Source organism: Methylomonas sp. PHL2-19, assembly GCF_059331595.1.
Genome location: NZ_CP196839.1, coordinates 4,898,078 through 4,954,405, shown reverse-complemented (window position 1 = coordinate 4,954,405; position 56,328 = coordinate 4,898,078). Strand labels below are relative to the sequence as shown.

Below are 56,328 nucleotides of genomic sequence, written 5' to 3'. Positions count from 1 at the left end.
GCCATAGGGCGGATTGGAGAGCATGAAATCAAAGTAGGTGCCGGCAAATTCATCCGTGGACAGCGTGGAGCCGACGCGAATGTTGGCGGGGTTATTGCCCTTGATCATCATGTCGGATTTGCAGATGGCGTAGGTTTCATCATTGATTTCCTTGCCGTACAAATACACATCGCCGGTTGCGCGAATCGTGCCTTCCTCGTCCTTGATGAAGTTTTGTGACTCGGTGAGCATGCCGCCGGAGCCGCAGGCCGAGTCGTAAATGGTCATGACTGGCGGCAATTGATCTTTCACGGGATCGAAGACCAAATGGGTCATTAATTCGATCACATCACGGGGCGTGAAGTGTTCGCCAGCTTCTTCGTTGTTTTCTTCGTTGAATTTTCGGATCAACTCTTCAAAGACATAGCCCATCCCCAGATTGCTAAGAACGGGTAGCCGGTTGCCCTCCGGATCGACCTTTTCATACGGTGTGAGGTTGATATAAGGCGAGGTAAACTTTTCCAGAACGCCGAGCAAAACATCTTTGCTGGCCATATGGCGCACTTGGGTTTTGAGATTGAATTTGTCGATGATTTCCTTGACGTTGGCGCTGTAGCCGTTCAGGTAGTCTTCGACATTCGCCAACAATATTTGCTGATTGTTGGTGGCGGTCTTTAATAATTGCGTCAGCGTCCATTTACTGGTGTTGTAAAACACATAGCCAGAAGCGTCTTTCAGGCCGTTATCATCCAACTCGGTTAGCCCCATGTCGTTTTTCTGGAACGCCAACTCTTCCAAGACTTTTTCTTTACTGGGTTCTAACAGCGCATCGAGGCGGCGCAACACCACCATCGGCAGGATGACATCGCGGTATTTGCCGCGGACGTAGACATCGCGCAGACAATCGTCGGCGATCGACCAGATAAAGGAAACGAGTTTATTGTGTGCTGCGTGATTCATGCGTTGGTTTTACTTGTCCAATTCGTAAATATCGTGTCTCTATTTGACTTGTGCCCTGGGGGTATAGCGTTCCAGCTAATCAAACCTCGGGAAATTCATAACCGGGGGCAAACTGGGCGCTGGAAACACCATAGAGCGCCAGGTGGTTTCTTAACCATAAGCGATATTCTTTGCCTTGCAGGCTGTGCCCGGATGAGCAATCGACGATCCATTGCCGCAAAACATAGCCGGCAACGGCGGCTCTCATCTTTAAATGCAATACGCCATCGGTCATCCCATAATCGTTTTCGATGATCTTCGGGTGCTCCTGATTGGGATGCGGCACCAGATCCAATTCCACGATCCTGTTCCATTGAATGTCTGCACTGGGCAGTTCGTGAGGTAACACCTGTCCCTCTTCGATTAACTGGCTTCTCGGTATCCGGGTGATGACGAAATCCAGAAAATCGGGTCTTTTACGGTCATAGGCGCGAACGTGCCAACGCAAGCCATCATTGACCAAAGCGAACGGCGCGATTTCGCGTGTCGAAAATCCGCTGCTATGTGAGGTGTAGTCGATGCTGACGATCTTTCGTTGGTGGATCGCTCGAGCAATCGGCGCCAGGATTTCCATCGAAGGCTGATTAAGCACTTTCGGTAATTCGCATGTCAGCAACGGCTCGCTACTGCCACCGATGCCATCCCCGAATCCGCGTGATAGCGCGGTTAATACGCGTTCCGCAGAATGTTGGAATGCCGGAGAGAACGTTTGTGCAATTACGTAGGATTTGGACTTGTTATCAAAATCGATGTTGCTCGGGAACAGCTCGCGGTAGAGCGCAAAATCACGTGTAGCAACAGCAGGTGCTACGCCGAACCGTTGCATTAGGTCTTGGCGCCCAATGTCTCCGAGAAAATATAAACGAAATTCAATAAAGATGAGCCGTTCACGCTGGGCGTGGCTCAGTGCTTCTAGAGTTGCTGTTGGTTGAGTTTCGCTATTCATAGAGTTGCATTCTAAAGACTTTAGCGCATAAATCAACTTTTTGAATAATTGACATAATCTTTTTGATTATGTAATATTTTCATGTAGATCATTTTTTATAACCTATAGGAGGTGATGTGGCTACAAATCCACCAGCAGGCGATGGTCATCGCAATGGCGCCGTGCGTGAACGCTCGCAAACCCAAACGCCTTCAGGCCATTGGGTCAAGCGTGACACAAATACCGGTAGATTCATGGATGTTAAGTCCGACGGCAAGCCGTTCAAGGGCGTAACCAAAGAGAAGTAATTAACCCGCGGCTTTTGACAGTTGAAATGACTCGATAAAGCCGCATTTCTAAACCGATAACTGGAGGCCATATGGGGCGCAGAAGAAGAAAATCTATGTCGGAAGACTTATTTGATGTTTTATCCGATTTAACCGATATGTTTTGGCAGGTTGGTGCGATTGTCAGCACTGTTTTGATGTTTGTGTCGTTTTGGGCTTTAGACTTGGCAGTTGACCAATATGCAAGAGCATCGGCATCAACTCTGTTAGGACCATTAGCTCAAAGCTTTGGCTGGGTGTATTTCCTGCTGCCTCTAATGATCGCTGCTTTCGCAATCTTTTTTGGAGCGAAGTCGTATCAAGCTTTCATTAGAGATCATCGCTACTGAATTAGTCCTCCATCTCAATCTGCCGCCTTAACAACCCAACTCTAAACACAATATATATGATATTGACTTAGTTTTTACCACTGTATATAGTAATTAGCACTCATAACAATAGAATGCTAACAACACTCAGTTCCCTCGACCCCTTCACAAAGGAATAAGCTAATGACTACAACCCATAAAGTTTTCTTTTATCCGGTAGGCAATGGCGATACGAGTCAGATAGTTTTATCGAGTGGTCGGCGAGTGCTATTTGATTTTTGTCATCGCCGCAACGGCGAAGACAAAGACAGTCCATTGATAGATCTCAAGTCGCAACTTAAACAAGAGTTAGCTGCAGAAAATCGTGATTATTTCGATGTGGTTGCGTTTACACATGCTGACCTGGATCACATTTGTGGCAGTACGGATTTCTTTGAACTGCAATACGCAGCTAAATATCAGGGTAATGACCGTATCAAAATTAAGAAGTTGTGGGTTCCAGCGGCAATGCTGCTCGAAGAAGCTACTAATGACCAGCAGAGCGACGAATTTGTCATTCTCCGCCAAGAAGCAAGATATAGGTTACTTGAGGGCAAGGATATATTGGTTTTTTCCAAGCCACCTGCTTTGATGGATTGGTTAATACCAAAACTTAAGGAAAGGGGTGAACTACCGTCTGCACGTGATCACCTGTTTGTAGACGCAGGAAAGTTGGTTCCAGGATTTTCGCTGTATAGCGATGGCATTGAATTTTTCTGCCATTCGCCATTTATCAAACACTGTGAAGATGGCTCAGATGTCATTAGAAATCGTGCAGCCCTGATTCTTAATGTCCGTTTCCTTGCCGATGGCTTGACTTATGACTTCCTGCAAGTTGGTGATGCCGAGTGGGAGGTACTTGAAGAGATCGTGACTATAACCCGTGCTCATAACAATCATGATCGGCTTGCATGGAATCTCTACAATCTCCCTCATCATTGTAGCTATCTGGCAATGAGCGATGACAAAGGGGAAAAGGAAACGACACCGAAGCCTTTAGTCAAGGAATTGTTGCTCCAGGGCAAGCGTGACGCGTATTTAGTGAGCTCCAGCAAACCTATCCCTGACTGCAAGGACGGATATCAGCAATCTCTGCCCCCTCATATTCAAACAAGAAATGGATATGAGCGCTATCTTCGAGAAGTAGGCGGACGGACATTATTGGTAACCATGGAGGAACCAAACGCAAGTAGGCCGAAACCCTTGGAATTTACTGTTTCGTCATCTGGTGTCATGTTTAACCGAAGCGCTGCAAGTGTTGGGGCGGCTGCCATTGTTACATCAAGACCACCGCGAGCTGGCTGATGGATACCCAGTACTTTTCGCTTGAAAATGTTGTAGAACTGGAAAATAGTTCGCAATTTAAAAACCTGCGGGCTCAGGCAATCTATGCGGCTACCCATCGGAATAATGATTTTCACATTCATCAACTATTCAAAAGTATTGATGACGCGCTTCCTGCCATTGAATACATTGTTCTTGATGTAGAGTGTCATAACATCCCCCCGAACAATGCTTTCGGGATCAATTTCCGTGAACGGCTGGCGATTTGCATTCCAGAGGATTCATCAAAAATTGTTGAAGTGTTGGCGCTACGTAAAGATTTTCCGCTTCTAATGCATCTGAATAGCGTCAGGGTGAACACGCCTGCTAATTTATGTTTATATTTCGAGCCATCCATTGCAGTTTTAAGAACATGGACTGCGGAAAACTTTCTTCGCCGTGTGCAATGGTGGCTTGAGAAATCCGCTACCGGAGAACTTCATCCAGCCGATCAGCCTGTCGAACAATTATTTTTTAACTCGCCATACGAACTGATTTTGCCATGGAATTTTGATACGCTTATCGAAGACCAGAGTCAACATTTTTTGATTGCAACAGGGCCCCAAAGAGCAAATGAAAGTGTTACGTTTTTTATCTTGCCAGCTTCTCAAGCCGAATCCAATAAATTTAGTATTAAACCCATCACGCTTCGATTACCGCCAATTGTTCATGGTCATGTTGAGCATAACCCATCAACTTTAGGGGAATTGGCAGATCTCCTAAATCAGCGAAATGTCGATTTAAACTCAGAGCTCCAACGTCAAATTGAACAATTAGTCAATGAAAAAGGTGTTCCGGTCAATTCAGACGGAACCTTGACTGTAATACTGTTATTTATCCCCATCTGTAGGAGCGAAAATACGGCACCCGAAAAAATAGCTGTACGTGCTTTTTTAATGCAAACAGGCGCCTTAAATTTGGGTAAGGAACTGGGAACATTGATTGTTCACAACCAGTTGTTTTACAAAGATGGCCTCGGCAAACTTTCTGGCAGCCAAAACGCTTCTTGGCGCGAAAATTTGCTTTTCCCATTGGAGATTTTGCGGACTTTGGATTCCGCAACCGCTCGCGCGCAGTCTGGATTGACGGATACAGGTGAACAAAGTGTCCTTATCGGGGCAGGTTCCCTCGGTAGTGCGATGCTTAATCTATGGGGCCGAAGCGGGTGGGGGCAATGGACCGTGGTAGATAAGGATCATTTAAAGCCACACAATCTGGCTCGTCACATTGCCTTTGGCACACAACTGGGCCTTAATAAGTCAGAAGCCGTAGCAGATTTGCATGATGCGATGACAATGGGGGCAAGCTCGATTGTTGCAATTTGCGACGATGTAACAATTCCAAGACCAAATACTAAAGAAGTCCTGTCGACAACCAAACTGGTTGTCGACGCATCGACGACTTTAGAGTACCCCCGTTTTGCTAGCTTGCAGGATAGTTTTGCGAGACATATATCGGTCTTTATAACACCCGATGGAAATGCAGCGGTGCTTCTCGCTGAAGATAAAGCACGTGCAATTCGCCTTAGAACAATTGAAGCTCAGTATTACAGGGCTGTAATCAATAGCTCCTGGGGTGAAAGCCATCTTAAAGCCAACCTTGGAACGTTTTGGAGCGGCGCTAGTTGTCGTGATATTTCTACCATCTTACCTTATTCCAGAATAACTGCACACGCTGCAACACTAGCAGAACAGGTTCAACAAATCTCCATCCATCCCGAAGCCGCTATTCGTATTTGGGAGCGAGACCCCGAATTAGGTAATGTAAATTTTTATCAACAGGTCGTTTATAAAGAAAGAAAACTAAATTTCGAAAATCTTGAAATTAGTATTGATTCTGGCCTAGAAGAAAAGCTCCGAAATTTTCGGAATCTGGCTTTACCCTGTGAAACTGGAGGCGTATTGATTGGTTATATCGATTTCAATATCAATTCTATATTAATAGTTGACGCATTGGTAGCTCCTCCAGACAGCGTGTCAACGACAAACTCATTTGAAAGGGGCACAGAAGATCTTATGGAGAAAATAGCCGAAGCCTCTAAAAGAACAGCCGGTATCGTCCAATATATTGGCGAATGGCATAGCCATCCTAAAAATTACCCTGCTACGCCGAGTCAGAATGATATATCGCAATTAGCCTATCTTAGTTTAAATATGGCTGACGATGGACTTCCTGCCGTTTCGCTTATTGTCGGCGAACATGAGATTAGAATAATGAAAGGGAATGTTGGCTGATGAACACATCACATTCGGAAAACAAACCAATTTCCTTGGCGCTTTCGGGTGGTGGCATACGCGCAATGGTGTTCCATTTGGGCGTTCTTCGTGTTTTGGCTGAAAGAGGCTTGCTAGAGGAGGTTCGCCGCATTTCTACGGTTTCTGGTGGAAGTTTATTGATAGGTCTGATGTTAAAAGAAGCAAAAATGCAATGGCCAACATCCTCGCAATTTCTGAATGAAATATACCCTACGCTACGAGAAAAACTTTGTAGCCGCAGTTTGCAGTGGGGTGCAGTGCGTCAACTTCTGAAACCCCAAAATTGGCAATTTCTGTTTTCCCGTGCAAATCTCCTTGCTTTGGCATTAAAACAGGAATGGGAAATTATCGAACATCTTGACAATTTGCCTCAAACACCAGAGTGGTCAATTAACGGAACGACCGCTGAAAACGGAAAGCGTTTTCGGTTCAAACGCAATAGCATTGGAGATTACACCATTGGATATGCTGCTCCCGGTATTTTTCCCTTGGCAAATGCGCTAGCCGTATCCGCAGCATTTCCCGGAGGGTTCGGACCACTTCAGATTGATACTACCGAATTTCAGTGGTTCAAACGATCCTCATGGAATGCGCCAACTGGTGAAGAACAGGCGGTTGACATAAGTTTTAGACAACTCCATCTATATGATGGTGGTGTGTACGACAACCTCGGGCTTGAACCCTTATTTGACGGCGGAAAGGGGAAGCCTAAGCACCCTGGTGAACTCATTATCGTTTCTGACGCTGGAGCCCCGCTCAAGATTGGCTTTTCATATTTTGCTCTAAATCCTTTCCGTCTGGCCAGAGTCGCTGACATCATGTCTGATCAAACCCGCGCATTACGCGTTCGATCTTTTGCCGATTTTCTTAAAGAAGAAATGTTTGGTGGCGCTTATTTATATATTAATTCTCCAGTTACTGAAGGCTTGGAATGTGAGTCTTCGAGGTTTGCAGCCGGATTTCCAACTACCCTTCGAAAACTTAAACACCATGAGTTTGACTTACTGGCAGAACATGGATACCGCGTTACTCTCCAAGTCGAAACACAATATGGGTTAACAAAACCAAATGTCTAATAAACTCAAGTCGGTGGTAACTCGTTTTCGGGCTTATCAATTGGGTCAAGCAGGATCATCGTTTTCCTATTATGCTAATGATCATTTCACATTAATCGAAAGTGTGATTACTGATTTAAACAACCCTCAGCTTCAGGTTGAACTCTTAATCTGTGGAAAAACTAAGATTGACACACTACATATAACAAGTTGGGATCAGGATCATTGCAGCATCTCTGGATTAAACTGGATATTAATCAACCTGCTACCGATTAAAATTGAATATCCTGGATATGAACCGCACACAGAAAACGGCAAAACTTGCTTATCTCTAATTAGAGCATATCAGCGTAAATCTAAATCAAACGGATATTTGGTTAAAACACAATCTATTGATCCACCGTATATCGCCTCTTTGAATACTGCATCTGAATTAGGCTACAGAGATATTTTTTATCATCCCAAACAACTATATTCTTCAGCAAACAATAATTCGACGATTAAATTCTTCCGCCGTGGATCATTTAACGTACTGAGCCTAGGTGATGTTGAAGATCAAAATATCGCTGCAATGCTGCGTCGATGTAAAACTCTCTGTCGCGAAGTGGATATTATGATTCTCGCGCATCACGGAGCTGATAATGGTTTTACTAATAAGAAATTTCTTGAGCATATTAGACCTTCGGTTGCAATTTGTAGTAGCAATTTTAACAACCAGTATGAACACCCTAGTACTGAAATTAGAAAGCTTCTATACGAACAAGGCATTCAACTTGTTACAACTAAAACGGGTGATGTAGTAATCGAGTCAACGGGTAGTCATAGCTCCAGTTATCAAGTAACTAACCTTAATAGTAATTCAGAGAAAATATCGTCATCCACTAAATACAAGCCACGAAAAGCACACTGGCTATCTATGAATTCTGATAGTTTGCGAAATTTACTTAGCCCAGGTTTTAAGGGAATAAAGCGATAGTAAAAAATAAGCGAGATACCGAGCAAAAGTTAGGCTCTCCCATATTTGCCGTGGTCAATCACAATCCCTTGTACTAGTAAGCGACTCGCGACCACTATATGTAGCTACTACCACGGCAACTCCTGGAGAACTCAAAGTTATGCGTTCGCCATAATACTTCGTTAGCGTCCTCCATAGCCGATGGCTGCCAAATTTTTTTTGACCTTTTCTGCAACCGACTGCATTCGGTAAGCCTCCTCATCATCGACCGCGTTACTTCGAAAATCGGCAAACCCAGCTCGCTTTAGAAATTGCGCCAAATCCCAAGCCTCTTGTTCGGATAACGGCACTCTCAAGCTTATTTCATTCGCATTAGCAGTCATTGCGCACCGGCCTTTTCCGAACTTGGAGATAATTCATTGCCATCAACCATTGAATCCTCGTCTTCCGAGATTCGTTCCGGCTCAGCCAACAGTCCCGACTCTTGCCTAGCCAATCTTACCTCTTCACCATGCCCTTGTTCATACGCTGCTTGATGCGCATGTCTTTCCATCGTCACAATTTTATTGGCTAGTCGCTGCAACCGTTGCTGCCACTGGTAACGGGCCTCGATGCAATGTTTGTTGGAGATGACCTGGCATAGCCACAAGGTGTCCATCACAATCATCAATTGATCCAGCAATCGAATCAACTCGACGAATTGCGCAATCTGCGGCGAGGCGATTTTCGCCACAAATTCCCTGGGGTGCGTGTATGTCGGTGTTTCGGTGATGCCGTTGTCGGCCTTGAGTTTTTCTAACCGTAGTTTTTCCTGCTGCAGTTGCTCCGCACATTCGGCAATCATCTGACCGACGATGCTTTCGATTTCATCAACGGTTTCTTCCCGACCGATAATGCGCAGGATCACGTCGATCGCATACAACGAAACCATCAACCGGTTATAGCTGTTACGGATGACGCGAATGGCTTGTTCGCTGTTGATGTTAAATGTGCGCTCGAATATCGGCCGACTGATATGAGGTCGCTTGCTTTTTTCCCGTACCTGTATTTCTGCCATGTCAGTACCTATTTGCATGATTTCATCAGGGGCGGATGATACGGCGTCTTTATTTCTGTCCTGTTCGCGAAATCGCGCTAATTATTGCGATTTCACGAACGACCTTTCGAAAAAATCTGCTCCAATAGCAACACCTTTCATGATGTGATTTTTCACATCTGAATCCGGCTTTGGTCGGCGTTCCGTTTTTAAGCGGCGACGGTGGTTAACCATCGGCGTGTCAGGTGCGTCAAGCCTGATGTGATGGTTGTGTTTTAGATTTTCATCCTGTCTGGGAGTGCGTATTCCTAGCCGGTAATGTGCCTGCCGGATGTGACTCATCGCCGCGCAGGTGGGTTTCATTTTCACTTGTCGGGCGCGGCCGATAGGAGGACATCATCATGGCCAATCGTGGTGTAAACAAAGTCATCTTGCTGGGCCGTCTCGGCGCCGATCCGGATATTCGCTATTTACCGAATAACGGCGGCAAAGTCGTGGCAGTGCGTTTGGCAACCAGTGAGGTTTGGAAAGATGCAAAAAACGCCAAACAGGAGCGTACCGAATGGCATCGGGTCGTGTTTTTTAAAAAACTGGCCGATACCGCCGGCGATCTGTTGAAGAAAGGCAGCAAGATCTATGTGGAAGGCGCTCTTCGCACCCAGCAATGGGATAAGAACGGCGAAAAGCGGTATCGCACGGAAGTGGTTGTGCATGAGTTGCAACTACTCGATCGCCCAACGGTGCCCGCCTCTGCAAACGGTTCCTCATCGAACCCGGCATCAGAAGACGCTGATTGGGATGACGAGTATGCCGATATGCCGCTCAACTAAACCCAGGCGATTCATGAGCTGCCGCAAGCGCGGGTAAATTTTAAATCACTGCCGACCAGTCTTCGCTGTTTCGGTATTTCAACCCAAAGGGGACGACTATTCCCCGTTGGGGCCATGGCGTTCCCTTTTTTTATTGAAGGAGACCCACCATGAACAATCAAAACCGAAACTATCAACCTAAGTCGCGCGACTTACCCATGCCGATGGCAGCCCAGCAAGGCTACGGCATATCGGAGCAGTCCTGGAAGGTATTGACGGAAGTGACTTTCCCTACAGCTAAAACCCCTGAAGCCATCCTGATGGCGCTGGACTATTGCAAGGCCCGCAAGCTCGACATCTTCAAAAAGCCGGTGCATATCGTACCGATGTGGAGTGCCGTTTTAGGCCGCAATGTCGAAACCGTCTGGCCGTCCATCATGGAAATCCAGACGACCGCGTCTCGTACCGGTGTTTGGGCCGGCATGGACAGACCCGTCTGGGGTCCTGATATCACCAAAACCTTTACCGGTCGCTACAAGGACGACAACGAGCAATGGCAGGAATCCAGTGTCACCGTGACCTTTCCCGAATGGGTGGCGGTTACTGTGTACCGGATTGTCGGCGGTAAACGTTGCGCCTTTACCGAGGAAGTCTATTGGCTCGAAGCCTACAGCACCGCCGGCGGCAAAAACTCGCAAGTGCCGACCGCCATGTGGATCAAACGCCCCAAAGGGCAATTGGCCAAATGCGGTAAAGCGGCATCCTTGCGTGCAGCCTTTCCGGAGGAATGCGGCTATGCCGCCGAGGAAATGGATGGCAAAACTCTTGACGATATTGCCGACGGTAACGTGATCGATGGCAGTGCCACGGTTGTGAATGCAGCCGAGGTTGGCAGCGTCGATCACGATTTTGGGGGCGATGCTGGCGATGATGCAAATCGTGTCATCGATCTGTCGCAAATCCATCCCAAGGTACAAAAGGCGGTCGCAGAACTGGTTAGACGTACTGCGGCGGCAGGAGCCTGGAAAGCCGCCTACGACTATGCCAATCAGAAGTTCAAAGGCATCGATCTGACCTTTGCCTTGGCCGAGTTAGACAAAGTATCGGAGGTTGAACCCAGGACCACACCGGCATTGGGACAATCTGAAGCGACGGCCATGCCGCCATTGTCACCGAAGGACATGGCTGTGACACAGGCGCGTCAGGCTTTGAGTACCAACCGTTAGTCATTTCAATCACATTCAATTACCACCCCTTCATGGCGTCATGACTCGCCCGTGTGGGGATTCATGATGCTCTGAGTTTTAGTTAAGGAGAGATCATGAATGCAATCGATCAATCGCTAAATCGGCTGCCCTGTCATACCGACTGGCGGCGTTACGACTCACCCACGGTGATTCGCCGACATGGGCGCGGCTTTTTAGAACGCAACTTTAAACCGGGCGTAGCCGTAGCAGAGGTCGACAAACCCTCTAAAGCGGAATTACACCATTTGGTGGAAAGTTTTGGCGGCTTGGTATTGCCAACTGCGGATGCCGTGTTGTTGCTATTTGCCGATTTCCATTGGGCCAAGCGCTGTGAACAGCATTTAACCCAACGCGGCGTGCCTTCGTTGCGGTTAGGCTGCCACATTCAGTTACCGGATGCCTGGCAATGAACGTCGTCGACGTTTCGCAACGGTCCACTGCATGGCGGCATTGGCGTTCACAAGGCGTCAGTGCCAGTGAAGCGGCTATTGTCATGAACCGCTCGCCCTACAAAAGCTATTGGCGGCTCTGGGCCGAGAAAATTGGCTTGGTACTGGAAGCCAGTCTGGACAACAACCCGTTGATCAGCGCTGGTATCCAGCAGGAGCCTGAAGCTTTGCAACGCTTCGAGGATAAACACGATCTGATGTTGTTGCCGCTTTGCGGCGAGTCGGAACAGTTTCCCTTGATGCGGGCATCGTTCGATGGCTTGACCGAAGCGAATGAACCGGTAGAAATCAAATGCCCCCACGAGACCACGTTTTTGGATGTAGTGTTGAATCGGGAAGCCTCGGCGGCCTATCAGTTGTATTGGTGCCAGGTGCAGCAGCAACTACTGGTGTCCGAAGCACAACGCGGCTTTTTGTTTTTCTACCACCAAGGCCAAGACGTAGAGTTTGAAATTCAACGCGATGAGACTTTTCTCATCGAACTGGTCGAGTCCGCGATGGATTTCTGGTCGGCGGTCAAATCGAAAAAGGAGCCGCCTAAGGACCCCGAACGCGATTTGTATTTGCCGCACGGTGAGGCGGAACGGCAATGGCAACAACTGGCGGCGACGTATCGGCAACGGGCGTTGACTATCTTGGATCTCAAAAGCCAACTCAACCAGTTGGAAGAGGAGCAGTCGCGCATTGAAGACACTTTGGTGGCGTTGATGGGCGATTACGTGGCTGCCGAGCATTCCGGGTTGCGGATCAGCCGTTTTCAAAGCCAGGGTGCCATCGATTACAAGGCGGCACTTCAAACCTTGCAACCGGATGTTCAGGCTTCGGCGCTGGAAGTCTATCGAAAACCGTCTGCCACGCGAGTCCGTGTGACCTGCCGGGACGACGACGGTAAACACGCCGAAGTCCCGTTCGATGCCCAAGCCTTGAAAGACCTGGCTGGCGTGGACTTTTGGTTTTGAGTTTGATGGTTCGTTTCACGACATCCTGTAACCCTGGTGGTTGCAGGGTGTCGCTTCATGGACAGGAACATACATTCGGTGCCGACGTGTCGGTTTTAGGCTGGGCTTTAAAAAAAAGTCCAACCCAAAACCCGCATCGTTCAGGCATTCCCTTCGTGGAATCCCGAATCCGGTTTCGACCGGCGTTCCGTTGTTAAGCGGCATGAGCGTTTGCCTCGTGTGCCAGGTGCGTCAAGCCTGGTGATTTTTGTTTGTCCCGTTGGGGTTCATTACCCCTGCGGGACTCGGTGACCCCTTTTAACCATTGAAGGAGGTCATTATGAATCACGACTTTTGGAAAACCTTGCATGGCTGGTTGAACGTTGCCCATAGCAACGACATTCAGGCCAAAAAGCGTTTGTTGCTGGAAATGCATCGTCAAATCTCGGACCCCGGTTTGAGAAGCGACATTCAGCGTATTGTGCGTTTGATGGATCGGGAGCTGTTGGCCCGCACCGAATGGGCGATGTACTGTGTGATGCAGTTGCGTTAACTATTTTTTATCCACCCTGGTTTACTAGGGTTTTAATCACCCGTTGGGGCTCATCACCCCTCGGGGCGGTGCGCCCCTTGTCATTTGAGGCTAGTCCTCGAGGAGCTCACCATGTATCAATCCTATTCAATTGCCGACACATTCGGCATACCTGCACCAGCCGCCATGAAAGTGGAAGGCTTTATCCCTGGACAAAATACCTATGTACCGGCACAAAAGCCCTATGTGTTTCGTAAGGATCACTTGCGAGATGTGTTGGCATTTTTAGGCGCGCACAATGGCGACGGCTTATACCTGACCGGCCCCACCGGTTCCGGTAAAACCTCGTTGTTGGAGCAAGTCGCGGCGCGCCTGCATTGGGGCGTACATTCAGTCACCGGTCACGGTCGACTGGAACTCAACGATTTGTTAGGTCAGTACATGCTGGTCGACGGCGGCGCGATGAAGTGGATCGATGGTCCGTTGACCCTGGCAGTCCGCCTAGGCCACGTGCTGTTGATCAACGAGATCGACGCCATTGATCCGGCCGAGTTAATCGGCTTGAATGAAATAGTCGAAGGGAAACCTCTAACAATTCCGCAGACCGGCGATGTGATTACCCCACATCCGAAATTCCGTTTGGTCGCCACCGGCAATAGTGCCGGGTCTGGTGATCAATCGGGATTGTATCAAGGGGTGTTGCGGCAAAACTTGGCGTTTTTGGACAGGTTCCGTTTGATGGAAGTCGGTTACCCCGAACCCGAAGACGAAATGAAACTGTTAGCCGATGTGGTGCCGACCATGCCGGAAACGGTGCGAGAAAGCATGATCAAAGTCGCCAATCAGATTCGTAAAGTCTTTGTCGGCGGCGCGGATGGCGGTGGCATGTTGTCGGTGACCTTATCCACGCGCGGATTAGTGCGTTGGGCATCATTGGTGGCCACCTTCAAAAGTGCCCCCAATGCCTTGGCGTATTCATTGGACCGGGCCTTGACCTTCCGAGCCGAACCCGCCGAACGCGAAGCGATTCATCGCATCGCCAAGGATGTGTTTGGCGATGACTGGCAGGTGTGACCATGGCAGCCTGGAATCTCTATCGTCATCGTAACGGTGACGGCAGTTCCAAAGACTGGGCGGTCAGGAGTAATTCGGATGGATCAATCACCACCCGTTGGGGCAAAACGGCAGATAGTTTGCCGGGCGTTAGCAACCGATACGGCGTTAAGCAGCGCGACATTGAACGACAAAAACAAGCCAAGGGCTATGTGTTGGTCGGCGCAGTGGATATCGATGTGAACGGCAATGTGGTGTTTCCGGGTAAGACTTCGGCTACACCATCACAATGGCCTGAATCTGATGAAAATCCCGTGTCTGTGCCGGCACAGCCAGTCGAGTCCTTGTATTGGACCATTAATTGCCATGCAAAGCGAGCTGTCCGAGTGGACTTGGGTATCGAGGTCAGGCGACTGATCGGGGTTATTCATTCCGTATCGGATCAGCACTCTAAGCCTAAAAAAGATTGGGATGGCTGGCAACTATGGATTGATGCCACCCTCAATGCCGAACCCTTTGAACTCAGTGGTCAGATCAAATCAGCCCATGGCGTTTTGCCCTGGCTGTATTTACTGGCACTGAAAACAAAAGGCTTTAAAGGCGTGGCGATTGATATTGCCACCGAAACTGCCCGAGACCTCTCGGTCGATCTGAAAGTTGAACAGGAGGTGCTAGCATTTTTCGGCACTGATCTTGACAGCATCCGGGACACCGCAGAAGTGCTAGGTCTGCTCAAACCCCGATTAAATCTGGCAGCGGCGATGTCCGACACGGACGACTGCTGGTTTTAACCGGTTTGTTATTTTCATTTAACCCGACAGGGGCACATCGGCCCCAGCGGGGATGGGTGTGCCTCTCATTTTAGGAGGTTCCCATGTCTCATGAAACGCAAATCATCTTAGACCGCGTGGTCTTGGTAAAAGTGGATGCCAATATTTACGGCGCCCGCAAGAAACTGAAAAAAGAAGACCTGGTGCTGGCCGATGGTAGCAAATTGCCGCCAGAGGATTTAGCCAGTTTAGGGTCTAAACGTTTGCTCGATCCGGACAAGCTGACGGTATTCAACCGCCTGAAGAAGGAAGCCGAACGCATTTGTTTACGCGTTGGCACCCGCTTTCTGGGTGGGTTTGCCGTACCGGTTGAGTCCGCTGCCAGCATTACCGCTGAACTGGAACGCATCGCGCTGGATTTTGCAGCGGCTAAAAACGAGTTTATTGCTGGCTACGATGCGGCAGTGACGGACTGGGTGATTCGCCATCCGGAGTTTGCCGACATCATCGAGCAAGCAGTGGATTCGATGGAGTTTGTCTCGACGCGGTTGTCGTTTGATTTTCTGGTGGTCAGTGTCGGATTACCCGAGAGCTTGCCACCGGCGGATGTTGCACGACTGGACAGCAAAATCGGTTCGCTCAGTGAGCAGATGTTCTACGAAATCTCCGTGGAAGCCAATCATCTCATCGAGCAGTCGTTGCTGGGCAAAGAGCAAGTCACGCGTAGCGCGTTACGGCCGATTCGCCGTATGCGAGACAAGCTCGATGGGCTGGGTTTTCTGGACTATCGGGTGGCACCAGTCGTCAGCACCATTGACGATCTATTGGCGAGAATCCCCACCAAAGGCGCCATTGAAGGCAGCATTTTGCAGGAGATTTTGGCCACGGCGATGCTGTTGTCCGATCCGGATAAAACCCGGCGGCACGGTGAAGGCTTGTTGGTTAATCAAACACCCGTGTTTGAAGAGACAGACGTTGATGAAACCTTCGAATACGCGGATTTAGAGCTATCAACGGTACCAACAGAAACAACAGTCTCAACCGAAGCAAAACCAGTCATCGCTGAATGCGTTTCAGACAGTCCTGATTTTACCGATCTGTTTGACGGCATCTTCGACGATGTACTTGAAGCGGAATCTTCGGCCGATGACTGGGCGCTTGAGGTCTTGCTGGATAAAAGCCATACCGACTTGGTAGCCGATACCGTTTCAGATGAATTCAGCCCTTCTGAGCATTCAGCAGAACCTGAAACGGTGACTGCAGGAAACAATGACGAGGAGGACGATTCTGACCAGGACTACTGGTTCTGATCTGAAGCCATTTAACACTTCACCCACTAGGGCAAATTCATGCCCCGCTGGGGTCTGGTTTGCCCTTTATTTAGGAGCACACCATGAAAAATAGAACCTTACACAACGCATTTCCCATCGTCGCGGCGGCCATTGGCAATCGCTTTGGCGTCAAAGTCAGTGTCGGCGGTGATAAAGCCGAAACCGATGGCCAAACCATATGGCTGCCGGCCTATGAGGGCGACGATGCGGATTATCAGGATTACGCCTGGGGAATGTTGGCCCACGAGGCGGCGCATATTCGTTATTCGGATTTTACGCTGCGCTTTGGGCATTCGGTATTACGTAGGCGCTTATGCGGTGCCATCGAAGATGTCCGCATCGAGCACGAACTGGCCAAGGACTTTCCGGGCACGCGGCTGACAATACGCACGGTGATTGAAAAGATGATTACCAAAGGCGACTTTGTCGCCAGCAATATCGATGATCATCCGGCCAATATTCTGTACAGCTTTGTCTTGAAGAGTCTGCGGGCCAGGGTGTTGGGTCAATCGGCGTTATTGCCATTGGTCGAGCAAACTGAAGTGGCACTGAAAGCGAATTTTCCGAAAGGTGCGGTAACACGTCTGAAAGGCTTATTGTCCGAAGTGCCGGAGGGTTTGCAATCGGAGAGTGATTGCCTGCAATTGACCGATCGCATCCTGACCATGATTGAGCAGGAATTCGAACAACAACGGCAGCGTAATCAAGCGCAACCAACGGCGGATGAGGAAACCACGCCTGAACCGGATGATCCGAATCAGGATGCTGAATCAAGCAATTCGGACGATTCGAGCGGCTTGGATTCCCAGGATGACATGGAGCCCGATGAACAGTTACCCAATGACACTGATGACGAATCGTCGTCAGAACCAGCCGGTAACGATGATTCGGCTCCTAAAAAAACTGACGATGAACCGGCAACGCCATCCGACAGTTCGACATCCACCCCGCAAGGTGAATATGAAGAAACTGCGGAGATTTCTGATCCGATGGGCGTCTTGCAAGCGCTATTGTCCGCCGGCGACGGGGACATCGAGCAGGATGTGTTTGAATCGCTGAAATCGGCCTTGTCGTTGGCGGCGGAAAACGTGTCGGAATTGCTGATACCCAGTGGCCACGAGCCACCCATGGACGACCGAGCCGGTGCGTCTTTGCTGCGTAAGGTGCAAGGCGAATCGGGAAAAATCCGTGCCGCGTTGCAAGGCCTGGTGCAATCGCAAACCTTAAACCGGTCGCAACATGCGTGTCGTGGACGGCGGCTGAATGGCAAGCGTTTACACCGCTTACCACTGGGCGAAACTAAGCTGTTTCAGCGTAAAGAGAACAAAGCGGCACCCAATACGGCGATCCATCTGTTACTCGATAAATCCGAAAGCATGGGATATCAGGTGACCGATAGCCAAGGCCAACCCATCGGATCGCGAATGCCGATTGCGTTGGAAGCCACCTTGGCACTCGCTTTGGCCTTTGAAGGCATTCCGGGGGTTAATCCTGGCGTGACCGCGTTTCCAGGCCATCACGATGACTCGGTTTTTCGTCTACTTGAACATGGTCAACGCGTGAATGCCCACACCGGTGCTTTTTCGCTGGCGGCTACGGGCAGTACGCCGATGACCGAAGCGATTTGGTTTGCTGCGGCGTCGCTACTGCGTTGCCGGGAACCCCGTAAGGTGTTGATGGTGATGACCGATGGTCAGCCCAACGAGTCACTGAGCACGCTGGAATTATTGCAACGCTGCCGGGATAGTGGCATTGAAACGGTCGGTGTCGGCTTGGGATTGGATGTCAGCCATCTGTTTCCGATTGCCATCACTATTAACGACCTTTCAGAGCTGAGAGCGCAATTGTTCGAACTCTCGAAATCGTTGTTGTTGGCGGCCTAAGGTCAGTCAATTATCCGTAGCCCAATCTTTAGGTATTAACCTGGCGATTGTGGCTATGGGTAGCTGATTGCAACCGCAGTTTGTCGAATGCACTCACTTCCTGGAGCCCATTCGACAAACAGACACTTCATGCGTTCTTTTATGAGCGCTGAATCCGACTTTGGTCGGCGTTCCGTCATTAGGCGGCGAGCAAGGTGTTTCCTTGATCGTGTCGGGTGCGTTAAGCCCGATGTAAATCGCAGTGGTATTTACCTGCTGCAAATCTAAAACCCGCTTCGGGCGACCATCGCCCGGCCGGGTGCTGTTCATTCGAAGTGTTTTCTTAAATTTTTAAAGGAGAACTTCAATGAACTTTATTTTCGGCATCATTATTTTGGCGATGTTCATCCTCGCCTTGCGAGTGATTTGGGCAACGGCGTTGCAACTATTGAATGCATTGAAACACGCAGCTCAAACGTTTCACCGCTATCGCGCGCAGCGTTTGGCACGACATCGGCTACCGGTCATCATGCCACGTAGTCGCGAGGACATGGATTGGTTGGCGATATCGGATTCGGTGCGTCAGGAAATTCAGAGTCGCAATCGTGAATCGAATCGCGAACTTGATCGCTTGGAACTTCAATATCAAGCCAAACAGAAAACAATCAAACTCTACGAGGCAGATATTGAAATCGCCAAATTGGAGCGGGAGCTTTTGAAAATCAAACCGACAATCGTCTCGGCGGAAAGCGAAGTTAAACCCCGTCGACGGTCTAAAAAAGTGGGCGAATCAGTCCTGGTAGATGAAAAATCCACCAAAACCGCCCAACAGGTTTTTCAATTGCGGGAAGCGCTGAAAGGTAACGCCAACGCCTTGCCGGTTAATCAGCAAGCCCGCCATTGAATACCCGCAACGTGGTTCTGGTTGCAGTATTGATACGGCGAATTGGAATCTCGTGTTGATTCGATTCATCAGCAAATACCCAGCTGCCTTCGGGCAATAGCGACAACAAATCGTTCTGGGTTTCCCGGCGAATTTGTCGAATCTTGTTTAGAAACGGCCAGGCTTGCTCTGGATTATCAACCCGCTTGAGCACGTCGGCTTCTAAAACATCCAATTTTTGGAAAATTTGTTGGCAATGTCGAACGACTTCCAATGGTTCGTCGACCGGAATCGCCATCGGTTTTCGACTTGGATACGGCTCCTCCGTCCGCTTAGGACTTAGGAAATCAAAAATGCGCAAAATATCGTCAAACATGGCAATTTCTCTGCTTTTTAATGAGTTTTAGTCACCATATACCGAATTTTGCGCGAATTCAACCCCGCTGTGCGAGCCGATTTTCGGCTTAAAGCAGCGTTTTTTACCTGCAGGAACCTCATCCTGCCGGGTGGTCGTTCCTGCGTTTTTTGGAGGACATGACCATGAAAACAATCAACCAACCCAGCGTTGGTGCAACCCCTGCCGAAATCAGCGCGGTTCGCTATCTGAATCAGTACCGCTGCCCTTACTGCCAGACCGAATGGGAGGATAGTTGGGATTGCGGGTGTAACGATCGCTGCCCGGATTGCAATAAAGAGATCGAGCCTTATGAAAGCACATCCATCGAGAGTGAATCGTCGGAAACCGAATTGCCAGTCGACGAACCTGCCTCAGCCAATGTCGCGGCGGCGGGGGTGAATCGGTTCTTCGTGGTTTCTTACGAAATCGACTATGTGCACCGGGTTTCGGTGGGTATCACTGCGGAGAGTTCCGAAGCGGCACAACAGATTTCTGAACAGGCATTCAACGATGCCACGATTTGGGATGACGCCACTGCCATGCCGTTATTGTCCGATGAATATCATGAATTGGAGGGTGAAAGCCTGGTCTGGGAATGCGTTGCCGTTGAACAATGGCCGGAACCGGATCATTCGGTACGGCAATTGAAGAAGGAACAAGCGGCCATGCGGGTTTGTCGGGGATTGGTTGAAGCCTATCAACAAGGCGAAGCCAACGGCGGCAGTATCGATTGGGAGGATGTGGATCAGTTAATACCTCTGGCATTTCAAGCCTTGGGAAAACCTGCTCTGGACATCCAATCCTGAAAAATGCGCGCTGAAATTTTTATGCGCACAATTTGTAAAAGCCTGAGTTAGCCAAGTCATTCGATTCGGCAATCATTTTTATCCACCCACACGGGAATGTCCTATTCCCGCTGGGGAATCGTGATGTTCCCGCTTTTTCATTGAGGACAACATCATGAATCAAATCTTTGAACACACCTTCGGCACGGGTCATTGCATTCAATATCAGCGTTTGCCATCCGGCACCTGTTATCACGCCGACACACCGGAGCCGGTGGTCGAGTTGTTGGAACAACTTCGCCATAGCCGGCGCAAAATCCGGTTGTATTACGGCGATACCCAAACCGGCCAGTCCTGGCACGATGAACACGATGTCATCGGCTGGATTGGTCGCTCGACCGGCACGATTAAAGTGCCGTTGTTGATCGAACCCGGCGATATCGGTGGTCCTGCCTTGCTGGATCAGTGCATCGTTCGTATCGATAGTCCGCGCCAAGTGCTTTACCAACACGATGAATTTCGGGTTGGCACAGTAGAACTGGTCAGAGGCGAGCTCAAACGCTTGCCCTGGGAAATCTGGATCGACGGCAGCGTGCATGCCCGGTTCAAAGTAAAAACCGAAGCCCGGCAGTATCAGGAATTCATTCAAGGTAAGCGGTTTGCGTTGATCTGACGCGCCGTTTTCATTGTTGACACTCGGTTAAGCCGAGTTTTTCACACTACCCCTGCGGGATGATTCTATCCCGTCAGGGTTGAATCGGTCGTCAGGGGCTTTTTTGGAGAAATACCATGACAGACCCTTATCAATATTACCCCACGCCAGAAGCACTGAGCCGTAAAGCTTGGGCGATGTTCAAGAACCAGCAATTCGCGCGGGTATTGGAGCCTTCAGCAGGCGAAGGACATTTGCTTCGTCCAGGACCCTACCAGTACGGTAAACGTTTGCCGATCGATTGCATTGAAATCGATATCCGCAAACACGCGGTTCTGCGCGATGAAGGCTATGCGGTGGTGGGGATGGATTTTCTGCAGTTTCAAAGCGGCAGTGTCTATTCTCACATCATCATGAATCCGCCGTTTGCCGAAGGCGCCAAACATGTGTTGAAGGCTTGGGAGATTTTATTTGACGGTGAAATCGTCGCCATTCTCAATGCCGAAACCGTGCGCAATCCGTTTTCGAAAGAACGCCAGCTGTTAGTACGATTGATCGAGCAGCACGGCGAGGTCGAGTTTTTATCGGAAATGTTCGCCGGCGAGGATGCCGAGCGCAAAACGCCGGTCGACGTGGCCCTGGTCTGGTTGAAAAAAACGTCGACCTTCGAACAGGACATCCTCGGCAGTATTCTGGGCGATTTGCGCCAGGATCGTCGGGAGGCCGACGATGTGGCGGGCGCGTTTCAATTGCCCCATGAGTTGGCCTTGCCGAATGCCTTCATCGATAACGCGGTGTTGATGTTCAATGCCGCGGTCGAAGCCGCTCGACAGGCCGTGGTCAGTGAAGCCCGTGCCAGCCGTTATCGGACCATGCTGGGTAAAACCCTCGGCGAACTGAGCGGTGGCGGTATCAGCAGTGAAGACGACTCGTCATCGGATGCGGTGAAGCGGACGCTGTTCAAACGCTATCACGATCTGAAGAATCGGGCCTGGGCCAGCATCTTACGCTCGATACAGGTCACTTCGCGCTTGTCATCGGCGGCGCAAAAACGCTTGGAGGCGGATTTTGAAACGGTGAAGTCCTTGGAATTTACCGTGCCGAATATCTACGGCTTTCTGCAAGGCATCATCGAGCAGCAAGGTGAAATTCAACTGAGCATGGTGTGTGATGTGTTTGATCTGATCACCCGCTATTACAGTGATAATGCGGTGTTTTACATGGGCTGGAAAAGCAATGATAAACATCGCACGCTGGGGATGCGGATCAAAACCACGCGTTTCGTTCTACCAGGGCACAAAGTGGAGTCTTATCAAAATAGCCTGAACTGGGAGTCGGAAAGACTGCTAGCCGACTTCGATAAGGTGTTTGCCTTGCTCGACGGCAAGACCGAAGCAGAAGTGAGTTTGGTGTCGGTGTTTCGACAGCATTTTCACGCGCTTCGGGTTGGAAAACGGATTGGTGGCAGTTATTTTGACGTTCGCTACTATCCGGGCGTTGGCACCATCCACTTTTTTCCGAAAAGCAAAACCTTGATCGACCGGATGAACCGTTGGGTTGGCCGTCAGCGCCGCTGGTTACCGCCTGCAGATACTCAAGCCGGACAAGGTTTCTGGCAGCAGTTCGAACAAGCGGAAAACCTCGATAAGGCGTTTCATACCGAAGTGAACAAGCAGTGTCCACACAGTAGCCGCCATGTCCATTTCGATCCCTTTTGGGCGATCAAGCACGGCGGCGAGTCGGAACGGGAAAGAGGCCATAGTCTGTTAACCCAGGCGATGAGCACGGTACTTGCCAGCCGAGGCATCGATCCCGATGCGGTATTGGAAAACGAACAATCCAGCTTGCTGGAATGGGCCAAGGCTCTACCATTGGATACAGACCTGGCTCTGGCATCGTAATCCGGTGTTATACAGGTCTTTAACTTAACCACTGGCCTAGCCAGTACTACCCGCCTCGGGGAGATGATCCGTTCTCCCCGTCGGGGTTGGACTGTGTCGTTTCCTCGGGGCTTTTTTATTCGAGGAACTCACATGAACACCACACAATTATCGGTAAACCCCGAAAAATTGATCAACAACTTACGCTTCAGCTTTACCCAGTCCACCACGGTACTGGGCGAACTGATGCAGAATGCCCGCCGCGCCGGCGCCAGGTTCATCAGCTTCGAGTATTCGGAAGATGCTCGAACCTTGACGCTGTGTGACGATGGCTGCGGCATCGCCTGTTTGAAAACGTTACTCACCGTAGCAGAGTCCGGCTGGGATGTTGAGGTCATCGAACGGGAACATCCGTTTGGACTGGGATTTTTGTCAGCCATTTTTGCCTGCGATGCCATCAGCGTCGACAGCAAAGGCGGTCGCTTTTCGGTGGATACGGCTGAGCTTTTGGCCTTCCAACCGATTGCGATCGAGCCAACTGACTGGAAAGGTATCACGCGTTTGACGTTGACCCAGTTCAAACCGGAAGCGGATCAGATCGAATCCCAGTTGCGTCGCTTGGCGCGGGGATTTCCGATTGAAGTGCGCTTTAACGGTGTCAGCCTGGATCGGCCGCGAGCGATCACATCAACATTACCGTTCATCAAGACCGAACTGGGCGATCTTTACTTGTATGGCTTGTCCCAGGGCGAAGACTGGTTGCGGCAAACGGAGTATTTTCATCTGTATCTGCAAGGTTTACCGGTCTACCACAGTCACCATGAACGAGACCCCGGTCATGTCATTCACTTGGATTCAAGCCGGTATTTCGCGCGGTTGCCAGATCGGGATAAATTGATCGATGAAGCGCAGGTCATTGCCGAGGTCAAACAGGTTCTGCAAGGGGAAGCCAGGCAGCGACTGGACGTGATCAAGAGCCAGCTATCGGCGGAGGACTTTGTACAGGGCTATGACACCCTGAAAACATACCGCTGCCTGGATTTATTGAATGACGTGCCGTTATTGCCGAAACAGGTATTGGCCATCATTCAGGATTATCCGATCAAGGAAGGTTGCAGCAGCGTGAATTTGGCAGTGGATTCGCAGCCGGTCAGTCGAAGTGATGTGGAAAACGGCCTTGTCAAAGTTGCCGACTTGGATGATCTCGATGAGGTCGGTGGGCTACGCTGGATGTTTGCCTGGCACCGCGATTATCGGGTATTTCGGCCGGGGCTAGATGCCAAGCATTGGCTATTTTCGTATCTGGTCGATTTGAACGGGCCGGCAATCACCTTGGACATCGTCAACGAAACGCACCGCGCTTTTTTTGAAGGGCAATGGGTGAATGGTCAGGCGGTATTTTGTGAAAAATACCGGTTAACCCTGAATGGCGAGTCTGTCGACATCGATAACGATGCCTTGTATGACGAGGATCAGGACCGCTTCATTGTACCCAGTCGGGAGACATCCGGTTTGGTGATTTGCCAGGCATCGTCCTACTACGACGAATGGGATACGTTCATGGAATCCGCCAAGGAAGCCGATGAATGGGATTTTCATAACTTCGTGGTGGCCAATACGGCGGATAAACCCGCGGATGCATTGCAACGACTGCTGCCGAAATTTGGTAGTTGTCCGGCGCTGTTTTCCAGGACCTTTCAAATCGTGCTTGGCAATAGTGGCGATGTCGTCACCGTTGCGGAAATGTAGTCGAAACCCAATCGGGCCGATGGTCGCGGCTGTGTTAGCCCGTGGCTTTTGGCTGGTTTTCTGGCGAACGACCATTTAACAAGCACGCATTCCAAAACACCTGACGCAGTACTGGCGTCAGCTTAAGCGTCTTTAGCGAAATGTGTTCTGCCGACGGTCAACGCCTGCAGACATCGCTGACGATGCTTTGAATATTCTTACAACCCTTCCGGAGAAAGTCCACTCCGCAAGGGGCTGCTTTCTCCAAATTTTATGATTACGGGAGAAAGCCCATGTTATACATTCGAGGAACCAATAATCGTTACCGTATGGCCGATGAACAGGATGTCATCTTAGAGGCCATTCAGATCTACAACCGCACTTTTAGTCGAGGCGAAGCCTTGACCAGTCCGGACAAGGCGAAGGACTGTATCAAGTTAAAATTGGCGCCGTATGAGCACGAAGTATTTGTGTGTCTGTTCTTGGACAATCAACACCGCGTCATCGCTTGCGATGAATTATTCCGGGGGACGATTGATGGCGCTAGCGTGTATCCGCGCGAAGTGGTCAAGGCCTCGTTGCACTATAATGCTGCGGCGCTAATCATGGCGCATAACCACCCGTCGGGGATCAGCGATCCCAGTCAGGCCGATCGCGTGATTACAGCAAAACTTAAAGAAGCCTTGGCCTTGATTGACGTTCGCGTACTTGATCACTTCATCGTCGGCGAAACCGTGTATTCATTCGCTGAACATGGCTTGTTGTGAAAAGGTATTAGTGCCGAGACTATTCATCGGTATCCAAGGCAACCCTATGTATCAACGAAGTTGAGTAATGTATTCGCCATCGGTAACCATGAGGCGGCATTGATGCGACTTCGTTAAATGATATAAAACCCACGTCTCCCCAGAATCAGATGCTAAACATTGGCCTGGTTTCTGGGGAGACTTGCTCGGGAGGGGGCGGTTAGTGACCTAAACCGGCTTTTATGGTAATTTTTTGATTGGCAGGATAATTCCACTTGCCTGTCGTTGAGATAAATTCCTACTTGTTTTCAGTCTCCATAAGCGCATTACAAAAACTTCGCTTAGGTTTATAAAAAAAGGCCGGCAATGCCGGCCTTTTTTTTCGCCATTTAACGTCTAGGCGGACGACGTCTGTGTTGGCACACAGTTTCCCAGTTGCCGAAACGACGGCGACGGTATCTGCGTACCTGCACAGTTTTTGCGTAAATTGCCATGACAATCTCCAAAAAATGTTGGATAGGCAATAGACAAAATCGTGTCATCCGCTATACTTCCCACGGTTTTCACATGACCACGACGGCGAAGGGGAACCTATACCACCCAATGCCTTGGCAAGAGACATTTGCAGTGTCATCAAGCCTAAAAAAAGGGCAAAAGTTAGCGCTTTTGCCCTTTATCCTTTTCCAAATCGACATTTTGCTGCCGAATACGAAATTCCAAATGTGCTGGATACCTCTTCAATAGATACGCACTGTTTCAAATACACATCATCAATTAAAAATCCAGATGCGAAAGTGTCTGCTTGCCACTCGCTATCGAGATAAAGCTTAGGCTGTTCGTCAGGTTCAAATCTTGCGAACTGCACACCAGGGTGTAAAAAAAGATGCCCCAATTCATGCGCCATCGTGAATCTGTCGCGTCCAACACCTTTGCAGGCTCCATTATAGACATCTTCTCGAATCTGGATTAATCGCTTATTTGGGTCTGTTCTCCCTTCATCATTATCAATCTCATCAGCGATTACTATTTCATAATTGAACCGATCCAATAATTCCGGCAGCACTTCGTATATGTTTTCGATAAGCACATATGGCCCATCAAGCTGAAATGCAGATCTCAAATCACGGGCGATTTTATAAATACTAGCTTTACTTCGTGGTGGTACTTTGCTGCCTAAATTTCTCATTATTTCTCCTTGTTGAGAATTGACTTAATCCTTGCTACTTGGTCGTCAGAAAGCTCTGAAAAGCTTCTGGCAAATATGGTCGCAAGTTCGTTTGATGCCGCGTTAGATTCGGCGAGGTTTATCCTTACTTCTTTTTTTGTTTGATCGGCCAATTTCAAAAAACGAGATTTTGCATTCTTAATAAATTCGTAATTTGTTGCCAGCGTTTCAACATAGTCATCCGGGACTGGCTTTTTCCCATTCTCCATCGCAGATAAAAATGCAGACGAAACCCCGGTCGCCTGAGCCATATCGAATAAGGTAATACCCAAGTCGATCCTTAGTTTTCTAATTTCTTTACCAAATTCAGTCAACATACATACGCTCCTCCAGTCAAATTACGGCCTCAATGCGGACCTCTCACAATCATGAAAAATATTATCATGTTAGAAGTAAATATTCAACCTAAGTGGTTAATATTTTTCATAAGAATGTTTAAACATAGAATTCAAAGACCAACATCCATTGATTCCACTGTCAATCCATCGACCCGGCTGAACGCATAGCGGATTTTTCTTGTTCCCAGGCAGTCTGTAGCATGCTGTTAGGTAACGAACCGCACGGAACGGAGTTGATGAATCGGCAATTGGAAAGCCTAACAAGGTATGCTGTGCGAACCCTACATCTGGATTTTGATGCAAACCATTCATTGTCGGCAATGGGGCCAGATTGAAGTCGGTGACAGAAGATCTTTGTACTGCAGGTGTTGGCCGATTTCGACGAGTACAGCGTAAAGATAACTTAGTGTTTTGGTGCTCTTATCATCCAAGTATGTAAGGCTAACGAGATGGCTGTTTCGTTTTTGTGTTGCATTTTTCTACACAAATTTATATGCTGAGCTTGAATAAAGTGGAGTATGAACATGAAACAAATGCAAACTAGAGAAGCGACTCCTGTTTCCATCAATATCCGTGCCAAGGCCAGGCAGCGCGATATCATCGATCAAGCCGCTGAGCGTCTAGGCCGCAGTCGATCAGACTTTATGTTGGAAGCCGCCTGTCGCGCGGCAGAAGATGTACTGCTAGATCAGGCATTTTTCGCAGTCGATGACGGCACATTTGCACAATTTCAAGCGTTGCTCGATCACCCCTTACCGCCAACCGATAAGCTTCGCCGGTTAATTAAGACAAAAGCGCCTTGGGATAAATGACTACACTAGAACTGTCTCCCCCAGAACCAATCATGTCAGATCATCGGTTATTGGATTTCGATTGCGGGGATATGTCGCTGAATGATTGGCTCAAAAAACGCGCACTCAAAAACCATATGGCAGGAGCTTCGCGTTGCTTTGTAGTAACTGCTGGCATGGATGTTCTTGCTTACTACTGCCTGTCTGCCGGTGCAATCAGCCATGAGGCTTCGCCCAAAGCCATGCGACGGAACATGCCCAATCCTTTGCCAGTATTGCTGCTCGGTCGACTAGCTGTCGACAATCGATATCATAACCAAGGGATTGGCAAAGCGCTGTTACGCGATGCAATGATACGGGCAGTCAACGTCTCAGGGGATGCGGGAGTATTCGCTATATTGGTTCATGCCCTGTCCGAACCAGCCAAACAGTTTTATCTTTCACAGGGATTTGTGGAGTCACCTTTGCAAGCAATGACCTTGATGATGACGTTAGAGACGGTTCGGGAAGTTTTGGCTGAATCTGACTGAGAATTCATTTGTAGCGTTTTTACCGCCGGCTCCTTGTACGTTGAATGTCAAAGGTCCTTGATAAACCACGTCAGCTCACTGTGTTTGATCAACATCCATCGCAATCGTTACAGTGTGCCCGCGCAATGGGCTAATCAGGTGGTATCGGTGCGTGTTACAGCAAGCAAAATACGCATGGTCGCCAATGGTCAAGTCATCGCCGAACATGATCGTCGCTTCGGGCGTGACCAACTGATCTGCGATCCCTGGCATTATTTGCCGGTACTGGAAAAGAAGCCTGGTGCACTACGACACGGCGCACCGTTTGTGACCTGGGATTTGCCGGTGCCGATCAAGGTCGTACGCGACCGCATTCTCAAGCAAGACAAAGGCGATAGAGCGTTTGTTGATCTGCTGTTAATGGCTCGTGATCTGGGCGATGCAGGATTGGATGCCCTGGAAGTGGCTTGCGATCTTACCCTGCAAACCGGCGTGATCAGCGCCGCTATTGTCCTCAACGAGATGCGTCGACTCACGGAAGAAGCCAAACCCAAAGCACTGGATGCTACTGCGATTTCACTACCGACACTGAAAATCGAGCCCATGGCTGATTGCAGCCGTTACGATGCGTTACGGAGCGAACATCATGTCCATTGATCGTGCACTGCAACTGAAAACGCTGCATTTGTATGGTATGGCGGCGGCCTGGGGTGAATGGCAAGCCGAATACAGCAACCAGCAAAAACCGGTGATGCCCGAAGTATGGCTGGATCGTTTGATCGCCGCTGAACAAGCCGATCGTCAGGCCCGCAGCCTCAACTATCAACTCAAGGCGGCCCGTTTTCCCATTCATCGCGATTTATTAAAGATCGACTGGACAGAGACACCACTACAGCAGGCTCGTATCGAGCAATTGGCGACCGGTGGCTTCATGGAGCAGGCGTATAACCTGATCCTGGTCGGGGGGACGGGTACGGGCAAAACCCACTTGGCTACAGCCATGGGCATAGCCGCCATCCATCAAGGCAAACGCGTTCGTTTCTATAACGCCGTTGATCTGGTTAACCAATTGGATAAGGAAAAACAACAAGGTAAGGCTGGCAATTTGGCCAAGCAACTGACGGCGATGGATGCCGTTATCCTGGATGAACTGGGTTATCTACCGTTTCCAGCATCAGGCGGGGCTTTGCTGTTTCACTTGATCAGTCAGCTCTATGAGAAAACCTCACTGATCATCACCACCAATCTGAACTTCGCCGAATGGGTACAAGTGTTCGGTGATGCCAAGATGACCACGGCACTCCTAGATCGAATTACTCATCATTGCGACATCTTGGAAACCGGCAACGATTCTTATCGTTTTAAACACCGGAAAAAGGCGGTGGAAAACCAATAACCCTATAAGTTAACTGGAAACTATTCGACGCTCTTTGCTGGAAAATTTTCAAAGCCGTTTGACACCATAAGATGAAGGGAACACCCTGTGAAGTCAAAAGCTTCGAGACCGATCAAAGCTTTCGATTAAATTTTGATTTGGGTGTTTCTGTGCCCAAATTAATAGCTCGATTTAGCCTCAAAATACTGATGACAAATAAACTGAAACTTCTTGAAAATCAAGGGCCTAATTTTGGCCAATGATGACAAATGAATCGATTAAGTCATTGATTAATAAGTAAAACATGCCTAATTGTGATTCCGGTTGTCGTGGGTTCGAGCCCCATCGTTCACCCCAATTAAATCAATAGCTTAAAAAGTACTTGATTAAGCTTTCAGGCTGATTTTTCAATTTAAATAGACTTGAAACATAAGCAAAATCATAGTCTTACGCCAATATTTCCAGCCTGGAGTCTGTTTTTGTCTTTGCTACTGACATTTACCTCTCGATTAGCAGGAACCTCTGCAACCACTTCGTCAAGAAACTCCTGAAAATCCGATCACTTTTGGGTTGCGGTGATGTTGGATTGAATGGCTCCCTTTGCCATGTTCAATGCGGCAAAAAGATTAGGCGTTCCATTACGCTTATAAATCCTTTTTAATCCGAGAACAATCTTGCCTGCTGGTATGCCCTAGGTTCAATCAGCCCGCAGAATCATCAAAAAGTAAGTTGTCGTTCGAGTGCTGAATGCCTCGGTTAACGCAGTTTGTTTCGTAAAACAGACAGCATCTGGGGATGTTCCGACTTTTTATCCGAGTAAATTAGCGACGCTCTGGCATCTGAGATGCTCTGCAGACTAGCATAGGATTGCGCTTGATGGCTAAGCTTCCGGAAGAACAGGGGGGGCGCTTTGGTCGTTGCTTATGGTCAGAGAGAGCGTAAGTGCGATTCCTGAATGGTCGACATCAATTGAGTTTGCCTGGCGCAATGCCGATTCACTGTCGATGGGAGTTGACGATGTCTCGGTCCAAATCGTTCAATGCGCCGACCAGACTCAAGACGCGGTCGACCGAGGCGTGCCATTGTGCGATGAGCGTCATGTTATTCACCGGCCAGGACAACGCGGCGGCCATTTGTTGAAATGCCTGCACGGATTGCATCAACGCGCCGAGAGTGATGCTTCCCACGATGTAGCGCGGGGCCGCAATCAAAATGGGGAAGGCCATGGACAATACGGCATAGCCCGAGCTGAACAGGATGATATGTGCCCAGGCATGGGTTTGTAGATCGTATATGCCGGTAATATCGTGAAAAAGATTAAGAAAGCGCGTTTTCTCTTTTGCTTCGCCATGATGGCGAGCAATGGCTAACGCATTTTCTCTTGCTTTGACCAAGCCAAAGCGAAAGTTGGCTTCGACGGTTTGCATGGCATTGGTTGTCAACGTTAAAGGCCGTCCGGCCCACCAACCTAAAACCGACGCCGCAGCGGCGTAGAGGATCGCAATCCAGACTAAATGCCCGTAAACGGGGATTACGATTCCGCCGATGTCCAGCAAGATAACGCTGGAAAGCGTCCACAGAATTTCGCTGAAGCTAATCAGTAGCAACATACTGTAAAACAGCGTGTAACAAAGATTGACCGCTTCGTCGGTAGCAATACGAATGTCTTCCGCAATCCGACCGTCCGGATTGTCGTGTCCTGAGGTCAGAATTTGGGCGATTTGGTAATGGTGGCCATTATTCATCCATTGAGCGATAACTTTTGCCGTCAGCCAAGAGCGCCAACTGATTTGTAAGTCGCGCTTGATTTTTAAATGCATCGCGGTGACCGCCATGCTGCCGGCAAAAATCATCACCAGATGTTCGATCTGCCTGAAAAGTTCTACCATGGAATGTTGTTCGAGCGCATCGAACAGCGCGGCGCTCCATTCGGTGATCATCACCGCAATGACGATCTGCATGATGGTCAGTACGATTAACGCCAATGTTCGCTTGCGAATCATCGCTCGATGTTCGGAATGCCAGAAGGGGCTGGCTAACCGATAAAATTTAATGAAAAATCCGCTTTTACCCGGCATGGTAGTGAGTTTGAGCTTAGGTGAGATATTAAAAGTTCATGGCTACGAGAACGCCTGTCTGATTGCCAGGGTCACCACTTTGGCCGACGTGAGAATTTGACTAAAAAAAAGCCGGGGTTAGCCGGCTTCGATGTGCAATCTACCTGAATCAAGATTAGCGCATTTTCTTGTGGCCCATGGCTTTGCCCGGATGTTGGGACATCATTTTCAAGTGTTGGGCTTTCATCAATTCCAGTTGCTGGTCTTTAAGCGCTTGCTGCTTTTGCGGATCGGTTTCGGCGAGAATCTTGTTGGACAAGTCATGCATCGCCAATTCATGCGCTTGCCTATCCTTGAGATGGGCTTCCAGCTTCGCGGAATCCATGCCGCCGGTCATGGCGGGATCGTTGACTTGCTCGGCGCTACAAATGATGCTGAAAGGAAGTAGGGTGGATAAAACGATTATTCGGATGAAGCGTTTCATTGGCAGTGTCTCCTGTGAAGTTGGAATGCCCTAACCATTAGCGATGTATACCGCTAGGCTGGGAAAATTACCCTTGAAGCGACTTCAAGTCGGTACGCTAACGCACATAGACCAGAGCCCGGGCGATTACTTCTCAGTCTGCCTGCTATGGCTGATGTCGCTTAGCGCGATTCGCAAGGTCGGTGGCTCGTCCGAGGATTCCCGACGCAGGCAGTCGAGGTGGACATAAAATTCAGACCCATCGGCACGTTTCATCATCAGGCCAATCACCCGTTTTTCATGGGTGTCGGATTCCATGATGCCCACAAGCGAGCGGAACCAACGGTCGCAGTCCTGGGGCGCAACAAACTTCGAGAAACGTTGCCCGATCAGCTTGTCGCGTTCCACGCCCAACAATGCAGAACCGGTTAGATTGATGGTACTGATTTGATCGTCCCGATTGACGGTGATATAGCCGACCGGCGCGAATTCATAAAGATCCAGGTAACGGTTGTGTGCTTCCTGCAAGGCATTGTGGGTGTTGCGCAACTCCTCGTTCTGCATTTCCAGCTCGATCTTGTGGACCAGCAACTCATGTACCAGCACTTCAGCCGGTTTGGCCTTCACTTCTTCGGGCGATAAACTGGAAACCAGGGCTTCGGCTTTCCTTCTTAATGTTTTACGCCGCTCAATGCCATCCCATTTTAAATTCATATCGCATTCTCTATTCAGTGTCGACTCATGATCGATCGTGGTTGTCGGTCGTCACGACAAATTAGTTTCTCGACTCTACTTTACTCAGTTCACGGTGTATGTGCGCTAGCGAACTGTGTTCGGTCGTCGAATGGCGTTTAATTATCCACGAAGCTTATCGGAACCGCTTGATTTTCAAGCGAGGCAAGCGAAACCACACCCTGTGGGAATTTTCGGCCAGACATGAGCCGGCACCAGAGTTATTCATCGCGGCATTGTCAGAAGCAATGTCATTCCGACCATTCAAGGAAGCACGGTACCGATTGCCTTCAACGTTTAACTCAGAAGGATAAATGATCATGAAAAACATTAACCACCCCGGATTTTCGCGTTCCCTGCCCGGTATCGGCCTATGTGCTGCGGCAGTTGTCTTTATTGGCGGATGCGCCAGCATGCCGCCTCCGACCGAACAAATGGCTGTGTCCAAGGCCGCGGTCATCAGTGCCAACAGTGCCGGCGGCAACGAATATGCGCCGATACCGCTCAAGAAAGCGATGGAAAAAATGGATACCGCCGAGCGCGCCATGGCTGAACAAAACTATCCGCTGGCTCGACGACTGGCTGAGGAAGCCCAAGTCGATGCGCAACTTGCGGCCGTGAGCGCGCGTTCCGCCAAGGCTCAAAAGGCTGCGCGCGAGTTGCAGGAAGACAACCGCGTGTTACGCCAAGAAATCGAACGCCAGACCCAATAAGCACTAACGGAGTCCATTATGCAAACTTATCGCTATTTCCCTTTAACCCTGATTGCTGCGGCGATCATTTCCGGCTGTAGCTCCGTGCCGCAGAGTGCCACGCTGGCCGATGCGCATAATGACTACAACAATGCACGCATCAATTCCGAAGTGAGCACGCTGGCCGAACTGGAAATGAAGCAGGCTTCCGATACGCTGAATAAGGCCGACCACGCCTTGCGCAACGATGAAAGCGACGAAACCGTCGACCATCTGGCTTATATCGCCAAGCAGCAGGTCGCCATCGCTCAGGCGACCGCCAAACGCAAGACTGCGGAAACCGCCGTCAACAATGCCGAGGCCAAGCGCAATCAGGTGCGTCTCGAAGCCAGAACCGCCGAAGCCGACGCCGCCAAGCGGCAGGCAGCGATTTCGCAACAAACCGTGGACCGGCAAGCCAACGAGTTAGCGGTGGCCGGTGCCAACAGCGACCGCGACCGGGCGTTGATCATTCAACAGAATATTTTAATCAACGAGCTCAATGCCAAACAGACCGCGCGCGGTTTGGTGATCACCTTGGGCGATGTCTTGTTCCGTACCAACAAGGCGCATTTGCAATCGAGCGGTTTACGCAACGTCGACAAGCTGGCCGATTTTCTCAACCAATACCCGAGTTACAAGGTGTTGGTGGAAGGCTATACCGATAGCCGAGGCAGCGAAGAACGCAATCAGGAATTGTCCGACCGGCGCGCCTATGCGGTACGAACGGCCTTGGTCGATGCGGGCATCGATAGCGATCGGGTCAGAACCCGAGGTTATGGCGAGGAATATCCGGTTGCCAGTAACGATACCGCAGCCAGTCGACAATTAAATCGACGGGTGGAAATTATCCTCTCCGATGCCGACGGCAATATCGCCACGCGGTAGGGAACGATCCTATTCGAATCTTGGTTTGCAGATTTATCCGCGGGAGGTTTTATGAAACCACCGACTTTACGTTTCCAACGGCGGTTACTGACCTTAGCCATCATCGCGATGTTGTCGGGTTGTTCCACCGCATTGGTCAAGGATGACACAGTGCAGTCTGACGCCGGAACCTCTCATTGTTCCGGCTCGGAGTGGGTGGATGATTCCACGATTGCGGTGATACCGATTCCGGTGGTGGCATTGTTGATGCCTCACTCCGACCTCAACGACATCAAGGCCGATGATTACCTCAAACGTTGCGGAGATAGCGCCAAGCTGATCAACCGTGAAGTGGATATTGGACATGGCGCCTGCGTCCCGGCGGTGTTGACGCGGATATTGACGCTTGGCATCTGGTAATGGTGTCCGGCACGTATTTCCTGGGAGGCGGATGTAAGGCCCTAGTAGCTCTATTTCCGTATTTGCCGCACCGATGCGTACCTGCCGTTGTCGATGGTGCGCGCCTTCGCGAATTTATTATCTTTTCCGCTCTGTACGTTAGCGTACAGATAAAAAGTCCAACGCCTGTAAGCTAAGCGCTCGCCTATGTCCTGCCGGCAGGGAGTCATATTTATGAACATCAAATTTATTGTGCCTTGGGCAATGCTGAGTTTTTTGGTTTTTGCCGAAGAGTCTTTGCTTCAGCCGCAAGTTCAAGGCGACATCAACTTCGTCAGTGGTGGGGTCGGGGGAGACGAACGGGATGCGATGCACGCCATGCGCGATGAATACAACCTGAATTTGTTGTTTTCGGTGGCCGGCAGCGGAGAGTATCTCAGCGATATCAAGGTCTGCATCAAGGATGCCGGCGGCCATAACGTGCTGGAAACGGTGGCGGACGGTCCCATGTTTTATGCAAAACTCAAGCCGGGGCATTACACCGTGAGCGCAGATCGAGACGGCAAGACCCTCGATAAAACCTTCAATGTTGGCGGCAATCGGCGAACCGCGTTGTCTTTTGCCTGGCCCCATTAGCGGAAAAATTAATGCCATTTTCGGAAAGCCAAATCCCGTCTTAAATGCCCAGTCGTAATCGACATTAAGCCATGAAAAGCAAAAACGAATACATCGAAATTCTTGCCGCGGAACTCAGGGAATTGAGTTCACAAATCGACGCGTTAACGGCCAAAACCGAGGTAGCTGCGGCACAAGCGAAACTCAATTATGCCGAGGATCTCGCGGCTTTGCGCGCCAAGCGTCAAGTCGCCGTTGAAAAAATGCAAGAGTTGGAGGCACACGGTGGGGAGGCTTGGGAAGAGTTGAAAGATACGGCGGAGATGGTGTGGGGCGATCTGCGAATCGGGTTGGCCAGTGTGGTCGCCAAATTCAAATGATGCCGGCAACTGCTCCGATCGAGGAACTACGTCTTAGGTGCGAAACTCCAACACGCTACCAGTCTCACGTCGGCCACAAAGCTGCTGTGCGGGTACACATTCTTTACTGGGGCGTTTGTCATACTGATGCGGCGTTTGCTCGCCACGAAATTATTGGTCGTATCGAGAAAGTCGGAGCTGATGTAGTCATCTTTACCCACTCACCGCAGGTTGTTATCAATGCGCTGCGGCCTGATGCCAACGAGTCGGCTCATAACGTAATCTCGCAAACGATAGAGTCAACCGTCGACCATTTTCATGCCCTGCTTGATACCTTAGCTGAGCCATACAGCCTTAATCCTTCCCGGGCGCTGCTGAAACGGGACGGCAGTTTGATAGTCGGGCGACGCAGTTTAAACGGTTCTCTGCACGAACATCGAGATGGTTGGTCGCCCGGCCAACGATACCCTGTAGCCGAGCAAGCCGTGGTGCCCATCAATAACTTGTACGGGGCAGCAGGGCATGGCTACCGCTTCCTCATTGAACGAGTATGGCTGCAAACAACGAGCAGAATGGGCAAAGCCTAATTAGACAATCTTGCCGCCGCAAGACAAACACCCACGATAGGCGTAGCGGATCGATTCGTATCGTGTTGGGTAATGTGACATTGGTTTGAGGAATTAGACATGCGCAGTAAAGCAAACGCCTATCTGGTGGGTGGCGGCATAGGCTCGCTAGCCGCCGCCGCTTTCATGATTCGCGACGGCAAGCTACCCGGTGCCAATATCGCGATTCTTGAAGCCGGCTCCAAGTTGGGCGGGAGTCTCGACGGCGCCGGCAGTCCAAGCAAGGGCTATTCCATGCGCGGGGGGCGAATGTTGACCACCGACAATTACGAATGTACCTGGGATCTATATAAATCGATTCCTTCGCTCAACCAGACCGGCAAATCGGTTTACGATGAAACTGTCGAGTTCAACGAAAAATACCAGGCGCATTCGATGGCAAGACTGGTCGATAAGCGTCGGGCCAAAGTGCCGGTGTCTTCGATGGGATTTTCGATGCAGGACCGTATCGAATTGCTGAAACTCAGCCAGGCCGATGAGAAAATCTTGGCCGCGACCTGCATTACCGACTGGCTATCGCCGGGCTTTTTCGACACCGAGTTCTGGCTGATGTGGTCGACCACCTTCGCCTTCCAGCCCTGGCATAGTGCCGTCGAATTCCGACGTTATCTGCATCGCTTCATGTTGGAATTCTCCCGCATCGAAACCTTGGCCGGTGTCAAACGCACCGTTTACAATCAATACGATTCGCTGGTCATGCCGTTGCAATCCTGGCTGAAAAGTCAGGACGTACGCTTTTACCCCGATTGCCAAGTGATCGATCTCGATCATAAGACCGTGGACGACGAGTTCATCGTCACCGGCATGCGCAGCTTAAGGCAGGGCAAGCGGGAATTCATTGCCGTGAAGGATGGCGATTTTGTCTTCCTGCAAAACGGTTCGATGACCGACGCATCGTCGGTGGGTTCGATGACTGCGCCGCCAGAGCAATTAAGCAAAGCCGATAGCGGGGGCTGGGCACTCTGGGAAAAACTGGCACAGGGCCGACCGCAGTTCGGCAACCCCAAAGTATTCAATAGTTGTATCGCCCAGTCTTGCTGGGCATCGTTTACCGTCACCCTGAAGAATCCGGAATTCTTTGAGCAGATGCAGCAATTCACCGCCAACGAGCCCGGCACCGGCGGACTGGTAACGTTCAAAGATTCGAATTGGCTGATGTCGGTTGTGCTGGCTCATCAACCGCATTTCCCCAATCAACCGGCAGACGTTCAGGTATTCTGGGGCTATGCGCTCTATCCGGACCGCGTCGGCAATTTTGTTGCCAGGCCCATGGCCGACTGCAGCGGGGCGGAAATCTTGCTGGAACTGTGCGGCCATCTGCGTTTCGATCTGGAAATCTTCACCACGGCCAACTGTATTCCCTGCCGCATGCCTTACATCACCAGTATGTTCATGCCGCGCCATTACAACGACAGGCCTTTACCAGTGCCGCGCGGTTCCAGGAATCTCGGCTTCATCAGCCAATATGTCGAAATTGCCGAGGATGTGGTTTTTACCGTCGAGTATTCGGTGCGAGCGGCGCAAACGGCTGTTTACCAACTGTTGAAAATCGACCGCCCCATTCCTCCCGTCACCCCGCACGATCAATCGTTGCGCGCTCAGTTCGAAGCTTTGATCAAGGCGTTGAAGTGACCATGCGCAAACAAACCGCATAGGAAAGCGTCGTGGAGCATGTTACCAAGAAAGATCAGGAGATTTTCGGCTTGACCTCGGCGCTGGCGGCGCAGCGCATCAAACAGGACGGCTATAACGAATTGCCCAGCCCGGACCGGCGTGGATTCGCGCGCATCGCGTTCGAAGTGGTGCGTCAACCCATGTTCGCGTTGTTGATCGGTGGCGGTGTCGTGTATTTGTTGCTGGGCAGCCGTATGGAAGCCGTATTCCTGCTGTTGTTCGCCTGCTTGTCGGTCGGCATTACCATCGTTCAGGAGTCGCGCAGCGAACGGGTGTTGGAAGCGTTAAGAAATCTCGCCAGCCCCAGGGCTTTGGTGATTCGCGACGGTGAACGCATGCACATCGCCGGCCGGGACGTGGTGCGCGGCGATTTGATCGTGATCGGCGAAGGCGACCGCGTGGCGGCCGATGCTACGCTGATAGACGCGCAAGACTTACTAATCGATGAATCGTTGCTGACCGGCGAATCTCAGCCGGTGCGTAAATTGGCCAAGGATGTGGCGGCAAGGAAAAAAGCTGATCTAGTTGTGCCGGGGCCTGGCGGCGAGGACTTGCCGTATCTCTTTGCCGGCACGCTGGTGGTGCGCGGGACGGGAAAAGCGATCATTCATGCCACCGGTGTTCGCAGTGAAATGGGCAAGATCGGCATAGCCTTAGTGGACATCGAAACCGAGCAGCCCCATTTGCAACGCCAGATTCAAAAATTTGTGCGCGCTTTCGCCCTGATCGGCATTTTGGTCGGCGGCTTGGCCGTCGCCTTGTTCGGTTTTCTGCGCGGTTCGTGGCTTGAGGCCGGTTTGGGCGGTATCGCCATCGGCATGTCCTTGTTGCCCGAGGAATTTCCGCTGGTGATGGCCGTATTCATGGCAATGGGCGCGTGGCGGATTTCCAAGGCGCGGGTGTTGACGCGCCGCGCCTCGGCGATAGAAACGCTGGGCGCCACCACGGTATTGTGCACCGACAAAACCGGGACGCTGACCGAAAACCGCATGACAGTGGTTTCTATCTTCGACGAAGAGGCCGGTTGGCAGCAACATGAAAATCGACCGGTCGACGGCACCCTCAAGAAGGTATTGGAGGCGGCGCTGTTGGCGTGTCCGCGCGAAGCCGGCGATCCGATGGACGTCGCCGTGCACGCACTGGCCGAGAAGCAAATCGGTTCAAACCAAGCCACGTTCGCCAAGCGTCGGTTGATCCGTGCCTATGGCCTCAGTCCTGATTTATTCGCGGTCGCGAACATTCTGATCGACGATGGCCAAACCCAAGGCGAGGCCTATGCCAAGGGGGCGCTGGAAGCCATCGCCGAGTTGTGCCAACTGCCACACGACAGGTTGCTGAAAATTCGCGAACAGGTGGATGCACTGGCTAGCGACGGCGTGCGCGTGCTCTGTGTGGCGAAAGCCGCCTACATCAGCGTAGCCAACCCGCAAACCCTGCCCGAGTCGCCGCGCGGCATGAGTTTTACCTACCTAGGGCTGGTCGGATTTGCCGATCCGCTGCGCGAAAACGTGCCGGCCGCAGTTGGCGAATGCCGCTCCGCCGGGATTCGGGTGGTGATGATCACCGGCGATTACCCGGCCACGGCCGCGGCCATAGGTCTGCAGGCCGGTTTGGATTCCACCGAGGTACTGAGTGGCGACGATATCGAAGCGCTGTCCGACGCCGAGCTGGCGGAGCGCGTGAAATCGACCGCGATATTCGCGCGCATCAGGCCTAGCCAAAAATTGCGGATAGTCGAAAGCCTGAAAGCCAACGGCGAAATCGTCGCCATGACCGGCGACGGGGTCAACGATGCGCCGGCGATCAAGGCCGCGCACATCGGGATCGCCATGGGTGGGCGCGGCACCGATGTCGCCCGCGAAGCGTCGGCTATCGTGTTGCTCGACGACGACTTCGGCTCCATCGTTAAAACCATCCGTCTGGGCCGGCGTATTTACGACAATCTGCGCAAGGCCATCGAATATCTGGTGGCCGTGCATATTCCCGTCGCCGGCTTGGCTTTGTTGCCGTTGATGTTGGATTTGCCGCTGATACTGGCGCCGATTCATATCGCCTTCCTGGAGATGGTCATCGATCCCGCCTGTTCGGTGGTGTTCGAAGCCGAACGCGAAGAAGACGACGTGATGCTCAGGCCGCCGCGCGATTCCGCCAGTCCGTTGCTATTGCCGAAGCGCATCCTATGGGCGGTGTTGCAGGGGGTTATCGCACTGGCCATCTTGGCCGGCCTTTTGATTGGCGGGGGAACTATGGGTATGCCCGAAGCGGATTTACGCGCGTTGGTGTTTACCTCGCTGATTCTGATGAATATCGGTTTGATTTTGGTGAATCGTTCGTTTAAGGCTTCTTTGATCCGGGCCTTGTTCAGGCCGAATCCGTCGTTGTGGATTTTACTGGGCAGCGTATTGCTATTGCTGGCCGTCGCGGTGTTCTGGCGCCCGGCGCAAGTGTTGTTTCATTTCGGTTGGTTACAGTGGGACGAACTTGCCGTAGCGGCGTGCGCCGGATTGATGAGTTTGCTGCTGCTGGAAGGGATTAAAGCATTGTGGTTTCGTGCCGGTGGCAAGGTAACAAAACCCGGCTAAGTGTGTGCGATAGCGTACAGACCCCGTTACAAGCTGCCTATAAGCTGTGGCCTCGTCTACTTGAGGAGCTTGCCAATGAATCTAGCGATCGAACCGTTACTGGCCCTAGTGATAGGCGTCTTAATCTTACTGATTCCTCGGTTCTTAAATTATTTCGTGGCGGTGTATTTGATCGTCGTGGGTATTTTGGGACTCGTCCACCGCTAAAGGGGCCGCCGCCCTAAAACCCAAGCTTTGGTTTTAGGGATCGATTTTATCCTTGTTGTTTTTACTGGAGACCTACCATGTCACTTGGCACCATTTTGCTGGTTATTCTTGTTCTGATGTTGCTCGGCGTTTTTCCGGTATGGCCGCATAGCCGATCTTGGGGTTACGGGCCTACGAGCGGTTTGGGGCTCGTGCTGATCGTTATATTGATTTTACTGTTGCTGGGCAAGATTTAGCGATTGTCTCAGTGTCTTCGAAAAGATTGAGCGTAGCCAAACTGCGCGAAGCGTAACAATTCTCTCCAGCGGGAGATGGTTGGGTGAGGTGGATAGAGACGAGACATGGTGCTCGTTTAATTCTCCTCTCCCCAATTCTCGCCGTCAGAGCGAGCAGGCTATCGGCGAATTGTGAGGCTTTGACATTTAAAAAATAATGACGGTTGAGCGCGATAGTGTTCATGCCGATCTGATGTTCATGTCATGACCTGCTTTGTTCCGGCGCTAACACATCGGTGCCGAGAATTGCTCTGCGACTGAACCAACTAGATTCGGGAATCAAACGATGGCAACACGGCGGGAACAAAGACGGCACGTTAGGAGCGAGCATCCGGGCGGCGAGGAGACGCCGATTCGGTTCGAGGTGTTCAACACCGAGCGCCTGCAACAACATGCGGTGAGTCTGGCGCAAGCGCAAAAAGTCACCAGCCTGAAAAAAGGACGCAAACTGATCCCGCGGGTACGCGAGAATGCCCTGGTTTTGCTGGAGGCCTACAAATCCGTAGGCCACGCGGTTCGTGAGCAACGCGCCATCACGCCGGCGGCAGAGTGGTTGCTGGATAACTTCCATGTCATCGAAGAGCAGGTCAGCGACATTCATGTTGATTTGCCGGAAAGTTATGCTCGGGAACTGCCGAAACTGGCCGAAGGCGTGTTGGCCGGTTATCCCCGGGTTTACGGCATTGCCTGGGCGTTGGTGGCCCACACCGACAGCCGTTTCGCACCGGAATTATTGACCCTGTTCGTCAAGGCCTATCAAAGCGTCGATCCGCTCACGCTCGGTGAACTCTGGGCGATACCGATTACCTTGCGGGTGTTGCTGGTCGAGAATCTGCGTCGCCTGGCTGTTAGCATCATGCGTTCGCAAAACGGCCGCCGCCTGGCGGACGAGTTCGTCGATCGCGTGGAAAACATCGTCGCCCACAGCGAGCGGCCGGACCCGCCGATTCCCTCTGGCGAACTGCCGGTTGAGCCTTTGCGCCAGGCGTTTGCGGTACAACTTTTGCAGCGCTCGCACGATCCGCATCCTTCGGTATCGATTTCCCTGGACTTCCTTAATGAGTGGCTCAAGGCGCAAAACGCCAGCCTTGACGACATCGTGCACAGCGAGCATGCGGCGCAAATCGCCGATAACCTGACGGTCCGCAACATCATCACCAGCATGCGCGCGATTTCCGCCTTCGATTGGCAGCGGTTCGTCGAAGATGTCAGCCTGGTGGATGCCTGTCTGCGCAGTCAGCCGGATTACGCCGCGATGGATTTTTTGACGCGCGACCGTTACCGCCACGCGGTCGAAGAACTCGCCAAACGTTCGCCGCGCTCCGAGGTGGAAATCGCCCGTCGGGTGATGGAAAAGATTCAGGTTGCGGCGGCGCAAAGCGTGCTCGACGAGCGCCAGCTCGAACCCGGCTATTACCTGATCGGCGCCGGCCGCTACGGCTTCGAAACCGAAGTCGAATATCGGCCAACGTTCAAGCAACGACTGTTGCGCAACTATGTCAGTCATGCCGGCTGGACTTATCTGGGCAGTCTGGCGGTGTTGACGCTGTTGTTGCTGACCCTGCCGTTAGGCGCGGCAATGTCCGCCGGACTGGCTGGTTGGGCGCTCTGTCTGCTGGCCTTGGTTTTTGCGTTTCCGGCGTCGGATATTGCTATCGGGGTGATGAATCAAATCATCGTTGCCGGGCTGCCGCCCAGCCACATGCCGCGATTCGAGCTAAAGGACGGCGCGCCGGAAGCGTTAAGCACTTTCGTGGTGGTGCCGACCATGTTCGTCAGCGAGGACGGGGTCGAACAGCAAATCGAGCAAATGGAAATTCGCTATCTGGCCAATCCCGAGGGTGAGGTGCGGTTTGCGTTATTGTCGGATTGGGCCGATGCCGATCAAGAACACCAGGCCGACGACGAACGGCTATTGGCCGTTGCCCTGGCCGGGGTGGAGGCGTTGAATGCCAAATACGGCAAACCGCGCTTTTTTGTGTTTCACCGGAAACGCTTGTGGAACGCCGGCGAAGGCAAGTGGATGGCCTGGGAGCGCAAGCGCGGCAAGTTGCAGGAGTTCAACCGCCTGCTGCGCGGCGCGACCGACACCTCGTTTCTGCCGATTGCCGGCCAACCCGCAACCGCTCCGCCCGGCGTTTGCTATGTGATTACCCTGGATGCCGACACCAAACTGCCGATGGGTGTGGTCACCCAACTGGTCGGCGTGGCGGCGCATCCGCTGAATCGGCCGGTGTTCGATCCCGTCAGCCGGACCGTCGTCGAGGGCTACGGCATATTGCAGCCTAGGGTCACGCCGACCTTGCCGCAACGCCAGGAGCGTTCGCTGTTTCACCAGATTTTTGCCGGCGCTTCCGGTACCGATGCCTACTCCAGCTCGGTCTCCGAGCTGTATCAGGATTTGTTCGCGTTGGGTACCTATAGCGGCAAGGGCTTGTACCATGTCGACAGTTTCGAGGCGGCATTGGCCGGCAGGGTGCCGGACAACACCCAACTCAGCCATGATTTGTTCGAGAGCGTTTATGTACGCTGCGGACTGGTCAGCGACATCGAGTTTTTCGAGGAATTTCCGTCCCATACCGAAGTGGCTGCGTCGCGGCAACACCGCTGGGTGCGGGGCGATTGGCAGCTCATTCCGTGGATTTTCGGCGCGTCCGGCCAGGGCATGCCAATGATAGGCCGCTGGAAGATGCTGGACAATCTGCGCCGCTCGCTGTCGGCGCCGGCAGCCTTTTCGGCGCTGGTGGCGAGTTGGACGATACCAAACGCGCCGTTGTGGCCGTTGGTCGGCTTTGTGGTGGTGGCCTTGGCATTTCCGGCCATTTTAGCGCTGGCCAGCGGTTTTAGCGTCCCCAGACGAGGCGTTTCGCTGACCACGCATCTGCGCGGGGCCGGCGAAAACGTGCTTTGGGCCTGCGGCAACAGCCTGGTGGCGCTGACCTTACTGGCGCAACAAGCCTGGTTGATGGCCGACGCGATTGCCACCACGCTGGTGCGCTTGTTCATCACCCGCCGCCAATTGCTGAAATGGGTCACCGCCTTGCAGGCAAAAACCGGAGCCGGGTATGCGCTAAAAAATTTGATTCGACCGCTCAGTCATTCGTCCACGGTGGTCATTGGGGCCGCGGCCTTGGTGTTGCTGTGCAATCCGGTCGCCATCCGATATGCCTCGCCGTTTCTGTTGTTGTGGTGGTTGGCCCCCGTGGTCGCGCGGGCCTTGAGTCTGCCGCCCAGACTGGATAAAGCCGAAAGCCTGTCGCCCGAGGATAGCGCGCAACTGCGCCTTTACGGCAGACGAGTCTGGCGCTTTTTTACCACCTTCGTGACAGCGGAGGATCACTATCTGCCGCCGGATAATTTTCAGGAAGACCCGCAACCGGTGATTGCTCATCGCAGCTCGCCGACCAATTTCGGACTGTATTTGTTATCGGTGGTAGCCGCGCGGGACTTCGGCTGGGTGGGCTTGCTGGATAGCGTCGAGCGGCTGGAGGCGACGTTAACGACATTGTCGGCGCTGCCGCGCTTGCACGGCCATTTTTACAACTGGTACGACACCCGCGATCTGCGCATGCTGGAACCGCGTTACGTGTCGACCGTGGACAGCGGCAATCTGGCCGGACATCTGTTGACCTTGGCGCAAGCCTGCCGGGACATGCTGGAGCGACCGCTGGATTTAAACGCCGCACTGAGCGGTGTGGCCGATACCCACCGCTTGCTGTCGGGCGCGTTGAGCCATATCGGCGATGAACCGCGCACCCTCACGGTGAGCTTAACCGAACTGCGGCAAAAAAGTCTGTTGCTTGGCGAGTTGTTGAACCGTCGCCCCAACGACGTGGCGGAATGGAGCCGTTTGTGGCAGCAGCTCAGCGTGTGTGCCGGTGTGCTGTACGATCTCGCCAATGCCTATGCCGCCGAACGCGGCGATAGCCGTGATAACGAGGTGCTGGCTTGGGCCGGGCTGTTGTGCGATGACATTCGCTCGCATGCCAAGGATGTGGCCAGTTTGATGCCGTGGCTACATTTTCCGATCAGCGTTCAATCAAGGGAGACAGCGGAAATGACGCTGCCCGTGGTTACGCGCATCAAGCAGAAGTTGAACATCGCAACCCCGCTGTGCGATCTTGCCGGAAGCTATCGCGAGTGCGCGGATTTGCTGGAAGCGTCGGCGGGCGAGTTGGCGACCGCCGAGATCAAGGCCTTGGCGATTTTGCTGCGCAGGGCCGGCGACTTGGCCGCAACGTTGAGCGCGCGCCTGGAAAACATGGCCGCGCAACTGGATAGTCTGTTCCGGGACATGGATTTTCGATTTCTCTACGATGCCAACCGCCATATGTTCGCCATCGGCTACCGGGTGGCGGAAGGGGCTATCGACCCCAGTTATTACGACTTGCTGGCGTCCGAGGCGCGCTTGTCCAGTTTTATCGCCATCGCCAAGCGCGACGTGCCCAGCACGCACTGGTTTCATCTCGGCCGCCGGGTCACCCGCGCCGCGCATGGCACGGTGTTGCTGTCCTGGTCGGGATCGATGTTCGAATATCTGATGCCATCGCTGGTGACCTTTACCCCGCGTTACAGCCTGATCGACCAGACCTGCCGCTTGGTGGTGAAGCGGCAAATCGAATATGGCGAAGAATGCGGCGTACCCTGGGGCGTGTCCGAGTCGGCGTTCAATGGCCGCGATTTGTACATGACCTATCAATACTCCGCGTTTGGGGTGCCCGGTCTGGGCATGAAACGCGGCCTGGGCGAGGAATTGGTGATTGCGCCTTACGCCACGGCACTGGCCGCGATGTATTTGCCGCATGCCGCGGTGGAAAACTTTGCCAGCCTGGAGCGGGAAGGCGCGCTGGGGCGTTTCGGTTTCTACGAAGCCCTGGATTACACGCCGATCCGCTTGGCGGAAGGACAAAGGCTGGCGATGGTGCGCTGTTACATGGCGCATCATCAGGGCATGTCCCTGGTGGCGTTCGCCAATGTGGTGCATGACGGCATCATGCGCCATCGTTTTCACCGCGCGGCATTGATTCAGTCGGCGGATTTATTGCTGCAGGAGCGCATTCCGCATGGCGCGGATACCGAAACCCTGCCGCTGCTGCAAGCCTTGTCGGACATCAAGGATACCGTGCAGCCGCCGGTGCGGCGCGTGCCGTCGCCGATGTCGGCGGTGCCATCCTCGCATCTGCTGGCCAACGGCCGTTATTCGGTGATGATCACCGCCGCCGGTTCCGGCTACAGTCTGTGGCGCAATCTGGCGGTCACCCGCTGGCGCGAGGACGTGACCCGGGATGCCTGGGGCAGTTACCTTTATCTGCGCGATGTCGAAAACGGCGAAGTCTGGTCGGCCGGCTACCAGCCGACGGCGGCCAGACCGGAGCAGTATGAGGTGGTATTCGTCGAAGACCGCGCCCGCATTACCCGCAGCGACGGCGCCATCGTCACCACCCTGGAAATCGTGGTGTCGCCGGAAGACGACGCGGAAATTCGCCGCCTGAGTTTGACCAATAACGGCATGCGCGAGCGGGAAATCGAAGTGACTTCGTATGCCGAGATCGTGCTGGCGCCGATGCCCGCCGACATCGCCCACCCGGCGTTTTCCAATCTATTCGTGCAAACGGAATACTTGCCGCAAACCCGCGCCTTGCTGGCGCATCGCCGGCCACGTGCGGCCGGCGATGCGCCGCTGTGGGCAGCGCACGTGCTGGCCGATCGGCAAACCGGCGACGGTTTGCAATACGAAACCGATAGGGCCCGCTTTATCGGCCGCGGACAGAACTTACGGGCGCCGCTTGCGGTGATGGACGGCCGGCCGTTGAGCAACACCGTGGGTTTGGTGCTCGATCCCATCTTCAGCCTGCGCACTCGAATCAAGATCGCCGCCGGCGCGACCGAACATCTGACCTTCACCACACTGGTCGCGGCTTCGCGCCAGGCGGCGGCGGATCTGGCCGACAAATATCATAGCGTCACGGCCTGGGAACGGGTTTCGGCTCTGGCCTGGACCCATGCCCATGTGCAATTGCATCACTTGCGGACCAAGCCGGACGAGGCGCAGTTGTTTCAAATGCTGGCCAATCGCTTGATCTTTGCCGATCCGTCGCTACGGCCGGCCGGCAAATGGATGCAGATGAACACCTTGAATGTCAGTGGACTGTGGCGCCACGGTATCTCCGGCGACAGGCCGATGGTATTGCTGCGGGTCAGCGAGCCGGAACATCGCGCTATCGTCGAACAATTGCTGCGCGCCCATGAGTATTGGCGCATCAAAGGCCTGGCCGTCGACTTGCTGATCCTCAACGAGAAGGAAACCTCTTACGTCGAGGATTTGCAGAATTTGCTGGAAAACCTGATGCGCGAGAATCAGGCGCGTTCCGCCGCGCAAGAACACGAACACCAGGGAGCGATTTTCGTGCTGCCGGCCGGGCGCTTGTCCATGGAAGAGCGGCGTTTGTTGCAAACGGCGGCGCGGGCGATGCTGGTCGGCAATCGCGGCACCTTGGCCGAACAATTGTTGCGGCACCCACGCCCGGAAACCGCGTTCATCACGCCGAAAGCGTTGCCGGCACGGGAAATCGATACGCCCGCCCTGGCGCCGCCGGAACTGGAGTTCTTCAACGGCCTGGGCGGTTTTGCCGAGGATGGCCGCGAATATGTGATCGTGCTCGACAAGGGGCAATGGACGCCGGCACCGTGGATCAATGTCATCGCCAACCCGGAGTTCGGTTTTATGGTTTCCGAGTTGGGCAGCGGTTGTAGCTGGTGCGGCAACAGCCGGGAAAATCTGCTGACGCCCTGGTTCAACGATCCGGTCGGCGATACGCCGGGCGAAGTGTTTTACCTGCGCGACGACGATAGCCATGAACTATGGACGCCGACCGCGCTGCCGATTCGGGTCGAAAACGCCGCTTATCTGATACGCCACGGTCAGGGCTATAGCCGTTTCGAGCATGCATCGCACGGCATCCACAGCGAATTGTTGCAATTCGTCGGCCCGGACGACCCGGTCAAAATCTCGGTGTTGACCCTGACCAACGTTTCGGGCCGCAACCGGCGGCTGACGGTGACAGCCTATCTGGAATGGGTGCTGGGTGCATCGCGCAGTGTCACCGCGCCGCATATTATCACCGAGCTGGACCCGGACAGCGGCGCCTTGTTGGCTTACAACCCCTGGGATCAGGAGTTCGGCGGGCGAATTGCGTTTGCCGATCTGGCCGGGCGGCAGACTGGTTTTACCGCCAATCGCACCGAATTCATCGGCCGCAACGGCAGCCTGGATGCACCGGCAGGCTTGCTTAGCGGCAAACCGCTGAAAAACCGCGTCGGTGCCGGGCTCGATGCCTGCGCCGCCTTGCAAACAGCCATCGAGTTGGCGCCGAAGCAACGGATCGAGATCGTTTGTATATTGGGTCAAGGTCAAGACCGGGCGCGGGCCGGCGAGTTGATCCGGCGCTACCGCGCCACCAACGTCGCAACCACGTTTGAACTGGTGAAGCAGTCCTGGCGGCAGGTATTGACCAAGGTGCAAGTCCAAACGCCGGAGCGCGAGCTGGACTTGCTGTTGAACGGCTGGCTGCTGTATCAAACCTTGAGCTGCCGGATGTGGGCGAGGGCGGCTTTTTATCAGGTCGGCGGGGCATTCGGCTTTCGCGACCAGTTGCAAGACAGCATGGCACTGGCCGTGTCCAGGCCCGATTTGGCGCGCGAGCAAATTTTGCGCGCCGCTGCCCGCCAGTTCGAAGCGGGCGACGTACAACACTGGTGGCATCCGCCCACCGGCCGCGGCGTGCGCACCCGGTTTTCCGACGACAGGCTCTGGTTGCCGTATGCGGTGGCGCATTATCTGAAGGTCAGCGGCGATAGCGAGGTGCTGGCAGAATCGTTGCCGTTTCTGGAAGGCCCCGGCTTGGCGGATGAACAGGACGATGCCTATTTCCAGCCCGGCGAGTCGCAGGTACACGCGACGCTGTTCGAGCATTGCGCGCGGGCATTGGAATTGAGCCTGGCCACCGGCGCCCACGGTTTGCCGTTGATGGGTAGCGGCGACTGGAACGACGGCATGAATCGGGTCGGCAACCGCGGTCAGGGCGAGAGCGTGTGGCTGGCCTGGTTTCTGATAGCGACCCTGAGCGAATTCGCCGACGTTGCCGAGCGCTTGGGCGAAACCGAGCGCGCCGAGCGTTGGCGCGCGCAGGCCGCACAACTCACGACAGCGGTGGAAGCGGAAGGCTGGGATGGCGCCTGGTATCGGCGTGCCTATTTCGACGACGGCTCGCCGCTGGGTTCTGCCAGCAACGCCGAGTGCCGCATCGACTCCATTGCGCAGAGCTGGGGCGTCATTTCCGGCGCCGCCGATCCCGAGCGAGCCAGAAGAGCGATGGCCTCGGTACGCGAGTATTTGGTGCGCTACGGCGACGATCTGGTATTGCTGTTCACGCCGCCCTTCGACAAAACCGAACGCGATCCCGGCTATATCAAAAGTTATCCGCCCGGCATCCGCGAAAACGGCGGTCAATACACCCATGCCGCCATTTGGTCGGCGATTGCCTACGCCATGCTCGGCGAAGCGGATCAAGCGGCGGAACTGTTGCGTATGCTGAATCCGATCAAACGCAGCGCCAGTCGCACCGGCGTGTTCGCCTACAAGGTCGAGCCCTATGTGCTGGCGGCGGACATCTATTCCGAAGCCCCCCACGCCCGCCGCGGCGGCTGGACCTGGTACACCGGCGCCGCCGGCTGGTTCTACCGCGCCGGGCTGGAATGGATATTAGGTCTTCGAGTCCACGGCGACCGGTTGCTGTTCGATCCCTGCATCCCCGCAACCTGGACCGGTTACAGCCTGACCTATCGGCACCGCGATACCCGCTATGCAATTACGGTGGAAAACCCGAACGCCGCCACGCGCGGCATCGCTACGCTTGAACTGGACGGCGAACGCCGGCATGGCGGCAACGGCATTCAATTGGTAGACGATAGACAAGCGCATCGGGTGCGGGTGGTGATGGGGAAGGCGGGCGATAGCTTTTGAAGGCTATGGTTTGGTGCGGATATCCGAAGAGAGCGAAGCATTTCCATTTAGTAAGTTTGATAAAGCCGGGCGGCCGACACCTATGATTTGCGCGGCTTTGGTCACTGACATTCCAGGTGGAATAACTTCAGTTTTAATGCGTGTTCCTGGATGCGGGATGTTTGTAGGTGTGGACATTGAAGTTTCGGCTTGACCGCGCAGAAGTGATGTTGTTTACATACTACAGCGTATGTATTGTGTAGCGCAGCACAATACAAAAACTTTCAATTTAGTAGCTTCGCCTGCTGCAAACAAAATTGAAATCCCAGCCTAAGGACTGAGTTACGCCTGTTAGCTGCCGTCGAAAAAGGAAAGACCAGCGACCGTTATGGGTCGATAACACCAATTCGTAACATTCAAAAGCGCCCGTTTAATTTGTTTAATGCAGTCTGCGGCCGGTTTCGAGTCTAGCAGTATTGGGAGGATGGCGGAGGATATTTGATTCTGGCGGCTGTTGTAAACCGTTAGAAGGCGTTACTGGCTTCGAAAGCGTTTCTCTGGATGAAAAACTAAGGCTGCAAGTTAATAACCGACGGGTAACTGCATCGGGTACGGGTTGCGATGGGGCGGTTGGCGATAGCTGAATATGTGCGTATGCGCGACAGCGTACAGACGGTACGCCATTTAGCGAGTAAATTCCGAATTCCCAAGCGAAAATCATTTCCGAGTCGTCAGATTTAATCGTTGGCATCCGAAATATTTTCCAATCGAGGGAATAATGAAAATCTACGCTGGCAATATCTCGTTCGTTAGCTTGGCATCGGGTATTTCAGTCGGCGGCTATCGCATGCTTTTCTTTATTTTTTGGTTTTTCGGAAACCGGAAGGCCAAAACAAAGTCGCTAAAGCACCTTTAAGAATGTCCGGATCGGTTTTCTTATTGGATCAAAAAATAATTAAGCTTTATAAACCTGGATTGCAGGCATTTTTCGATAAATTCTGATTTATCGCGCCGAGTTTACGGTTTTTTCGCCGTTTCCAGTTCTCCCGCACCAGCGTTCACTCTAAGGCGACCGGTTTCATGTCCCAAAATACCGAAATTCCCGTTGTTATAACTCGGCGTAACAGTCGGTTAGTCCCGCTTTATTTAGATTTAAAAGGGCGGTACCGCCATATATTGCAAAGGATAGAAATGAATAAAGACCCTCCTTTAATCGTTAGCCCGGAACAAACCCATAAAATTCATAGAAAAGCCGCTACTTATGCAATTTTTGGGGATTTACTCTTTATTCTGCTGCCTTTGGTGGTGATATCGATTGTCGATGTCAGCGTTGGCAGGTCTCTATATGCATTGATCGAATCGCCCGAATTATCATTTGGTTCGGCCGTGCTATTTGGACAAACCATCATCAAGGTCGTGTCGGGTTTTGCCCATTCCAAGCCGTCCGGAGCGGAACAACCGGTCTTTATCATCGCGATGATTATTGTCTTCGGCTTGGTGCCATCGCTGGTTGTATTGGCCTTACTTTTGAGTGTTAACCCTATTCCTCATGGTTTACAGATGGCGCAGGCGGGTATTTTTGTGCAGGGGATTATCGTTTTTTTCAACTTTGGGGTAACGGGGCATGCCCAGGCGCTTCGCCATGCCAACCGGCAGTAAATATTGTCAGCGCCGTTAGCTGCGAAAATGGGTCCGACGATATTGTTCTCTTGTGTACGTCAGCGTACAGACCAATCTTCACTTATTTTGTAAACTATTTTCTGGTTGGACTAATTTCGAGTTTCGAAGTCGGTAAATAAATTCGATGTCCAGACTAATTCAATATACCGGATTATTGCGGAGGCGCGTTTATGAATACCCCATCAATCGAACAAGCAAAGATAGATTCTCTGCAATCCTTAAAAAGACTGACTGCGACCGTTTATTTGTGTCAGGTACTGACATTTACCTTTTTAGGCTTGCCATTACTGGTGGGCGCGGCCATCAATTTTTATAAACGCAAAGAAGCGGAAGGGACGTGGCTGGAATCTCATTTCGAATCGCAGATCAAAACGACTTGGGTCGCTTTGATAGGGTTTGCAGTTTCCGGACTTACCTTTGAAATTGGGGTGGGTTTTATTACGCTGATGATCACTTTGCTATGGATGATCTACAGAATCGCCGTTGGCTGGTACGCATTAACCGACGGCAAACCTGTGAACGACTGATGTAATAAAAAATGGCCTATAGCCTTTCGCGTCAATAAACGCTAATCGGGGAAATAACTATGAATACCAATGAATTGCACACACTTGCCAAATCGCACGGCATTGACGATAAAAAATTATCGAAATTGGAGGTCATTCGAAACATTCAAACTAGCGAAGGTAATTTCGATTGTTTTGCTACGGCCTATGCCGGCGAATGCGATCAAGAAGGCTGTTGCTGGCGCGAAGATTGTTTCGAATCCGCAAAAGCGTGTGTTTCGTAAATTTTATGGGTTTAGGTTCTAATCGATTTTTATTCGACCGCATCTAAATCGCAATTACGGCTTTTGATTGAGCTCTATAAATATTGGCTAACGACTATGAAGAATTGTTTTTTATTAATCGGGTTATTGCTCGTTAATGTTACAGCGCAAGCTGGCGACGAACAAAGTGCAATAAAGCTCGACGAGCTAAAGCAAAACATGCAAAAAGTTGTTCCATATTCCGTGGAATTGACCTTGCAGGGTTTTTCTAAAACGGTTCATGGCGGTGTGCAGCATGTGGTGGTGAAATCGGTTGACGACGCCTCGCAAATCGCATTAATTCAGGGGTATTTGCTTAAATTGGCCGGGAGATTAAGAAAGGGCGATTTTTCCGACGCCGAACGCTTGCACGGCAAGAACATGGCCGGTCTTGCCCAATTAAAAATGGCAAAAACGGACGACATAAGATTTGTATATAAAGCCTTGGAAAACGGCGGACAAATTCATTATTCGACGGAATATCCGCAATTCGTCGCCGCGCTACATGGATGGTTCGATGCGCAGAATAGCGAGCATGGAAATATAACAATCCCCGGTCACGGACATCACCATTCATCGCCGGCAAATTAACATAGTCAACGCTAATCGTATTTTCCAACTCCGAACAAGTTGCGATTCCGCTTATGGTTCGACACGTTCATCACAAACGGAACCGACAACTTGCCGCTCCCTGTCGCAGGACTGAAGCGGAGTTTCCTCAGGGCGAAACGCCATAAAACTGATTCAGGCCCTCGCGTTGAAGATCCCAGCTATCGGAGCTGTCCGGCCAGTGGTTTTTGTCGAAGCCGGGTGCGGTTTTAAGGGTGGATCGATCGATTTGTAGGACGTAATATTCGCTATCTGCCTTCCAGTGCAGTGCCCGCCATGGAATGGCGAACAACTTGTCGCCCATTCCCATCATCCCGCCAAAAGAAACGACGGCATAGACTACTTGGCCGTTATCGGGATTCAATACCAGATCGGTAATTTCGCCCAGTTTGTCGCCGCTCGGATTTTTGACGGCCGTACCCATGATTTTGCTGGCGCGGCTGATCTGCTGCATCGCCAAATTCGATGTTTGGGTAGGCTTGGCCGACTCCTTTGGATTTGCATCCTTGAATTCGTTAGGATTTTCCTTTGAAAATCCTACGGTTAGGCACGCAATGCTGATAAGCGAGGCGACTATCGTGGCTTTTATCGATTTCATGGCGTTCTTCTGAATAGTTTAAATGGGGAAACCCGTTTACTTTCGAGACAAATTGGGCGCGCGACATTGGCTAACTTCCTGCTCACTCTATTGAAAGTCGTTGGCTTTGTCGGTTCGATAGCAAACATAGGGCCGACGAGGCCTTAAAACCATCTCAATACCCTGTTCGTACCACTCCGTAACAAGCGTCGGATCGGGTTATCCGGCAGCGCCTAAAACGCCAGTTTTCTAGCTAGTAGCCTATGTGCGTTGCCGTACCGACTACGGCCGCCGGTGAGCGTATTGTTGTGGCTCGGCGACGGAAGAGCATTCCGCGCCGTGTTGGCACACTTACCATTACCGGGGGATTTATGAACAAAGATCAAGTGAAAGGCCGCGTTGAAGAAGCCGTCGGCAACGTCAAGGAAACCGTCGGCAAGATAACGGACGACGAAAAACTGGAATTGGAAGGCAAGGTCCAAAAAAAAGTCGGCAAAGTCCGGGCGGGTTTTGGCGATCTGAAGGAGGATATCAAAAACGCCTGACAGAAACCGGCGCGGTCAGGCAATTCTGCCGGGCCGCATCGTTTAGTTCGTTCGACTATTTCCACTACCATCTTTCGGGAAACAACTATGAAACTTACCAATATGACATGTAAAGCGCTATGGATCGGCATTGCCTTGAGCGTGGCTTCCATGGGCGCTTACGCCGCTGAAAGCCATATGGCGCAAGCGCTCAAGCATGCGGAAGCCGGGGCCAAGGCTTCGGACGCCAAAGCCATAACCGAACATGCGGAGTCGGCGAAAAGCCATGCGACAATCGCCGAAGAACACTTGAAAGCTGGCGCGGTCAGTTTGGATTCGGCCATCGAGCATGGCAAGCAAGGGCACGCCGATTTAGCGAAAAAGGCGGCGGAAGAGGCGGTAACGCATCTGAAAGCGGCGCAGTAACCGTCGCGTCGGATAAAAATCCGGCAATGAACCCATTAATCGGAGACAAACACCAAGTGACCGGATCATCCTCGGCAACACTGTTATCGTTCGTCTCCGGTTCTTTGCGCCGTCGGTTGACGGGTATTTCGGGAGCAAAAAATGCTTGAAACATTAGCGGTTCTATTGGTTGTCCTGTGGTTATTGGGGCTGGTTTCTTCATATACGCTCGGAGGATTCATTCATCTGTTATTGGTTATTGCGCTGATTGTCATCTTACTGCGGGTGATACAGGGTCGGCGGGTCTTGTAGCCATCGGATTCGTGGAAAATCGTCGCCGTCATTGCTGGAGTGAAACTATATGAGCGCACTGAAGATTATGGCCATCGTGCTGATTATCGTGGGAATATTCGGATTGGCGTACGGCCGTTTCAGCTATACCCAGGAAACGCAGGAAGCCAAACTGGGGCCCTTCGAGTTAACGGTCAAGGATACCGAGACCGTCAAGATCCCGGTTTGGGCCGGCGTGGCGGCGATTGTGGCGGGCGCAGGGTTGTTGCTGTTTGCTAGCAGGAAGACCTAGCGGCGACTACCGGGTTGGGCCGAGCAAAAGCGGCTGGCTGCTTTTAGCGCTGGTCGTTGCGCGGTCGATAGAAGGCGTTGATCGTCCAGGCCAGCGGCAATGCCGTATATAAAGTATGAACCGAGGCCATGAGGTTAAATAGGGTCATTAACGGGGTTTTCGTGGCGGTAGGATTTGTGCGGCCGGCGGTATCGGCCGCGGGCGAGGGTTGAGACTCGGTCAATTCGCCGACGATGAAGCCGGTCGCGCTCGCTAACAGCAAGCTGGCAGGCGCGGTCATTTGGCGATGTATATTGTCAATCAGCACGGCGGCGGCTGTTTCCACCTGTCGTCGACGGCTTGAGAGTTGCCGTTCGGCATGTCGGATGCGCTCGTTTAACGAAGCGGTTTCATGTCTTTCGGTAGCGAGCGCGAGGCGGGTCGTTTTCACGATGGCTTCCCGGTTTCTTGTTTCGGCGGTATCGGTTCGAGACTGCGGAGGATCGCGGGGAATGCCAGATATTGACTCTTACGGCGTATCGCGGCGGCAAGAACCACCGCAAATAGCAAGTTGCCGGCGGCGGCCAGTAGTAAGGCACTGCTGACCGCCAGTCCGTTTTCGATCAGCCACAATACGGCTGCGGCCACCCATCCCAGCCAAGCAACGATCAACAGCACGGCAATCGATACGCCGGCTGCGACCATATCCACCAGATTCAAACCCGCGCGTTGCGTTTCCAGTGCCGCAAGCTGGATGCGATCATGGCTTAAGCCTCTCAACTCGTGCCACAACGACTGGATGTCATCCAGCACGCCGGGCTCGCGAGGCGATTCGTCGGGTGGGCGGTCATCAATGGTGCGGTCCGGATCCATGCGGTTTGGCGTTTATCGATTGCTTAATAGGCGGCTCAGCACGAAGCCGGCGGCTACCGCGATACCCAGCGATGCGACCGGATTGTCGCGGATGTAACCCTGGCAATTTTTCATCAAACGCTGCTCGACGTTTTTCAGTTGTTGGCCTTTTTCTTCAAGCGCATCTGCGGCCTGATTGGAG

Annotated in this window: 61 protein-coding genes (2 of these 61 only partly in view); 45 read left to right on the top strand and 16 right to left on the bottom strand. The window is 52.1% G+C overall.

What is annotated here, in order from left to right:
- Positions 1-939, bottom strand: the 5' end (the start) of a protein-coding gene (locus tag ACR02O_RS22850) for a type I restriction-modification system subunit M (protein ID WP_494522467.1). 1,431 nt of this gene lie to the left of the window's left edge; 939 of the gene's 2,370 nt are visible here — the first part of the coding sequence; its start codon is at positions 937-939; the stop codon falls past the left edge of the window.
- Positions 940-1,018: 79 nt separating this feature from the next.
- A complete protein-coding gene (locus ACR02O_RS22845) occupies positions 1,019-1,924 on the bottom strand; it encodes a WYL domain-containing transcriptional regulator (RefSeq protein ID WP_494522466.1) in 906 nt (301 codons plus the stop codon).
- Positions 1,925-2,040: 116 nt separating this feature from the next.
- Between ACR02O_RS22845 and ACR02O_RS22840 the strand changes: the two genes are divergently transcribed.
- The 6 genes from ACR02O_RS22840 (at position 2,041) to ACR02O_RS22815 (ending at position 8,206) form a co-directional block, all read left to right on the top strand.
- Positions 2,041-2,211 (top strand): hypothetical protein, encoded by a 171-nt coding sequence (locus ACR02O_RS22840; RefSeq protein ID WP_197484904.1) that lies wholly within the window; start codon positions 2,041-2,043, stop codon positions 2,209-2,211.
- A 95-nt stretch (positions 2,212-2,306) separates the two neighbouring features.
- Complete coding sequence (locus ACR02O_RS22835; RefSeq protein ID WP_494522465.1) at positions 2,307-2,579, top strand: hypothetical protein; 273 nt, start codon at positions 2,307-2,309, stop codon at positions 2,577-2,579.
- Positions 2,580-2,741: 162 nt separating this feature from the next.
- A complete protein-coding gene (mblB, locus tag ACR02O_RS22830; protein WP_494522464.1) occupies positions 2,742-3,902 on the top strand; it encodes an anti-phage 6A-MBL system MBL-fold protein in 1,161 nt (386 codons plus the stop codon).
- Positions 3,902-6,154 (top strand): anti-phage 6A-MBL system cap2_3 protein, encoded by a 2,253-nt coding sequence (cap2-3, locus tag ACR02O_RS22825; protein WP_494522463.1) that lies wholly within the window; start codon positions 3,902-3,904, stop codon positions 6,152-6,154. The genes mblB and cap2-3 overlap by 1 nt, the downstream gene beginning before the upstream one ends.
- Entirely contained in the window at positions 6,154-7,251 is a 1,098-nt protein-coding gene (locus ACR02O_RS22820) for a patatin-like phospholipase family protein (protein WP_494522462.1), read from the top strand. The genes cap2-3 and ACR02O_RS22820 overlap by 1 nt, the downstream gene beginning before the upstream one ends.
- The gene (locus ACR02O_RS22815) at positions 7,244-8,206 is read left to right on the top strand and encodes a ComEC/Rec2 family competence protein (protein ID WP_494522461.1); all 963 of its coding nucleotides are present in this window, start codon (positions 7,244-7,246) and stop codon (positions 8,204-8,206) included. The genes ACR02O_RS22820 and ACR02O_RS22815 overlap by 8 nt, the downstream gene beginning before the upstream one ends.
- 161 nt (positions 8,207-8,367) lie before the next feature.
- On the opposite strand, the gene ACR02O_RS22810 is transcribed toward ACR02O_RS22815, so the two are convergent.
- The 3 genes from ACR02O_RS22810 to ACR02O_RS22800 form a co-directional block, all read right to left on the bottom strand.
- Positions 8,368-8,568: a DUF7706 family protein gene (locus tag ACR02O_RS22810; protein WP_494522460.1), complete on the bottom strand. Its 201-nt coding sequence runs from the start codon at positions 8,566-8,568 to the stop codon at positions 8,368-8,370.
- Positions 8,565-9,242 carry a hypothetical protein gene (locus ACR02O_RS22805; protein ID WP_494522459.1) on the bottom strand — a complete coding sequence of 226 codons (678 nt, stop codon included), beginning with the start codon at positions 9,240-9,242 and terminating at the stop codon, positions 8,565-8,567. Before ACR02O_RS22805 ends, ACR02O_RS22810 begins: the two co-directional genes overlap by 4 nt.
- A gap of 81 nt (positions 9,243-9,323) precedes the next feature.
- The gene (locus ACR02O_RS22800) at positions 9,324-9,584 is read right to left on the bottom strand and encodes a hypothetical protein (RefSeq protein ID WP_494522458.1); all 261 of its coding nucleotides are present in this window, start codon (positions 9,582-9,584) and stop codon (positions 9,324-9,326) included.
- A 38-nt stretch (positions 9,585-9,622) separates the two neighbouring features.
- Between ACR02O_RS22800 and ssb the strand changes: the two genes are divergently transcribed.
- From ssb to ACR02O_RS22750, 10 genes are all read left to right on the top strand, one after another.
- On the top strand, positions 9,623-10,051 hold the full coding sequence (gene ssb / locus ACR02O_RS22795) for a single-stranded DNA-binding protein (protein WP_494522457.1): 429 nt from the start codon (positions 9,623-9,625) through the stop codon (positions 10,049-10,051).
- A 149-nt stretch (positions 10,052-10,200) separates the two neighbouring features.
- On the top strand, positions 10,201-11,256 hold the full coding sequence (bet, locus tag ACR02O_RS22790; protein ID WP_494522456.1) for a phage recombination protein Bet: 1,056 nt from the start codon (positions 10,201-10,203) through the stop codon (positions 11,254-11,256).
- Positions 11,257-11,351: 95 nt separating this feature from the next.
- The gene (locus ACR02O_RS22785) at positions 11,352-11,687 is read left to right on the top strand and encodes a hypothetical protein (RefSeq protein ID WP_494522455.1); all 336 of its coding nucleotides are present in this window, start codon (positions 11,352-11,354) and stop codon (positions 11,685-11,687) included.
- On the top strand, positions 11,684-12,685 hold the full coding sequence (locus ACR02O_RS22780; protein ID WP_494522454.1) for a YqaJ viral recombinase family nuclease: 1,002 nt from the start codon (positions 11,684-11,686) through the stop codon (positions 12,683-12,685). Before ACR02O_RS22785 ends, ACR02O_RS22780 begins: the two co-directional genes overlap by 4 nt.
- Positions 12,686-13,004: 319 nt before the next feature.
- Entirely contained in the window at positions 13,005-13,217 is a 213-nt protein-coding gene (locus ACR02O_RS22775) for a hypothetical protein (RefSeq protein WP_494522453.1), read from the top strand.
- 111 nt (positions 13,218-13,328) lie between these two features.
- Positions 13,329-14,270, top strand: a complete 942-nt coding sequence (locus tag ACR02O_RS22770; RefSeq protein ID WP_494522452.1) for an AAA family ATPase — start codon at positions 13,329-13,331, stop codon at positions 14,268-14,270.
- A 2-nt stretch (positions 14,271-14,272) separates the two neighbouring features.
- Positions 14,273-15,040 (top strand): hypothetical protein, encoded by a 768-nt coding sequence (locus ACR02O_RS22765; RefSeq protein ID WP_494522451.1) that lies wholly within the window; start codon positions 14,273-14,275, stop codon positions 15,038-15,040.
- Positions 15,041-15,123: 83 nt separating this feature from the next.
- Entirely contained in the window at positions 15,124-16,329 is a 1,206-nt protein-coding gene (locus ACR02O_RS22760; protein WP_494522450.1) for a DUF3150 domain-containing protein, read from the top strand.
- Between the two features lie 83 nt (positions 16,330-16,412).
- Positions 16,413-18,233: a VWA domain-containing protein gene (locus tag ACR02O_RS22755; RefSeq protein WP_494522449.1), complete on the top strand. Its 1,821-nt coding sequence runs from the start codon at positions 16,413-16,415 to the stop codon at positions 18,231-18,233.
- A 346-nt stretch (positions 18,234-18,579) separates the two neighbouring features.
- Positions 18,580-19,116 (top strand): hypothetical protein, encoded by a 537-nt coding sequence (locus tag ACR02O_RS22750; protein WP_494522448.1) that lies wholly within the window; start codon positions 18,580-18,582, stop codon positions 19,114-19,116.
- Here ACR02O_RS22750 and ACR02O_RS22745 read toward each other — a convergent pair.
- Entirely contained in the window at positions 19,094-19,471 is a 378-nt protein-coding gene (locus tag ACR02O_RS22745; RefSeq protein ID WP_494522447.1) for a hypothetical protein, read from the bottom strand. The two genes, ACR02O_RS22750 and ACR02O_RS22745, sit on opposite strands and share 23 nt — an antisense overlap.
- Positions 19,472-19,635: 164 nt before the next feature.
- On the opposite strand from ACR02O_RS22745, the gene ACR02O_RS22740 reads away from it, so the two are divergent.
- The 5 genes from ACR02O_RS22740 to radC all read left to right on the top strand — a co-directional run bounded on the left by ACR02O_RS22740 (position 19,636) and on the right by radC (position 25,304).
- Complete coding sequence (locus ACR02O_RS22740; protein WP_494522446.1) at positions 19,636-20,298, top strand: hypothetical protein; 663 nt, start codon at positions 19,636-19,638, stop codon at positions 20,296-20,298.
- A gap of 154 nt (positions 20,299-20,452) precedes the next feature.
- On the top strand, positions 20,453-20,950 hold the full coding sequence (locus ACR02O_RS22735) for a hypothetical protein (RefSeq protein WP_494522445.1): 498 nt from the start codon (positions 20,453-20,455) through the stop codon (positions 20,948-20,950).
- Positions 20,951-21,066: 116 nt separating this feature from the next.
- Positions 21,067-22,830, top strand: coding sequence for a DUF4942 domain-containing protein (locus ACR02O_RS22730; RefSeq protein WP_494522444.1), 1,764 nt, complete (start codon positions 21,067-21,069; stop codon positions 22,828-22,830).
- A 132-nt stretch (positions 22,831-22,962) separates the two neighbouring features.
- Complete coding sequence (locus tag ACR02O_RS22725; RefSeq protein ID WP_494522443.1) at positions 22,963-24,558, top strand: hypothetical protein; 1,596 nt, start codon at positions 22,963-22,965, stop codon at positions 24,556-24,558.
- A gap of 272 nt (positions 24,559-24,830) precedes the next feature.
- Positions 24,831-25,304 carry a RadC family protein gene (radC, locus tag ACR02O_RS22720; RefSeq protein ID WP_494522442.1) on the top strand — a complete coding sequence of 158 codons (474 nt, stop codon included), beginning with the start codon at positions 24,831-24,833 and terminating at the stop codon, positions 25,302-25,304.
- Positions 25,305-25,956: 652 nt separating this feature from the next.
- Here radC and ACR02O_RS22715 read toward each other — a convergent pair.
- Together ACR02O_RS22715 and ACR02O_RS22710 are read right to left on the bottom strand one after the other, a co-directional pair.
- The gene (locus ACR02O_RS22715) at positions 25,957-26,469 is read right to left on the bottom strand and encodes an ImmA/IrrE family metallo-endopeptidase (protein WP_494522441.1); all 513 of its coding nucleotides are present in this window, start codon (positions 26,467-26,469) and stop codon (positions 25,957-25,959) included.
- Entirely contained in the window at positions 26,469-26,825 is a 357-nt protein-coding gene (locus ACR02O_RS22710; protein ID WP_494522440.1) for a helix-turn-helix domain-containing protein, read from the bottom strand. Before ACR02O_RS22710 ends, ACR02O_RS22715 begins: the two co-directional genes overlap by 1 nt.
- A 545-nt stretch (positions 26,826-27,370) precedes the next feature.
- On the opposite strand from ACR02O_RS22710, the gene ACR02O_RS22705 reads away from it, so the two are divergent.
- Genes ACR02O_RS22705 through istB form a run of 4 tightly spaced genes read left to right on the top strand, consistent with a single transcriptional unit; the run spans position 27,371 to position 29,542 of the window.
- On the top strand, positions 27,371-27,658 hold the full coding sequence (locus ACR02O_RS22705; protein ID WP_494522439.1) for a type II toxin-antitoxin system TacA family antitoxin: 288 nt from the start codon (positions 27,371-27,373) through the stop codon (positions 27,656-27,658).
- Positions 27,655-28,167 carry a GNAT family N-acetyltransferase gene (locus ACR02O_RS22700; RefSeq protein ID WP_494522438.1) on the top strand — a complete coding sequence of 171 codons (513 nt, stop codon included), beginning with the start codon at positions 27,655-27,657 and terminating at the stop codon, positions 28,165-28,167. Before ACR02O_RS22705 ends, ACR02O_RS22700 begins: the two co-directional genes overlap by 4 nt.
- Before the next feature lie 33 nt (positions 28,168-28,200).
- Positions 28,201-28,803, top strand: coding sequence for a Mu transposase domain-containing protein (locus ACR02O_RS22695; RefSeq protein WP_494522437.1), 603 nt, complete (start codon positions 28,201-28,203; stop codon positions 28,801-28,803).
- On the top strand, positions 28,793-29,542 hold the full coding sequence (gene istB / locus ACR02O_RS22690; protein ID WP_494522436.1) for an IS21-like element helper ATPase IstB: 750 nt from the start codon (positions 28,793-28,795) through the stop codon (positions 29,540-29,542). Before ACR02O_RS22695 ends, istB begins: the two co-directional genes overlap by 11 nt.
- 974 nt (positions 29,543-30,516) lie before the next feature.
- Here the strand turns inward: istB and ACR02O_RS22685 are convergent.
- A complete protein-coding gene (locus tag ACR02O_RS22685) occupies positions 30,517-31,524 on the bottom strand; it encodes an SbmA/BacA-like family transporter (protein ID WP_232529378.1) in 1,008 nt (335 codons plus the stop codon).
- Between the two features lie 49 nt (positions 31,525-31,573).
- Between ACR02O_RS22685 and ACR02O_RS22680 the strand changes: the two genes are divergently transcribed.
- Positions 31,574-31,699, top strand: a complete 126-nt coding sequence (locus tag ACR02O_RS22680; protein WP_494522435.1) for a hypothetical protein — start codon at positions 31,574-31,576, stop codon at positions 31,697-31,699.
- 54 nt (positions 31,700-31,753) lie between these two features.
- On the opposite strand, the gene ACR02O_RS22675 is transcribed toward ACR02O_RS22680, so the two are convergent.
- Positions 31,754-32,062, bottom strand: a complete 309-nt coding sequence (locus ACR02O_RS22675; RefSeq protein ID WP_494522434.1) for a hypothetical protein — start codon at positions 32,060-32,062, stop codon at positions 31,754-31,756.
- A 126-nt stretch (positions 32,063-32,188) separates the two neighbouring features.
- A complete protein-coding gene (locus ACR02O_RS22670) occupies positions 32,189-32,755 on the bottom strand; it encodes a PAS domain S-box protein (protein WP_494522433.1) in 567 nt (188 codons plus the stop codon).
- A gap of 338 nt (positions 32,756-33,093) precedes the next feature.
- Between ACR02O_RS22670 and ACR02O_RS22665 the strand changes: the two genes are divergently transcribed.
- The 11 genes from ACR02O_RS22665 (at position 33,094) to ACR02O_RS22615 (ending at position 50,130) form a co-directional block, all read left to right on the top strand.
- A complete protein-coding gene (locus tag ACR02O_RS22665; protein WP_096876731.1) occupies positions 33,094-33,486 on the top strand; it encodes a DUF4398 domain-containing protein in 393 nt (130 codons plus the stop codon).
- Positions 33,487-33,504: 18 nt separating this feature from the next.
- A complete protein-coding gene (locus ACR02O_RS22660; protein ID WP_096875981.1) occupies positions 33,505-34,392 on the top strand; it encodes an OmpA family protein in 888 nt (295 codons plus the stop codon).
- Positions 34,393-34,443: 51 nt separating this feature from the next.
- Positions 34,444-34,791, top strand: a complete 348-nt coding sequence (locus tag ACR02O_RS22655) for a hypothetical protein (protein ID WP_494522432.1) — start codon at positions 34,444-34,446, stop codon at positions 34,789-34,791.
- Between the two features lie 213 nt (positions 34,792-35,004).
- Positions 35,005-35,406, top strand: a complete 402-nt coding sequence (locus ACR02O_RS22650; protein WP_096875983.1) for a hypothetical protein — start codon at positions 35,005-35,007, stop codon at positions 35,404-35,406.
- Positions 35,407-35,477: 71 nt separating this feature from the next.
- Positions 35,478-35,765 carry a sll1863 family stress response protein gene (locus ACR02O_RS22645; RefSeq protein ID WP_096875984.1) on the top strand — a complete coding sequence of 96 codons (288 nt, stop codon included), beginning with the start codon at positions 35,478-35,480 and terminating at the stop codon, positions 35,763-35,765.
- Positions 35,762-36,331 (top strand): MDR/zinc-dependent alcohol dehydrogenase-like family protein, encoded by a 570-nt coding sequence (locus ACR02O_RS22640; protein WP_096875985.1) that lies wholly within the window; start codon positions 35,762-35,764, stop codon positions 36,329-36,331. Before ACR02O_RS22645 ends, ACR02O_RS22640 begins: the two co-directional genes overlap by 4 nt.
- 99 nt (positions 36,332-36,430) lie before the next feature.
- Positions 36,431-38,002, top strand: coding sequence for an oleate hydratase (locus ACR02O_RS22635; protein ID WP_494522431.1), 1,572 nt, complete (start codon positions 36,431-36,433; stop codon positions 38,000-38,002).
- 32 nt (positions 38,003-38,034) lie between these two features.
- Positions 38,035-40,626, top strand: a complete 2,592-nt coding sequence (locus ACR02O_RS22630; protein ID WP_494522430.1) for a cation-translocating P-type ATPase — start codon at positions 38,035-38,037, stop codon at positions 40,624-40,626.
- A gap of 75 nt (positions 40,627-40,701) precedes the next feature.
- Entirely contained in the window at positions 40,702-40,833 is a 132-nt protein-coding gene (locus ACR02O_RS22625; RefSeq protein ID WP_096875987.1) for a DUF3096 domain-containing protein, read from the top strand.
- Positions 40,834-40,910: 77 nt separating this feature from the next.
- Positions 40,911-41,069: a DUF3309 family protein gene (locus tag ACR02O_RS22620; RefSeq protein WP_096875988.1), complete on the top strand. Its 159-nt coding sequence runs from the start codon at positions 40,911-40,913 to the stop codon at positions 41,067-41,069.
- A gap of 325 nt (positions 41,070-41,394) precedes the next feature.
- On the top strand, positions 41,395-50,130 hold the full coding sequence (locus ACR02O_RS22615; protein ID WP_494522429.1) for a glycoside hydrolase family 94 protein: 8,736 nt from the start codon (positions 41,395-41,397) through the stop codon (positions 50,128-50,130).
- Between the two features lie 3 nt (positions 50,131-50,133).
- Here ACR02O_RS22615 and ACR02O_RS22610 read toward each other — a convergent pair whose 3' ends face one another.
- A complete protein-coding gene (locus ACR02O_RS22610) occupies positions 50,134-50,307 on the bottom strand; it encodes a helix-turn-helix transcriptional regulator (RefSeq protein WP_157770281.1) in 174 nt (57 codons plus the stop codon).
- Between the two features lie 993 nt (positions 50,308-51,300).
- On the opposite strand from ACR02O_RS22610, the gene ACR02O_RS22605 reads away from it, so the two are divergent.
- From ACR02O_RS22605 to ACR02O_RS22590, 4 genes are all read left to right on the top strand, one after another.
- Entirely contained in the window at positions 51,301-51,768 is a 468-nt protein-coding gene (locus tag ACR02O_RS22605) for a hypothetical protein (RefSeq protein ID WP_096875990.1), read from the top strand.
- Between the two features lie 191 nt (positions 51,769-51,959).
- Positions 51,960-52,316: a DUF4870 family protein gene (locus ACR02O_RS22600; RefSeq protein ID WP_096875991.1), complete on the top strand. Its 357-nt coding sequence runs from the start codon at positions 51,960-51,962 to the stop codon at positions 52,314-52,316.
- A 59-nt stretch (positions 52,317-52,375) separates the two neighbouring features.
- Positions 52,376-52,579 (top strand): SAP domain-containing protein, encoded by a 204-nt coding sequence (locus tag ACR02O_RS22595; protein WP_096875992.1) that lies wholly within the window; start codon positions 52,376-52,378, stop codon positions 52,577-52,579.
- 96 nt (positions 52,580-52,675) lie between these two features.
- The gene (locus ACR02O_RS22590; RefSeq protein WP_096876733.1) at positions 52,676-53,188 is read left to right on the top strand and encodes an aspartate carbamoyltransferase; all 513 of its coding nucleotides are present in this window, start codon (positions 52,676-52,678) and stop codon (positions 53,186-53,188) included.
- A gap of 127 nt (positions 53,189-53,315) precedes the next feature.
- Here the strand turns inward: ACR02O_RS22590 and ACR02O_RS22585 are convergent, their stop codons facing one another.
- Positions 53,316-53,804 (bottom strand): PRC-barrel domain-containing protein, encoded by a 489-nt coding sequence (locus ACR02O_RS22585; protein WP_096875993.1) that lies wholly within the window; start codon positions 53,802-53,804, stop codon positions 53,316-53,318.
- A 350-nt stretch (positions 53,805-54,154) separates the two neighbouring features.
- Between ACR02O_RS22585 and ACR02O_RS22580 the strand changes: the two genes are divergently transcribed.
- From ACR02O_RS22580 to ACR02O_RS22565, 4 genes are all read left to right on the top strand, one after another.
- Positions 54,155-54,328: a CsbD family protein gene (locus tag ACR02O_RS22580; protein ID WP_494522428.1), complete on the top strand. Its 174-nt coding sequence runs from the start codon at positions 54,155-54,157 to the stop codon at positions 54,326-54,328.
- An 87-nt stretch (positions 54,329-54,415) separates the two neighbouring features.
- Complete coding sequence (gene smbP, locus ACR02O_RS22575) at positions 54,416-54,733, top strand: small metal-binding protein SmbP (protein ID WP_096875994.1); 318 nt, start codon at positions 54,416-54,418, stop codon at positions 54,731-54,733.
- 141 nt (positions 54,734-54,874) lie between these two features.
- Positions 54,875-55,024, top strand: a complete 150-nt coding sequence (locus tag ACR02O_RS22570; RefSeq protein WP_157770283.1) for a lmo0937 family membrane protein — start codon at positions 54,875-54,877, stop codon at positions 55,022-55,024.
- Between the two features lie 49 nt (positions 55,025-55,073).
- Entirely contained in the window at positions 55,074-55,295 is a 222-nt protein-coding gene (locus ACR02O_RS22565) for a hypothetical protein (RefSeq protein ID WP_096875995.1), read from the top strand.
- 43 nt (positions 55,296-55,338) lie between these two features.
- Here ACR02O_RS22565 and ACR02O_RS22560 read toward each other — a convergent pair whose 3' ends face one another.
- The 3 genes in view from ACR02O_RS22560 to ACR02O_RS22550 are tightly spaced (at most 12 nt apart) and all read right to left on the bottom strand, a layout consistent with a single transcriptional unit that may run on beyond the window.
- Positions 55,339-55,725, bottom strand: a complete 387-nt coding sequence (locus ACR02O_RS22560; protein WP_157770284.1) for a hypothetical protein — start codon at positions 55,723-55,725, stop codon at positions 55,339-55,341.
- Positions 55,722-56,147, bottom strand: a complete 426-nt coding sequence (locus ACR02O_RS22555) for a phage holin family protein (RefSeq protein WP_096875997.1) — start codon at positions 56,145-56,147, stop codon at positions 55,722-55,724. The genes ACR02O_RS22560 and ACR02O_RS22555 overlap by 4 nt, the downstream gene beginning before the upstream one ends.
- Positions 56,148-56,159: 12 nt before the next feature.
- Positions 56,160-56,328 carry the 3' portion of an ElaB/YgaM/YqjD family protein gene (locus ACR02O_RS22550; protein ID WP_096875998.1) on the bottom strand. 62 nt of this gene lie beyond the right edge of the window, so the window shows 169 of its 231 coding nt (coding positions 63-231); the start codon falls outside the window, past its right edge; its stop codon occupies positions 56,160-56,162.

Bases quoted from the DNA above. Each gene is read 5' to 3' on its own strand.
- ACR02O_RS22845 (WP_494522466.1), bottom strand. From the start codon at position 1,924: ATGAATAGCGAAACTCAACCAACAGCAACTCTAGAAGCACTGAGCCAC.
- ACR02O_RS22835 (WP_494522465.1), top strand. From the start codon at position 2,307: ATGTCGGAAGACTTATTTGATGTTTTATCCGATTTAACCGATATGTTT.
- mblB (WP_494522464.1), top strand. From the start codon at position 2,742: ATGACTACAACCCATAAAGTTTTCTTTTATCCGGTAGGCAATGGCGAT.
- cap2-3 (WP_494522463.1), top strand. From the start codon at position 3,902: ATGGATACCCAGTACTTTTCGCTTGAAAATGTTGTAGAACTGGAAAAT.
- ACR02O_RS22820 (WP_494522462.1), top strand. From the start codon at position 6,154: ATGAACACATCACATTCGGAAAACAAACCAATTTCCTTGGCGCTTTCG.
- ACR02O_RS22815 (WP_494522461.1), top strand. From the start codon at position 7,244: ATGTCTAATAAACTCAAGTCGGTGGTAACTCGTTTTCGGGCTTATCAA.
- ACR02O_RS22810 (WP_494522460.1), bottom strand. From the start codon at position 8,568: ATGACTGCTAATGCGAATGAAATAAGCTTGAGAGTGCCGTTATCCGAA.
- ACR02O_RS22805 (WP_494522459.1), bottom strand. From the start codon at position 9,242: ATGGCAGAAATACAGGTACGGGAAAAAAGCAAGCGACCTCATATCAGT.
- ACR02O_RS22800 (WP_494522458.1), bottom strand. From the start codon at position 9,584: ATGAAACCCACCTGCGCGGCGATGAGTCACATCCGGCAGGCACATTAC.
- ssb (WP_494522457.1), top strand. From the start codon at position 9,623: ATGGCCAATCGTGGTGTAAACAAAGTCATCTTGCTGGGCCGTCTCGGC.
- bet (WP_494522456.1), top strand. From the start codon at position 10,201: ATGAACAATCAAAACCGAAACTATCAACCTAAGTCGCGCGACTTACCC.
- ACR02O_RS22785 (WP_494522455.1), top strand. From the start codon at position 11,352: ATGAATGCAATCGATCAATCGCTAAATCGGCTGCCCTGTCATACCGAC.
- ACR02O_RS22780 (WP_494522454.1), top strand. From the start codon at position 11,684: ATGAACGTCGTCGACGTTTCGCAACGGTCCACTGCATGGCGGCATTGG.
- ACR02O_RS22775 (WP_494522453.1), top strand. From the start codon at position 13,005: ATGAATCACGACTTTTGGAAAACCTTGCATGGCTGGTTGAACGTTGCC.
- ACR02O_RS22770 (WP_494522452.1), top strand. From the start codon at position 13,329: ATGTATCAATCCTATTCAATTGCCGACACATTCGGCATACCTGCACCA.
- ACR02O_RS22765 (WP_494522451.1), top strand. From the start codon at position 14,273: ATGGCAGCCTGGAATCTCTATCGTCATCGTAACGGTGACGGCAGTTCC.
- ACR02O_RS22760 (WP_494522450.1), top strand. From the start codon at position 15,124: ATGTCTCATGAAACGCAAATCATCTTAGACCGCGTGGTCTTGGTAAAA.
- ACR02O_RS22755 (WP_494522449.1), top strand. From the start codon at position 16,413: ATGAAAAATAGAACCTTACACAACGCATTTCCCATCGTCGCGGCGGCC.
- ACR02O_RS22750 (WP_494522448.1), top strand. From the start codon at position 18,580: ATGAACTTTATTTTCGGCATCATTATTTTGGCGATGTTCATCCTCGCC.
- ACR02O_RS22745 (WP_494522447.1), bottom strand. From the start codon at position 19,471: ATGTTTGACGATATTTTGCGCATTTTTGATTTCCTAAGTCCTAAGCGG.
- ACR02O_RS22740 (WP_494522446.1), top strand. From the start codon at position 19,636: ATGAAAACAATCAACCAACCCAGCGTTGGTGCAACCCCTGCCGAAATC.
- ACR02O_RS22735 (WP_494522445.1), top strand. From the start codon at position 20,453: ATGAATCAAATCTTTGAACACACCTTCGGCACGGGTCATTGCATTCAA.
- ACR02O_RS22730 (WP_494522444.1), top strand. From the start codon at position 21,067: ATGACAGACCCTTATCAATATTACCCCACGCCAGAAGCACTGAGCCGT.
- ACR02O_RS22725 (WP_494522443.1), top strand. From the start codon at position 22,963: ATGAACACCACACAATTATCGGTAAACCCCGAAAAATTGATCAACAAC.
- radC (WP_494522442.1), top strand. From the start codon at position 24,831: ATGTTATACATTCGAGGAACCAATAATCGTTACCGTATGGCCGATGAA.
- ACR02O_RS22715 (WP_494522441.1), bottom strand. From the start codon at position 26,469: ATGAGAAATTTAGGCAGCAAAGTACCACCACGAAGTAAAGCTAGTATT.
- ACR02O_RS22710 (WP_494522440.1), bottom strand. From the start codon at position 26,825: ATGTTGACTGAATTTGGTAAAGAAATTAGAAAACTAAGGATCGACTTG.
- ACR02O_RS22705 (WP_494522439.1), top strand. From the start codon at position 27,371: ATGAAACAAATGCAAACTAGAGAAGCGACTCCTGTTTCCATCAATATC.
- ACR02O_RS22700 (WP_494522438.1), top strand. From the start codon at position 27,655: ATGACTACACTAGAACTGTCTCCCCCAGAACCAATCATGTCAGATCAT.
- istB (WP_494522436.1), top strand. From the start codon at position 28,793: ATGTCCATTGATCGTGCACTGCAACTGAAAACGCTGCATTTGTATGGT.
- ACR02O_RS22685 (WP_232529378.1), bottom strand. From the start codon at position 31,524: ATGATTCGCAAGCGAACATTGGCGTTAATCGTACTGACCATCATGCAG.
- ACR02O_RS22680 (WP_494522435.1), top strand. From the start codon at position 31,574: ATGAAAAATCCGCTTTTACCCGGCATGGTAGTGAGTTTGAGCTTAGGT.
- ACR02O_RS22675 (WP_494522434.1), bottom strand. From the start codon at position 32,062: ATGAAACGCTTCATCCGAATAATCGTTTTATCCACCCTACTTCCTTTC.
- ACR02O_RS22670 (WP_494522433.1), bottom strand. From the start codon at position 32,755: ATGAATTTAAAATGGGATGGCATTGAGCGGCGTAAAACATTAAGAAGG.
- ACR02O_RS22665 (WP_096876731.1), top strand. From the start codon at position 33,094: ATGAAAAACATTAACCACCCCGGATTTTCGCGTTCCCTGCCCGGTATC.
- ACR02O_RS22660 (WP_096875981.1), top strand. From the start codon at position 33,505: ATGCAAACTTATCGCTATTTCCCTTTAACCCTGATTGCTGCGGCGATC.
- ACR02O_RS22655 (WP_494522432.1), top strand. From the start codon at position 34,444: ATGAAACCACCGACTTTACGTTTCCAACGGCGGTTACTGACCTTAGCC.
- ACR02O_RS22650 (WP_096875983.1), top strand. From the start codon at position 35,005: ATGAACATCAAATTTATTGTGCCTTGGGCAATGCTGAGTTTTTTGGTT.
- ACR02O_RS22645 (WP_096875984.1), top strand. From the start codon at position 35,478: ATGAAAAGCAAAAACGAATACATCGAAATTCTTGCCGCGGAACTCAGG.
- ACR02O_RS22640 (WP_096875985.1), top strand. From the start codon at position 35,762: ATGATGCCGGCAACTGCTCCGATCGAGGAACTACGTCTTAGGTGCGAA.
- ACR02O_RS22635 (WP_494522431.1), top strand. From the start codon at position 36,431: ATGCGCAGTAAAGCAAACGCCTATCTGGTGGGTGGCGGCATAGGCTCG.
- ACR02O_RS22625 (WP_096875987.1), top strand. From the start codon at position 40,702: ATGAATCTAGCGATCGAACCGTTACTGGCCCTAGTGATAGGCGTCTTA.
- ACR02O_RS22620 (WP_096875988.1), top strand. From the start codon at position 40,911: ATGTCACTTGGCACCATTTTGCTGGTTATTCTTGTTCTGATGTTGCTC.
- ACR02O_RS22615 (WP_494522429.1), top strand. From the start codon at position 41,395: ATGGCAACACGGCGGGAACAAAGACGGCACGTTAGGAGCGAGCATCCG.
- ACR02O_RS22610 (WP_157770281.1), bottom strand. From the start codon at position 50,307: ATGTCCACACCTACAAACATCCCGCATCCAGGAACACGCATTAAAACT.
- ACR02O_RS22605 (WP_096875990.1), top strand. From the start codon at position 51,301: ATGAATAAAGACCCTCCTTTAATCGTTAGCCCGGAACAAACCCATAAA.
- ACR02O_RS22600 (WP_096875991.1), top strand. From the start codon at position 51,960: ATGAATACCCCATCAATCGAACAAGCAAAGATAGATTCTCTGCAATCC.
- ACR02O_RS22595 (WP_096875992.1), top strand. From the start codon at position 52,376: ATGAATACCAATGAATTGCACACACTTGCCAAATCGCACGGCATTGAC.
- ACR02O_RS22590 (WP_096876733.1), top strand. From the start codon at position 52,676: ATGAAGAATTGTTTTTTATTAATCGGGTTATTGCTCGTTAATGTTACA.
- ACR02O_RS22585 (WP_096875993.1), bottom strand. From the start codon at position 53,804: ATGAAATCGATAAAAGCCACGATAGTCGCCTCGCTTATCAGCATTGCG.
- ACR02O_RS22580 (WP_494522428.1), top strand. From the start codon at position 54,155: ATGAACAAAGATCAAGTGAAAGGCCGCGTTGAAGAAGCCGTCGGCAAC.
- smbP (WP_096875994.1), top strand. From the start codon at position 54,416: ATGAAACTTACCAATATGACATGTAAAGCGCTATGGATCGGCATTGCC.
- ACR02O_RS22570 (WP_157770283.1), top strand. From the start codon at position 54,875: ATGCTTGAAACATTAGCGGTTCTATTGGTTGTCCTGTGGTTATTGGGG.
- ACR02O_RS22565 (WP_096875995.1), top strand. From the start codon at position 55,074: ATGAGCGCACTGAAGATTATGGCCATCGTGCTGATTATCGTGGGAATA.
- ACR02O_RS22555 (WP_096875997.1), bottom strand. From the start codon at position 56,147: ATGGATCCGGACCGCACCATTGATGACCGCCCACCCGACGAATCGCCT.